The organism is Nitrosococcus halophilus Nc 4 (assembly GCF_000024725.1).
Classification (GTDB): Bacteria; Pseudomonadota; Gammaproteobacteria; order Nitrosococcales; family Nitrosococcaceae; genus Nitrosococcus; species Nitrosococcus halophilus.
This window is the reverse complement of sequence record NC_013958.1, coordinates 1-55201: the sequence shown is the minus strand read 5'-3', so window position 1 is coordinate 55201 and position 55201 is coordinate 1. Positions and strand designations below refer to the sequence as shown.

63 protein-coding genes (1 of these 63 cut by a window edge) are annotated in these 55201 nt (G+C 52.4%); 39 read left to right on the top strand and 24 right to left on the bottom strand.

Annotation, left to right across the window (positions count from 1 at the left end):
* Positions 1–480 carry the start of an anti-phage defense-associated sirtuin Dsr1 gene (gene dsr1 / locus NHAL_RS19525; protein ID WP_013028139.1) on the bottom strand. 3327 nt of this gene lie to the left of the window's left edge, so only the first 480 of its 3807 coding nucleotides appear in the window; the start codon lies at positions 478–480; its stop codon lies beyond the left edge, outside the window.
* A 508-nt stretch (positions 481–988) separates the two neighbouring features.
* Between dsr1 and NHAL_RS22315 the strand changes: the two genes are divergently transcribed.
* Complete coding sequence (locus tag NHAL_RS22315; RefSeq protein WP_013028138.1) at positions 989–1117, top strand: hypothetical protein; 129 nt, start codon at positions 989–991, stop codon at positions 1115–1117.
* A gap of 87 nt (positions 1118–1204) precedes the next feature.
* Here NHAL_RS22315 and NHAL_RS20790 read toward each other — a convergent pair whose 3' ends face one another.
* Complete coding sequence (locus NHAL_RS20790; RefSeq protein ID WP_013028137.1) at positions 1205–1333, bottom strand: reverse transcriptase N-terminal domain-containing protein; 129 nt, start codon at positions 1331–1333, stop codon at positions 1205–1207.
* Between the two features lie 586 nt (positions 1334–1919).
* On the opposite strand from NHAL_RS20790, the gene NHAL_RS19520 reads away from it, so the two are divergent.
* The 6 genes from NHAL_RS19520 to NHAL_RS21360 all read left to right on the top strand — a co-directional run bounded on the left by NHAL_RS19520 (position 1920) and on the right by NHAL_RS21360 (position 9228).
* A complete protein-coding gene (locus NHAL_RS19520; protein ID WP_013028136.1) occupies positions 1920–2771 on the top strand; it encodes a hypothetical protein in 852 nt (283 codons plus the stop codon).
* Positions 2772–2902: 131 nt separating this feature from the next.
* Positions 2903–3139 carry a YpsA SLOG family protein gene (locus NHAL_RS19515; RefSeq protein ID WP_013028135.1) on the top strand — a complete coding sequence of 79 codons (237 nt, stop codon included), beginning with the start codon at positions 2903–2905 and terminating at the stop codon, positions 3137–3139.
* Positions 3140–3288: 149 nt separating this feature from the next.
* A complete protein-coding gene (locus NHAL_RS19510) occupies positions 3289–4863 on the top strand; it encodes a hypothetical protein (RefSeq protein WP_013028134.1) in 1575 nt (524 codons plus the stop codon).
* A 169-nt stretch (positions 4864–5032) separates the two neighbouring features.
* Positions 5033–7849 carry a helicase-related protein gene (locus tag NHAL_RS19505; RefSeq protein ID WP_013028133.1) on the top strand — a complete coding sequence of 939 codons (2817 nt, stop codon included), beginning with the start codon at positions 5033–5035 and terminating at the stop codon, positions 7847–7849.
* 228 nt (positions 7850–8077) lie between these two features.
* Positions 8078–9079, top strand: coding sequence for a M20/M25/M40 family metallo-hydrolase (locus NHAL_RS19500; RefSeq protein WP_013028132.1), 1002 nt, complete (start codon positions 8078–8080; stop codon positions 9077–9079).
* A complete protein-coding gene (locus tag NHAL_RS21360) occupies positions 9076–9228 on the top strand; it encodes a hypothetical protein (RefSeq protein WP_157862682.1) in 153 nt (50 codons plus the stop codon). Before NHAL_RS19500 ends, NHAL_RS21360 begins: the two co-directional genes overlap by 4 nt.
* On the opposite strand, the gene NHAL_RS22310 is transcribed toward NHAL_RS21360, so the two are convergent.
* The 9 genes from NHAL_RS22310 to NHAL_RS21355 form a co-directional block, all read right to left on the bottom strand.
* Positions 9212–9343, bottom strand: coding sequence for a hypothetical protein (locus NHAL_RS22310; RefSeq protein ID WP_275261130.1), 132 nt, complete (start codon positions 9341–9343; stop codon positions 9212–9214). The two genes, NHAL_RS21360 and NHAL_RS22310, sit on opposite strands and share 17 nt — an antisense overlap.
* Before the next feature lie 120 nt (positions 9344–9463).
* Positions 9464–10054 carry a hypothetical protein gene (locus NHAL_RS19495; RefSeq protein WP_013028131.1) on the bottom strand — a complete coding sequence of 197 codons (591 nt, stop codon included), beginning with the start codon at positions 10052–10054 and terminating at the stop codon, positions 9464–9466.
* Positions 10055–10395: 341 nt separating this feature from the next.
* Complete coding sequence (locus NHAL_RS20010) at positions 10396–11460, bottom strand: HNH endonuclease (RefSeq protein ID WP_013028130.1); 1065 nt, start codon at positions 11458–11460, stop codon at positions 10396–10398.
* 25 nt (positions 11461–11485) lie between these two features.
* Positions 11486–12148: an AbiU2 domain-containing protein gene (locus NHAL_RS19485; RefSeq protein ID WP_013028129.1), complete on the bottom strand. Its 663-nt coding sequence runs from the start codon at positions 12146–12148 to the stop codon at positions 11486–11488.
* A 90-nt stretch (positions 12149–12238) separates the two neighbouring features.
* Positions 12239–13024, bottom strand: a complete 786-nt coding sequence (locus NHAL_RS20005; RefSeq protein ID WP_013028128.1) for a TIR domain-containing protein — start codon at positions 13022–13024, stop codon at positions 12239–12241.
* Positions 13025–13123: 99 nt separating this feature from the next.
* Positions 13124–13696, bottom strand: a complete 573-nt coding sequence (locus NHAL_RS19475) for a hypothetical protein (protein WP_013028127.1) — start codon at positions 13694–13696, stop codon at positions 13124–13126.
* 510 nt (positions 13697–14206) lie between these two features.
* Positions 14207–15301 (bottom strand): restriction endonuclease, encoded by a 1095-nt coding sequence (locus NHAL_RS19465; protein WP_013028125.1) that lies wholly within the window; start codon positions 15299–15301, stop codon positions 14207–14209.
* Positions 15302–15734: 433 nt separating this feature from the next.
* Positions 15735–16790, bottom strand: coding sequence for a DNA-binding protein (locus NHAL_RS19460; RefSeq protein WP_013028124.1), 1056 nt, complete (start codon positions 16788–16790; stop codon positions 15735–15737).
* A gap of 174 nt (positions 16791–16964) precedes the next feature.
* Positions 16965–17375, bottom strand: coding sequence for a hypothetical protein (locus NHAL_RS21355; protein WP_041356098.1), 411 nt, complete (start codon positions 17373–17375; stop codon positions 16965–16967).
* A gap of 1453 nt (positions 17376–18828) precedes the next feature.
* Between NHAL_RS21355 and NHAL_RS19450 the strand changes: the two genes are divergently transcribed.
* The 4 genes from NHAL_RS19450 (at position 18829) to NHAL_RS19435 (ending at position 21382) form a co-directional block, all read left to right on the top strand.
* Positions 18829–19071 (top strand): hypothetical protein, encoded by a 243-nt coding sequence (locus NHAL_RS19450; RefSeq protein ID WP_013028121.1) that lies wholly within the window; start codon positions 18829–18831, stop codon positions 19069–19071.
* A 111-nt stretch (positions 19072–19182) separates the two neighbouring features.
* On the top strand, positions 19183–19854 hold the full coding sequence (locus tag NHAL_RS19445; protein WP_013028120.1) for a hypothetical protein: 672 nt from the start codon (positions 19183–19185) through the stop codon (positions 19852–19854).
* A 190-nt stretch (positions 19855–20044) separates the two neighbouring features.
* Positions 20045–21040 carry a tyrosine-type recombinase/integrase gene (locus tag NHAL_RS19440; protein WP_013028119.1) on the top strand — a complete coding sequence of 332 codons (996 nt, stop codon included), beginning with the start codon at positions 20045–20047 and terminating at the stop codon, positions 21038–21040.
* Between the two features lie 36 nt (positions 21041–21076).
* Complete coding sequence (locus NHAL_RS19435) at positions 21077–21382, top strand: hypothetical protein (RefSeq protein WP_013028118.1); 306 nt, start codon at positions 21077–21079, stop codon at positions 21380–21382.
* Between the two features lie 81 nt (positions 21383–21463).
* Here NHAL_RS19435 and NHAL_RS19430 read toward each other — a convergent pair whose 3' ends face one another.
* Positions 21464–22396, bottom strand: a complete 933-nt coding sequence (locus NHAL_RS19430; protein WP_013028117.1) for a tyrosine-type recombinase/integrase — start codon at positions 22394–22396, stop codon at positions 21464–21466.
* Positions 22397–22738: 342 nt separating this feature from the next.
* On the opposite strand from NHAL_RS19430, the gene NHAL_RS19425 reads away from it, so the two are divergent.
* Positions 22739–22978, top strand: coding sequence for a WGR domain-containing protein (locus NHAL_RS19425; RefSeq protein ID WP_013028116.1), 240 nt, complete (start codon positions 22739–22741; stop codon positions 22976–22978).
* A gap of 151 nt (positions 22979–23129) precedes the next feature.
* Here NHAL_RS19425 and NHAL_RS19420 read toward each other — a convergent pair whose 3' ends face one another.
* Both NHAL_RS19420 and NHAL_RS19415 read right to left on the bottom strand, forming a co-directional pair.
* Positions 23130–23984 carry a ParB/RepB/Spo0J family partition protein gene (locus NHAL_RS19420; protein ID WP_013028115.1) on the bottom strand — a complete coding sequence of 285 codons (855 nt, stop codon included), beginning with the start codon at positions 23982–23984 and terminating at the stop codon, positions 23130–23132.
* Complete coding sequence (locus NHAL_RS19415; RefSeq protein ID WP_013028114.1) at positions 23977–24750, bottom strand: ParA family protein; 774 nt, start codon at positions 24748–24750, stop codon at positions 23977–23979. Before NHAL_RS19415 ends, NHAL_RS19420 begins: the two co-directional genes overlap by 8 nt.
* 229 nt (positions 24751–24979) lie before the next feature.
* Between NHAL_RS19415 and NHAL_RS19410 the strand changes: the two genes are divergently transcribed.
* Both NHAL_RS19410 and NHAL_RS19405 read left to right on the top strand, forming a co-directional pair.
* Positions 24980–25654, top strand: a complete 675-nt coding sequence (locus NHAL_RS19410; RefSeq protein ID WP_013028113.1) for a nucleotide-binding protein — start codon at positions 24980–24982, stop codon at positions 25652–25654.
* Positions 25623–25934, top strand: a complete 312-nt coding sequence (locus NHAL_RS19405; protein WP_013028112.1) for a hypothetical protein — start codon at positions 25623–25625, stop codon at positions 25932–25934. The genes NHAL_RS19410 and NHAL_RS19405 overlap by 32 nt, the downstream gene beginning before the upstream one ends.
* 59 nt (positions 25935–25993) lie before the next feature.
* On the opposite strand, the gene NHAL_RS19400 is transcribed toward NHAL_RS19405, so the two are convergent.
* Together NHAL_RS19400 and NHAL_RS19395 are read right to left on the bottom strand one after the other, a co-directional pair.
* Positions 25994–26809, bottom strand: coding sequence for a restriction endonuclease (locus tag NHAL_RS19400; RefSeq protein ID WP_013028111.1), 816 nt, complete (start codon positions 26807–26809; stop codon positions 25994–25996).
* Positions 26810–26872: 63 nt separating this feature from the next.
* Entirely contained in the window at positions 26873–27271 is a 399-nt protein-coding gene (locus tag NHAL_RS19395; RefSeq protein ID WP_013028110.1) for a Rap1a/Tai family immunity protein, read from the bottom strand.
* Positions 27272–27571: 300 nt separating this feature from the next.
* On the opposite strand from NHAL_RS19395, the gene NHAL_RS19390 reads away from it, so the two are divergent.
* Positions 27572–28762, top strand: a complete 1191-nt coding sequence (locus tag NHAL_RS19390) for a lamin tail domain-containing protein (RefSeq protein ID WP_013028109.1) — start codon at positions 27572–27574, stop codon at positions 28760–28762.
* Between the two features lie 251 nt (positions 28763–29013).
* Positions 29014–29619: a retropepsin-like aspartic protease family protein gene (locus NHAL_RS19385; protein WP_013028108.1), complete on the top strand. Its 606-nt coding sequence runs from the start codon at positions 29014–29016 to the stop codon at positions 29617–29619.
* A 51-nt stretch (positions 29620–29670) separates the two neighbouring features.
* Here the strand turns inward: NHAL_RS19385 and NHAL_RS19380 are convergent, their stop codons facing one another.
* Positions 29671–30192 (bottom strand): GspH/FimT family pseudopilin, encoded by a 522-nt coding sequence (locus NHAL_RS19380; RefSeq protein WP_013028107.1) that lies wholly within the window; start codon positions 30190–30192, stop codon positions 29671–29673.
* Complete coding sequence (locus NHAL_RS19375) at positions 30189–30377, bottom strand: hypothetical protein (RefSeq protein ID WP_013028106.1); 189 nt, start codon at positions 30375–30377, stop codon at positions 30189–30191. Before NHAL_RS19375 ends, NHAL_RS19380 begins: the two co-directional genes overlap by 4 nt.
* A gap of 431 nt (positions 30378–30808) precedes the next feature.
* On the opposite strand from NHAL_RS19375, the gene NHAL_RS22185 reads away from it, so the two are divergent.
* From NHAL_RS22185 to NHAL_RS19335, 9 genes are all read left to right on the top strand, one after another.
* Positions 30809–31408 (top strand): hypothetical protein, encoded by a 600-nt coding sequence (locus tag NHAL_RS22185; protein ID WP_238985544.1) that lies wholly within the window; start codon positions 30809–30811, stop codon positions 31406–31408.
* Between the two features lies 1 nt (position 31409).
* Positions 31410–31799 (top strand): hypothetical protein, encoded by a 390-nt coding sequence (locus NHAL_RS22180; protein ID WP_238985543.1) that lies wholly within the window; start codon positions 31410–31412, stop codon positions 31797–31799.
* On the top strand, positions 31799–32419 hold the full coding sequence (locus NHAL_RS22175; protein WP_013028104.1) for a hypothetical protein: 621 nt from the start codon (positions 31799–31801) through the stop codon (positions 32417–32419). Before NHAL_RS22180 ends, NHAL_RS22175 begins: the two co-directional genes overlap by 1 nt.
* 259 nt (positions 32420–32678) lie before the next feature.
* Positions 32679–33047, top strand: coding sequence for a type II toxin-antitoxin system HicB family antitoxin (locus NHAL_RS19360; protein WP_013028103.1), 369 nt, complete (start codon positions 32679–32681; stop codon positions 33045–33047).
* 241 nt (positions 33048–33288) lie between these two features.
* Positions 33289–33498, top strand: a complete 210-nt coding sequence (locus tag NHAL_RS19355; RefSeq protein WP_013028102.1) for a hypothetical protein — start codon at positions 33289–33291, stop codon at positions 33496–33498.
* Positions 33499–33576: 78 nt separating this feature from the next.
* A complete protein-coding gene (locus tag NHAL_RS19350; protein WP_013028101.1) occupies positions 33577–34083 on the top strand; it encodes a hypothetical protein in 507 nt (168 codons plus the stop codon).
* A 77-nt stretch (positions 34084–34160) separates the two neighbouring features.
* On the top strand, positions 34161–34961 hold the full coding sequence (locus NHAL_RS19345) for a DUF932 domain-containing protein (RefSeq protein WP_013028100.1): 801 nt from the start codon (positions 34161–34163) through the stop codon (positions 34959–34961).
* Between the two features lie 83 nt (positions 34962–35044).
* Positions 35045–36013 carry a hypothetical protein gene (locus NHAL_RS19340; RefSeq protein ID WP_013028099.1) on the top strand — a complete coding sequence of 323 codons (969 nt, stop codon included), beginning with the start codon at positions 35045–35047 and terminating at the stop codon, positions 36011–36013.
* A gap of 56 nt (positions 36014–36069) precedes the next feature.
* Positions 36070–36570, top strand: a complete 501-nt coding sequence (locus tag NHAL_RS19335) for a siphovirus Gp157 family protein (protein ID WP_013028098.1) — start codon at positions 36070–36072, stop codon at positions 36568–36570.
* An 82-nt stretch (positions 36571–36652) separates the two neighbouring features.
* Here the strand turns inward: NHAL_RS19335 and NHAL_RS19330 are convergent, their stop codons facing one another.
* The 3 genes from NHAL_RS19330 to NHAL_RS21350 all read right to left on the bottom strand — a co-directional run bounded on the left by NHAL_RS19330 (position 36653) and on the right by NHAL_RS21350 (position 39027).
* Positions 36653–37381 (bottom strand): MBL fold metallo-hydrolase, encoded by a 729-nt coding sequence (locus NHAL_RS19330; RefSeq protein ID WP_041356117.1) that lies wholly within the window; start codon positions 37379–37381, stop codon positions 36653–36655.
* A gap of 239 nt (positions 37382–37620) precedes the next feature.
* Positions 37621–38345 (bottom strand): IS1 family transposase gene (locus NHAL_RS20775; protein WP_420804801.1). Its coding sequence is split into 2 segments (ribosomal slippage): positions 37621–38042 and positions 38042–38345, totalling 726 coding nucleotides; the frame shifts between segments, so codons are not numbered across the junction.
* A gap of 532 nt (positions 38346–38877) precedes the next feature.
* Positions 38878–39027: a hypothetical protein gene (locus NHAL_RS21350; protein WP_013028094.1), complete on the bottom strand. Its 150-nt coding sequence runs from the start codon at positions 39025–39027 to the stop codon at positions 38878–38880.
* Between the two features lie 56 nt (positions 39028–39083).
* On the opposite strand from NHAL_RS21350, the gene NHAL_RS19315 reads away from it, so the two are divergent.
* Positions 39084–39356, top strand: coding sequence for a type II toxin-antitoxin system TacA family antitoxin (locus NHAL_RS19315; RefSeq protein WP_013028093.1), 273 nt, complete (start codon positions 39084–39086; stop codon positions 39354–39356).
* Entirely contained in the window at positions 39353–39868 is a 516-nt protein-coding gene (locus NHAL_RS19310; RefSeq protein WP_013028092.1) for a GNAT family N-acetyltransferase, read from the top strand. Before NHAL_RS19315 ends, NHAL_RS19310 begins: the two co-directional genes overlap by 4 nt.
* 81 nt (positions 39869–39949) lie before the next feature.
* On the opposite strand, the gene NHAL_RS20000 is transcribed toward NHAL_RS19310, so the two are convergent.
* On the bottom strand, positions 39950–40690 hold the full coding sequence (locus tag NHAL_RS20000) for a DNA-binding protein (RefSeq protein WP_013028091.1): 741 nt from the start codon (positions 40688–40690) through the stop codon (positions 39950–39952).
* 78 nt (positions 40691–40768) lie between these two features.
* On the opposite strand from NHAL_RS20000, the gene NHAL_RS19300 reads away from it, so the two are divergent.
* The 9 genes from NHAL_RS19300 to NHAL_RS19250 all read left to right on the top strand — a co-directional run bounded on the left by NHAL_RS19300 (position 40769) and on the right by NHAL_RS19250 (position 47752).
* Positions 40769–40981 (top strand): hypothetical protein, encoded by a 213-nt coding sequence (locus tag NHAL_RS19300; RefSeq protein ID WP_013028090.1) that lies wholly within the window; start codon positions 40769–40771, stop codon positions 40979–40981.
* A 281-nt stretch (positions 40982–41262) separates the two neighbouring features.
* Positions 41263–41487 (top strand): helix-turn-helix domain-containing protein, encoded by a 225-nt coding sequence (locus NHAL_RS19295; protein WP_013028089.1) that lies wholly within the window; start codon positions 41263–41265, stop codon positions 41485–41487.
* 165 nt (positions 41488–41652) lie between these two features.
* The gene (locus tag NHAL_RS19290; RefSeq protein ID WP_049780743.1) at positions 41653–41937 is read left to right on the top strand and encodes a hypothetical protein; all 285 of its coding nucleotides are present in this window, start codon (positions 41653–41655) and stop codon (positions 41935–41937) included.
* Positions 41938–42327: 390 nt separating this feature from the next.
* A complete protein-coding gene (locus NHAL_RS19285; RefSeq protein ID WP_013028087.1) occupies positions 42328–43095 on the top strand; it encodes a hypothetical protein in 768 nt (255 codons plus the stop codon).
* Positions 43096–44149: 1054 nt separating this feature from the next.
* Positions 44150–44386: a hypothetical protein gene (locus tag NHAL_RS19275; protein WP_013028084.1), complete on the top strand. Its 237-nt coding sequence runs from the start codon at positions 44150–44152 to the stop codon at positions 44384–44386.
* A gap of 641 nt (positions 44387–45027) precedes the next feature.
* Positions 45028–46020 (top strand): ATP-binding protein, encoded by a 993-nt coding sequence (locus tag NHAL_RS19265; protein WP_083761455.1) that lies wholly within the window; start codon positions 45028–45030, stop codon positions 46018–46020.
* Between the two features lies 1 nt (position 46021).
* Positions 46022–46366: a DUF6883 domain-containing protein gene (locus NHAL_RS19260; protein WP_013028081.1), complete on the top strand. Its 345-nt coding sequence runs from the start codon at positions 46022–46024 to the stop codon at positions 46364–46366.
* Complete coding sequence (locus NHAL_RS19255; protein WP_013028080.1) at positions 46366–46590, top strand: DUF4926 domain-containing protein; 225 nt, start codon at positions 46366–46368, stop codon at positions 46588–46590. The genes NHAL_RS19260 and NHAL_RS19255 overlap by 1 nt, the downstream gene beginning before the upstream one ends.
* Before the next feature lie 55 nt (positions 46591–46645).
* Positions 46646–47752 carry a metal-dependent hydrolase gene (locus tag NHAL_RS19250; protein ID WP_013028079.1) on the top strand — a complete coding sequence of 369 codons (1107 nt, stop codon included), beginning with the start codon at positions 46646–46648 and terminating at the stop codon, positions 47750–47752.
* A 172-nt stretch (positions 47753–47924) separates the two neighbouring features.
* Here the strand turns inward: NHAL_RS19250 and NHAL_RS19245 are convergent, their stop codons facing one another.
* The gene (locus tag NHAL_RS19245; RefSeq protein WP_013028078.1) at positions 47925–48242 is read right to left on the bottom strand and encodes a helix-turn-helix domain-containing transcriptional regulator; all 318 of its coding nucleotides are present in this window, start codon (positions 48240–48242) and stop codon (positions 47925–47927) included.
* Between the two features lie 3 nt (positions 48243–48245).
* A complete protein-coding gene (locus NHAL_RS19240; protein WP_013028077.1) occupies positions 48246–48575 on the bottom strand; it encodes a type II toxin-antitoxin system RelE/ParE family toxin in 330 nt (109 codons plus the stop codon).
* Between the two features lie 354 nt (positions 48576–48929).
* On the opposite strand from NHAL_RS19240, the gene NHAL_RS19235 reads away from it, so the two are divergent.
* From NHAL_RS19235 to NHAL_RS19225, 3 genes are read left to right on the top strand one after another with little or no spacing between them, the layout of a single operon-like run.
* Positions 48930–50390, top strand: a complete 1461-nt coding sequence (locus NHAL_RS19235) for a type I restriction-modification system subunit M (protein ID WP_013028076.1) — start codon at positions 48930–48932, stop codon at positions 50388–50390.
* A complete protein-coding gene (locus NHAL_RS19995; protein ID WP_013028075.1) occupies positions 50387–51637 on the top strand; it encodes a restriction endonuclease subunit S in 1251 nt (416 codons plus the stop codon). The genes NHAL_RS19235 and NHAL_RS19995 overlap by 4 nt, the downstream gene beginning before the upstream one ends.
* 15 nt (positions 51638–51652) lie before the next feature.
* The gene (locus tag NHAL_RS19225; RefSeq protein WP_013028074.1) at positions 51653–55048 is read left to right on the top strand and encodes a DEAD/DEAH box helicase family protein; all 3396 of its coding nucleotides are present in this window, start codon (positions 51653–51655) and stop codon (positions 55046–55048) included.
* Positions 55049–55201 lie beyond the last annotated feature (153 nt).

Below are 55201 nucleotides of genomic sequence, written 5' to 3'. Positions count from 1 at the left end.
ATTCCAGCGGCTGTTTTTCGGAATGGGCAGCATCGGCGCCGCGTAAGTGTTGATCGACTGCTTATTGCGCTTGGCCACCCGCTCGAAGATGCGGTCGAAGTTGGTGGTCACCAAGCGCAGCGCCCCGTCGCGGCTGCGCGCTAGTTGCAACAGGGCAGCGTGGGTGTCGGTGGCGCCTTTGCGGCGCAGCTTTGGCTGTAGCGCCTCGGCCAAGGCCTTGCGGACTGCCAGCCGCTGCCCAGGCAAGCGCCGCTCCAGAAGGTCCAGCGTAGCGTCAAACTGCTTGCGTTTGTAGGCTTCCTCTTCAATGGCATTGGGCATGGTACCGACGAGGTGGTAGATCGCGTCTACTAGACCTTTGAAACCTGGCAGCCCGGCCGGGTAGGAAATGCCCGCGCCGCAGAAGAATACCACGAGGCCTTCCTCGTGTGCCTGCAACAGCGCCTCGGGAATATCGGGGCCGTTAGCTACGAGTTGCATCTTCTAATCTCTGACTCAGAGATATGGGTAGGCGTGTGAACTTGATTATTACCTCCGACACACATAAAAAATTGCTCATACGCACAGGACTTCGAATAGATCTAACGCTTGAGGTAATCGGCCGTCGTAGCCCGAAGGGCGGAGGGAACCGACAAACGCAGCTTACAGGCGGTCCGGTTGACCGCTTGTTATGTGTCACTTGTAGAACATACCTCCAGCAAGTGGCAACAGTGGCAGCCATCAACCTGGAGCGGCTTGTGGCGTGGTTGACGGATCTGCCTCGAGCGACCACGCGAACCTCGCGCTTTGCCGCATTGGCACCATGAGCAGCGCATTCGCCAACAGTATCCGAGGGTTTATTTTACTCAATGCCCCTCCCCACTTTTTTTCTTGTTTTTCGCTGCGGGAAGAGGCAAGTTAATCAGTAAAAAATCTACGCCACGATACAATCCAGAACATATATATCTTTTTCTAAATGGTATTATCCCAATCAACAAAAGAGTCTTTCATGCTAACCTGGCTGGACTACTACGTCGCTGGCGCGCTGGATAGGTTTCAGGGTACTCCCCTCACCAAGAGCTTGCGCACCGATCGGGAGGCCATCCAATGGATGTGTCTGTCCAACCTGGCAAGTTAAATGACCGCCGGGTAGCAGGGTCACATTGCTGTGACCCCGCCCCCTAGGAACCGTACACGACAATTACTTGTCATACGGCTCGCGCCTCTACTGCTTTGTCGCCGCAGCACGATAGATACGGCCCTGAAGCCGGCGCACGTTCGCTTCCACGGTGGACCAATTAATATCGGCCCAGCGTGTCAGCTCCCGCCCGTTGGTCTGTTCAATGACTAGCATTGTCTAACGTCTCCAACCGTTCACGTCACTTCAGTGCTTCGCTATCGTCGAGACCCGCCGGAAGTCAGCACCCTTTCAGGTCAGGCCAAAGCTTGAAGCCCTATCCGTCCCCATTACAGGGTCGGCGTTCGCTTCCTCCGGCATCCTTTACCCCCTCCGCCATCTCCCTCCCTTGCGGTCAGGCTACCGCCTATCGGCGGGGCAAATGGGGCTTACCCAGTTGATAGGACTAAAGATGCGAATGGAGTAGAGTGGAACCTGTGACCCGACGGGCGTGGTGAGCATCGCCAGGGTCGCAGGTCTACCCTGGGCCTACCCGCTTGCCTTTTGGCACTGCCTGGCAGCCTCTTTGGCAGTTTCGGCTTCACGAGCCTTTACGTAGGTTCTTCACTTGCGTTCACCCTCTCTATCCTCCCCTAGTTCTCGACCGGATGAGGCTTCCAGTGGTCGAATCATTGTCCCCGAAGCTTCGCACCTTGGATGACTCCGCAGCACGTCCGGGTAGGGGCACCTGGATGCTACAGGGCCTGACCATATCTCTGTACAGCCAGTACTTTCGGTCCTATCCTTGAGAGCTGGGATTTGTGTGCTACCACCCAGCTCGCTGGTCGCAACCCGGCAAAGCCGGGGGTTTACCTTATTTAATTACGCCCAGCCCTCTTCCGGCCTCCCGCTGAAGGCAGGCGAGCAGAGGGCCGTGACCACCACTTTTTTTGCCGCGCTGCTGCCGTTTTGCCTGGATGGTTCCATTCCCCAGGATCTCGGGCTCCAGGCCGGCGCGACGGATTCCCTCCCAGCCGCTATGTTCAGCCCGCGGGGGTTGAAGGTGCCTGCGAGCCTGGCCGAGGATCTGGCCCAGGCCAGTCCCCCTACCCAAGCCACCGAGCATTGGCCGTTGCTGCGAGAGCATACGTGGTATCTCGACCTGCCTCACCGCGCGCTCCTGCTTGATGAGTCCCACCAGATCCGGGCGGTGTTTACCCAGCCCACCCCGCTCCAGGAAGGCGCCGTGGCCGCTGTTGCGGTGATCACCGCGCCCGGAAGCGACCGGATGCTGGGGCGCTATGCCTGGATGCTGACCTCCGAGGAATTGCCCTATGGGCAGGCGGATATACCGCTCGATCGGGCGGAAGTGCGATGCGCCGTCTCTGATTTCATCCAGCTCGTGCTGCTCTATCGGGCTACTTTAGAACAAGAACCCGTGGAGTTTTGCCCCGGTTCGATCCGAGCACGCTCCGCCAACGCAAGAAAGCCAAGGCGCGCCACAAGACTCATAGTTTGTTCCGGATCGCCGAGCTCCGGTCGCCAGCCGATCATTTTGGCCGTCCCCGTCAAGGCGGCGGGGGTTGGCGGCTTGACTACCGCGTGCGGGTGCGCGGCCATTTTAAGCTGGTGCCCTATGGAGAACGGCGCAGTAAGCGGCGGTTGCGGTGGATAGAAAGCTATGTCCGAGGGCCGGAGGGGACCCCGGAAAAGACGCCGCTGGAGGTTCTGAAAGAAGCGAAATACTGAGGTCGTTGGGCGATGTGAACGACGAGATGTGAAATCGGGTAGTGTAAGGGAGCGAGCATGGCGCTAGAGAAGATCATTTCCGGGGGCCAAACCGGGGTAGACCGCGGGGTGCTGAATGTCGCTCTTTCCCATGGTTTTCCTTGCGGCGGATGGTACCTACCGGGCCGGAGGGCTGAGGACGGCGTTATTCTTCCTGAATACCCGGTTACCGAGCTGACCGAAGGCGGCTATAGGCAGCGCATGATCCAGCCGCTCGTTGAGAAAAATACCACCACAGCAAACAGTTATGGATAAACTCTATTTTGTACCTTACTGAGGCCGATAACTTAGAAATTAAGAAAGTTCAAGGTAATACGCACTTCGGGAATGGACTTTCTAGCGTTGATTGCAAAGCCTGTTCAGAGATGATAATTAGAACAGCAGTGAAAACAATAACATAAGTAATGAGAAGGACAGAGGAACGCATCATTGCTCAAGCTCGATGCTTACTTAGTAGAGGACTGCAACAGGCAGCTGCTGATTTGCTAACTGAAGCATTGGAAGAGCAAAAATCTCCCATTCTTGTGCTGGAACTCGCACGCGTGCGCCTAGCCCAACACCAGCAGGATGAAGCCCTAGAGCTAATAAAGCAGGCAGCCTTGCTCAAGGAAACTCTGGATGCAGATGCTCTTGCCCAAGATGCTGCTCAAATAGGCAGCTTGGATAGCAGCGATTATGACTATATCGAACGGCAAGCCAAGGAAGTCGAACAGCATCGGTTTTATTTTACCCTTGACGATGAAATACCTGTTGTGGAGTCAAACCCCACAACAGAATCTGCAATTCCTGAACTCAAACTAGCGCCCAGAGCAGATAAGCACCCTGGCACTGAATTAAAAAGCTTAGCTCCCTCTGCCAACGACTCACAGCTGATGATACAAACTTTGCCAGACGAAGTTACCGGAGTCAGGGAAAATCATTGGACAAAGGAGCAACAAAAGCCCTTAGTGTTAACGCAACAGATAGATTCTAGTTTTACTGGCCCTATTGATCTTCCTAAATTGCCTGGTGCTTTCACACCATTTTCTATTGAGAGGACGACTGAGCCCACTCAGGATTTGATTCAGACCCCCGTTGAACTTCCACTTTCAAGGGCCACTTCAGCTACCGCTGAGGATTCGTTGAGTTCTATTCATGAACGGGATGAATTAGAAGCGCATGAGGATGACGTTTTCCTAGATATTGATTCGTCTGAATCCGAGTTGGAAATGCTAGAGGAGTGGCTTGAGGAAGACGACCTCCTTAAGGAAATCGGTAATCCTAATAAAGAAGACCTGCTCGACCCATGGGATCTGTACGAAGAAGGCCCGGACTTTGAGTTTGATGAGCTCCCGACGCGCGAGGATATTTGCAACGAAGTGATCGCAAATGGGCGCCTGACAAGGCGACAGCGTGCCGAGCAGGTAGCTATAGAGCTGGGGCTACGTTATGGCTGGGAAGCCGAGGGCATTGATCTTCTAACCGATGTTTTCGAGCGGCATTGGTGGAGCCAATGCCGAGTATCCATGGAGCGGGAACTCATTGCAGGAATGAGACCCGAGGAGCTTAGGCTTGCCATTGATCTGCGGGATTTTTGGCGGGAGCGGCCAGAATTTTGGACTGAACTACCTTCACTTAAACGATCACCTAAAGCATTTGCTAAAGCAAGTAACCGGTATCACACGCTTAGCTGGCCGTTGGCTCTCGCGCTAACGCGCAGTTTCGGCAGTTATCCTGCCCCAGAAGAAATAGAACAGTTCCTTGATGGCTTATTTGACGAGTGGTATTTAGATTCACGCCGATGTATTAGAATTCGTAGTTTTAACCAGTACTTGGCTTATCGCTTGGGTCGCATGCGAGACTGTCTTGCGGACTGGCCAGAGTGGCGCTTTGATGCGACCGATGATCCCCGTTGGACTGAGGATGAACACTTTGAGCCTGGCTTTACCGTCCCGAGCTTGGGGCTGCTATACCATAAAAGGCCGTCATCAATCCAATAGATATTCCAAAGAATAGCAATATCATAAGAGGCAGTTTAACTCAGTATCATCCAAGCGTTTAGCCCACTTGCCATCTCCTAGGATTTCAGCTCGTTATTCCCAGAGTAATAGGCAGCCTGATTGAGGCCCATAACAACGTATAAACGGGAACAAAACAGGTTAAGCAACGATGCAGCATCACATTTTTTTACCAGTGCCAGGTGCCTGGGTTCGCGATCGTCAAAAATCCAAGGCGCGTAGAGGTTGGGTGAAGTTCGTTAACATGGAGCAAAAGCAAATCTTAGTCAGTTGGTTTAAGGAAACGCTGACTTCCTGGCATCATCCTCAGGAGCTTGGCAGCGGTTTCAGCATCGGCATGGACGTTCAGGATGTGCCCCGATCAAATATCCGGCCCTCTCTTGGCGAAGGGATCGTACTGGAGAATCGCACTCTCGGCGGCCGCGACCAAGTGCTAGTGGAGTTTCCCGCGAGTGGTAAGCGGTTATGGCTGCCTTATGAAAACCTGCGCCCAGTAAAGGGAGTAAAACATCGCTTCCTGGTTCCAAAACCTACCGACCCCAATGAAGCTGAGCGGTTACGGTTGAAGAATCTTGCTTATGCCTTGGAACTATGGAACGAGAATACGGGCGCCCTATCACAGCTGGAAATTGATCCCTTACCGCACCAGATCCACCTTGTTCACCATATCTTAGCCTCAGGTAACCTGAACTGGTTAATTGCCGACGATGTGGGTCTCGGGAAAACCATTGAATTGGGCATGTTGTTATCCGCTTTACGTAGCCGCGGTATGCTCCGGCGTGTGTTGATTGTTACTCCGGCAGGCTTAACTCAACAGTGGCAGGAGGAAATGCGCGACAAGTTTGGTTTCGATGAATTCCAGATCTACGGCCGTGATTTCGAAGGTTACGATGCTCGCCAGTGGAAGCTGAACGATTTTGTAATCGGCTCGATTGATCGCCTGAAGCTTGATTACCATAAAGAAAACCTCCTTAATGCAGACCGGTGGGATCTGATCGTGTTCGATGAGGCGCATCGCTTAAGCCGACGTCAGTACGGGAGGTCATTCAAGGCGGCCGACCGGTTTCGCCTTGCCGCTGAATTGCGTCCTCGCACCGATGCAATGATCTTATTATCAGCGACTCCTCACCAAGGCATGCAGGATAAGTTTCAAGCATTGTTGGAACTAGTGCGGCCAGAATGGAAGCGTGCAATCAACCGGCTTGCATTAAATCCCGATCTCGTTCGGGAAATGGTATTTCGAAATTATAAGGCGGATGTTACCGATGCAGAAGGAAATTTTATTTTCAAGGGCAAGACGACTAGGACAATTTCGGTTGATATCAGCCCGGCGGTACAGGCATTCGATAAGGCGCTGCAGGCATATCTGCAACGAGGTTACAATGCGGGGCGGGAGCAGGGCGGCAGGATGGGGCGGGCCATCCATTTCGTGATGACAATTTATCGCAAGCTTGCTGCCTCTAGTGTTGCGGCCATCTATCGTGCACTAGAACGTCGTCTTGAGCGGTTGCACGGAGAGTTTGATGGGTTTAGAGCGCGCAGCTATGAGGAAGAAGAACCGGATATTCGCTACTTTGGTGAATGGGAGGAGATGTTCGAAGCTTCCGACAAGGAATTCTTTGCTGGTGAAATGGATGCATTGCGGGAACTGATCCGCCAGGCCGCATCTCTGCTTCATGATGATCGTAAACTGCAAGCATTCCAGTCTGGATTGCTTGAACAGGTGCTCACCAAAAATCCCGACGAGAAGGTGCTCATCTTTACTGAATATCGAGCTACTCAGGATTATCTGCGTGAAACCCTCGTTGCCCGATTCGGTGCTGATAAAGTGGAGATAATTTGTGGGGGCCAGAGCCAGGATGAGCGTCGTGCAGCAATTGCTCGTTTTGAGGATAAAGGGCAGTTTCTCGTTTCCACTGAGGCTGGTGGTGAAGGAATTAATCTCCAGCGTTACTGCCATGTGGTTTTCAATTTTGATTTACCTTGGAATCCCATGCGCTTGGTCCAGCGGATTGGTCGCCTGTACCGGTATGGCCAGGATAAGCGGGTGATCGTGTTCAATGTGCATGCCCCGGATACCCTCGATGCCCAGATCATGGACACCCTCTATCTGCGGCTCGATCAAGTTGTGCGCGATATGGCAGTACTCGGCTCAGAGTTCAATGAAAATCTCGCCGATGACATTCTGGGTGAGATGGCAGATTTACTCGAGATCGAACAAATTCTGGAAGAAGCTGCTTCAGCAGGGGTGTCCCGCACTCGGAAGCGCATTGAAGAGGCGATGCAGCGTGCCCGTGAGGCTGTGGAAAAGCAGCGAGATCTGTTCGCTCATGTTAGTCGCTACGATCCAAATGAGAGTCGGGAGGAGTTGCATATTGCCCATGATCATCTCCGTGCCTTTATCGAAGGCATGTTCGTTCAAGAAGGTATTGAGATCATTGAACGCACCCATAAGAACGCGATCTGGGAAATTCGTTTACCAGAAGAATTAGCAAACCAGTTCAGTAGTGCCCGCACCCGCTGGCGGGTGACGCTGGAACGCGCAGAGATTACTCGTCGCCCTGGGGTGCATATGCTCAACCTTAATTCAAGGCTTATGCACCACTTACTCGATCGAGCGAAATCTTATGAATTTGGTGGTCTGGCAACACCCATCACCGATCTCAATGGGGAAGCCCTGTGTACCGCTATCCTACGCTGGCAGAACGATCAGGGGCGGCGCATGCGTCAGGAGTTTGCTGCGCTGTTAGTACACGCCGATGGCCGAGTGGACACCAATCCAATGGCTGTTTCGGACTGGCTACGCCGTCCCGCCACCGCAACTACTTTGCTGCCGAATCGGGAGACTGTTGAACCTCTCTACAAGATGGCTGAGATTGCCACTGACCGCCGCCTGGGAAAGGTTGCCAACCGCGATCTTCATCCTGAAAACCGTCAATGGTTGACCAGTGCATGGATTAAAGGATAGTTGAAAAGCCCTGGATTTTTCCTGTTTGGCTTTTCGTTTTTTTCTAAAAAGAGTGAGTCGATGCCAAAAAATACAAAACGGGACCTAGGATTTTTCATAAATTGCTGATGGGTAAAAGGATGGGGACCCGCTTGTATCCCCTAAACTTCGCACCCATTTTGGGGGGTTGTTTCCCACCGAATCCCGCAATTTTTCCTCCGAAAAATCATATTCACCGAGGAGGTTGATATGTCACCAGGAAAGGGCCTCGTTGTGGTGGCCGTGATCCTCGCCCTGGCCGGACTACTCGGGGGCATCTACAGGGTCGTGTTCCACATGCCGGGCCAATCTTACCGCGGCCTGCCGCCGCCGCTGGCGAGCGAAGAGAAGGCGTTGCGTGACCGCCTCCGGAAGCATGTCAGGGTTCTGTCCCACCAGATTGGCGAGCGGCACTACGGGGAGCCCCATAACAAACTGAACGCGGCGGTCTACATCGAACAGACGTTCCGGAACACGGGCTACGAACCGGTCAGGCACGCCGTTCAGACCCGTGAGAGACTATTCGACAATATCGAGGTAACGCTGCGGGGAGACCGCCTGCAGGACGAATCACTGGTCATCGGCGCCCACTACGACACGGTCCGCGGCAGCCCCGGCGCGGACGACAACGCCTCCGGGGTCGCTGTCCTGCTGGAGCTGGCGCGGCTGCTGCATGACACGAAGCCCGAGCGGACCCTTCGCCTAGTCGCCTTCGCCAACGAAGAGGCCCCCTTCTTCGGCACCCAAGCCATGGGCAGCCTGAATTACGCCCGACAGGCCCGCGCGGACGGCGAGAACATCGTGGGCATGATCTCCCTGGAGATGCTGGGCTACTACACCGGGGAACGCGACAGCCAGCACTACCCGTCGCTCCTCGGCTACCTCTACCCGGACACGGGGAATTTCGTGGCATTCGTGGGCAATACGGCTTCCCGGCAACTGGTGCGGGACGCCATTGAGGCCTTTCGCGAACACGCCACGGTCCCCTCGGAAGGTCTGGCCGCGCCGGAACGGTTGGAAGCCATCCGGCGCTCGGACCACTGGGCCTTCTGGGAGATGGGCTACCCGGCCCTGATGCTCACGGACACGGCCAATTTCCGCAACCCCCACTACCACGGCCCGAGCGACACATACCCAACACTGGACTATGAGACCATGATGCGGCTGACCGCCGCTCTGGCACAAGCCGTGGCAGACATGGCCCGGCAGTGAAGCGACCCGAGTATGGCATTGATGGGATTACCGGGGGTACCAGTCAATTTGCGCTAGCAGGCGATATCCGAGTAGAGGATGCCTTCGAAAAAAAACGCCCTATCCCCGAGCCAACCACGGTCGCTCTGGTCATTACTCCGCTTCGATAGGGAAGGCTTCCGGGTTAGAGACAGGTTCGATGCGGATTTCCACGTGCCGGTTAAGACGGTTCAGCACCGTGGCCAGTCGCCTGAATTGATGGTCATCCAACTCAGTATGGTACAAAGCCCATTGGGCTAGGAGAAAGATAACCGAAAAGTGGCGTGATTATTTGCCTTGTAAAGCACACTGCGGCTGCCGGATACGCCGGACTGAAGCCTTAACCCCGATCTAGTTTCACCACCTTTAATCAAACACAAAGTGCGTACGCTCCGATTCTGCGTAGACACCATAGTCCTCCTCTCGATCCCAGATGCGCAGCCGTACAAAGAAAGCGAGCTTACGCCCAAGGCGTTCCGTTGCCTCGGCAGCACCTCCGCACGCAGTCTCAACTGGCTCGCGAATTTCCTTGGGCAGGAGGTCAATGTCGACCCGTGAGCCATTTAGACACTTGGCGAACTCCGCAGATGGTATGCGGTTTGTTTTGAGGCCCGCACTGTGGATCGGACCCATCGCAGCAACGCGGGCGAGGGACTTCGCCCATTTCTCGAGCATCGAAGTGCCGTTTTTAGTTTTGGAGAGAAGCCAGTTCCAATCCAGGCCGTAGCGGTCGGAGTCGACTGTAAACTTGACCTGCACGAACTCGTAGGCCCCATCCTTGCGTGCAGCCACGATGTCGTCGAGCGCGCGGTAATTCGTATCATCTGCCTCGATCTGCACCCACGCGTAGAGTTCAGGATCTCGGTAATGGCGAATAAGCACCTCGATGCCAGCCAGGTCTTGATACTCGTAACCGGCCCTTGTTATCGCGGTGGATTTAATCTGAACTTTCGCCATCACAGGACTTTGCCGAACTTATGACCTACTGCTGGTTCTGTGAATACCCGACGCCCAACGCTAAGTTAAGCGGCCACTGCACAGCCGAAAAAAAACGTAGGCGGCGATTCAGCACGAAGGTATTTACGTAACTCCGCGCTACCATGGTCAGCTTCAACGTTTTGTGTACGCCGGACATGGGCATGAACTGATGGGGCGGAAGTCTCCTTGTAAGGGCCATGGGCATGGTATGCCTGGCATCGTCGTGTGTTCCCTTCGCATGAACCGCCTAGTGCGGACCCGCATGCCGGGTGGTAGGGGATCTGGGGGTCAGATGCTCTCGGTTACCCAATGAGATGCCATTACCGCATCCTTTCGGGGCGAACATACTCGCCCTTCGCGTCTTTAAACTCCTGTAATACAAGCCCGTAACTGTTCACGAGTCGGCGAAGCGCGTAGAGCAAGATTCCTTCTCGGTCGAAGTCTCTCGCGATGACTTCCGAAACTCGTAGAGTGGGCACCCTGACTGGGTGCCCAAAGAGCCCCCCGCGCCATTTCGTTTCCCCCGAGTACATGGTGGAGTGAGCAGTAGTCACCAGCATACAGCTAAAGGTCATGTCATTAAACGGGAGTAAGCCGTGCCACGCCTGCTCAAGCCATGTAAGGCCAAGATCGGCGATCTCCGCAATGTCAGTGTATCGGAGCACGGAATTAGCACCGCCGAGGTTGGCTTTACGCTCTTGAGCGCATCTAGTGATTTGGTCGACGCCCCCACCCAATTCGCAGAAGTACTCTAGATGCCCCGCTCGAAACACCTGAATTGAATGTCCGAAGGCGCTTACAGGCTCAAGAAATTCTTCATTCGATATGCCGTGTTCCGTAGGGCGAGTGCGATACCGATTAACAGCCTCACCGCCTTGTCCGTTCCTAGGTACTCGGGCCGATTCCAAGGTAGCGACAACCTTCTCATCGAGGGGGTCCAAGACTTCACCGGCGACTCTGAGTGGGGTCAGACTGAGGACCATTGCAAGTTGACCCCGACTCGCTTCCGCCCAAGCCTGCTCTCTTTGCGCAAGGAACTCCGAGTTGTCGATAGGGGGAATCGAGATTCCTCCAGATTCAAGCTGCGTTGACACCCACGCTTCGTGATTTTGCTTCGTCATTCGGAGCCGGGTCGTTGGCCATGAATCGGGAGCCTTGTCAACTTCCACGTGATGAGTCGGACACAATAGGATCAGATTATCGTATCGATCTCGCTCCTCAAGGGGCAGACTCTCCCCTCCTCGGGGGCCGTCGGGTGAGCGGGCGACGATATGTGCCATCTCTCCGAGCGTTTCTCGAGTCCCATCAGGAGTAAGCTCCAGCTTGCAGATTGCACAGCGATTTCCGGAGCGCCCCCAGAGAATCTTGATGTCACGGTCTCGCATGCGTCTCTACGGATCTGAAAGCATCTTATGATGCGTCGGCTGCATTTTTTTGTTGTGTTGCATTTTTCTCAATACTTTCCATAACGTACTGGTAGTCATCCTTCTGAAAAATCGATAGTAGAGCGAAAGACGTACTGTTATGGTGTGCCATATACTTATTAATAATATTTTCTGCCCTGGATATTAGCTTTTCATAATCATCGTAGGTTAATGGGTAAGATTTCCAATATGACTCACCTCTGGATACCAGCTTCATTGATATATGTGCTACTTCATTATTTCTGTGCCTTTTGAACAGTGTATCCACCAGTTCATCAGATGACGAAACTAATTCCAAGTCTTGGTCGATCTCATTGGGTACCAATGGTTTCCGGTTGAATTTATCAATCTCACTGGGCTCGAAAAACTCATCTTTTAAATGATGCGCTTTGAACTCCTCAAGCCAGCTCTTGATCGTAAGATTTCCTCTAGAAGTTTGATCATAGACTCTACAAAGAGATGCCCTTGTTGATTCTAAATGTGCGTTTAAGGTTAACGACCAAAAATTAGGAGATCTGTTTACTCCCGCTCTGTATCTCAGAATCGAACTTCGTATAGATTTATATAAATCTAAATGCATGGCCGCAGACCTGATTTCTTCAACCAACCGTTCAGTTAGATTATCAAAATTTAGCATCGAACTTTCCATGCAACACAACGCCTCACATCACCGGCAGCGAAAAGCAGAGCGAGGAACGAGCGACGCTTTTTTCTGTCCGAGCTTAAGGGATTATTGGGTCTAGGTTTCATCCAGAACCCCTGCTGACACTAAGTCTCGCTTGATCTCTGAGACCTTCTCGGAGATATTTTTTGCGAACCTCTTTTGGATGATTCCGCCGAAGTCCGAAAAAAGTGAGGTTCCCTCCTTTAGAAGTAGCATCGCACCAGAACGGCCGAGCCTGCCGCAAAACCAGCCAAGCTCATAAATAACATTCGGTCGCGCTTGGAGGTATTTGTCATTTCCTGATGTTACCTCATCATCCGGCGTAAAAACCGCTATAGCGTAGCTGCACGTTTGCGCATAGTGTTCAAATTTTTCAATGACGGTCTTACATCCTGCATCCGGCTGCTCAAGCAGTATGATAGGGTTAAGCCGAAACTCTGTCCTAAGGATGTCCTTTAGTTCTCGCCATTTTGCTTCATCGCGGCCATGAATTACAAAAACGTTTTCTCGATGGCGAAGGGCCTCTTCGATATTTTTTCGTTTCAGTAACTGTGGGTTGCGCGTGAAGCGTGTGAGTGATGCACGGATTACGGAAAGTATGTTCTCGACACTCTTGTACGAAGGCGAACTGACAAAATTGGACACGCCTTCGTTAAATTCCCCAGCAATTTGCGATGAATAGCTGTTTCGGCCTAGGGCGTCATTGAACAGGTCGAATAGTTCGTGAACATATTGCCGGAAAAGAGGATCATCCGCCCGGTCAATATGAATGCCATTATGACTTCGCTTAAACCGAGAAAGTATTCCAGCGAGTTCGCTTTCGTACCTCTTGAGTTCTGCTATGATCGTGTCCGCATCCATAATGCCGATTCCTTAGGTCCAACGACGAAAATAACCGGACACAAAAGAAGCGAAGCGGAATTTGTGGTCCGGGTTAATTTTCCTTGTTTAGCTGAATATTCATATAAAATGAACATTGTTCATAACGTGTTTCGTCACTTTTGTTCTAGCATGTATAAGCAACACCACTTCTTTTGAATTAGATCCAGATTCCAATAGACGATCTGTCTTAACTTGAACTGATGTTATTAGGCGATCATCCTCGAGCAAGCAGAATATGGGATTTTCGTCTGCTTCTTGAACTTTACCTGTTGGAAGCTGGTTTTCTTGAGCAGGAACACATAAGGCATCGAAAAGTGTTTTTAGTCTATTATCAATATCTCCAGATTGAATTATGATATTTCCTGGCTGTTCAGGTCTTAGGAGAGTGATTATCAACTCTGTTGCCAAAAATATTTTTGAACTCACTAATGGAGCAAATGTAAAGTTACCTACTTTTTCCAACAAGCACAGTTTTTTCTCATCAGACCTTGCCGGTTTCTTGGAGCAAGATACCCAGTCCTTATAAGCATTTAATGGTTCTAGTTCCCATAAGTATTTTAGCTGCGGATGTAGCGCTCGCCTAATCCGATGTTTCTCATTTGGAGAACCATTAGACTTCAGCTCGCCTCTATAAAATAAGGTAAATTCCATATCTTTTCTTACGGCTAACGGGTCGAAGTTGAGCGGCACCCCCGCGTGGAGAGGACGCTCAGGATGAGCGCAGCGCTAACACGGGGCAAAGCCGCGTAGCGGTACGCGGTCGGGTGGAGCGCCGAGTTAGATTGGCGATGTGTCACGAAGCCCTCTCGATACCAGCTAACTGGAACATAAAGCCAAGCGCTATTAGCAATAGACCTGCTCTTGATATCCATGAGTAAACTTTCATTCTTGTTGTAACTTGAATTTCTATATAGCTACCCTCGTTTAGCAATGGAATTGATGGCATACCAAATAAAGTTACAAGAACAGCACCAATGAACCCAAGAATAAGTCCGATTGTATTTTGGTCGCAGGATGAAATGTTGTGTATCGCGTTCTCAAACATATTTTCAACCTAATGCGCTACCGAGGGTCGTCAGCTGCAGCGACTTGCTCGGCTCTTCTTCGTTCAGGTTATCTTCCATTTTACAGCTCAGCACCATAATGGGCGTAAGGCGGAGCCTACGGAGCATCGGCTCCGGCTGATTCTCCGACCAATCGAGTGACGAGACCTCTTGAAATCAACTTCATCATTTCGTTGCGGAGAACGGCCTCTACAGGAACATTCAGTTCCTTCGACATTGATTCAGCGCCGGAAACAAACTCCGGGGACGCTCTATCAGCGGTTGTCATGACCACCAACGATAGTAGCTTCCCATCTTGGCTATAGCGTTGATACGCCGCCCGTAACTGCGCTAGTACCGCCGGGCCTAGCTCCCCAACATAGTTTTTGACCTGCACCACGATGAGCCATGGCAACCCCTTAAAGTGATTGGGTATCTGTACAATCACGTCTGCTCCGTTCTCTTGCGGGCCACCCACCCACCGGATGTCAGCTCCTGGATAAAGATTCCCCAATACCATCTTTATCGGCTCCTCCCACTCGGCGGCTTGGAAGCGTGCGTCTAGCTCGGGGGCAAGGCGCTTCTGCAGCGCGTCATACACATGAGACAAGGCCGTATCCCAAGCGCTAGCGAGTCGTGCCTCACCGGATTCGGCAGCTGAAAAATCAGCCCCCGCTTGATACTCCGATAAGAGCTCCTCAATAATATCGCCATACCCATCGAGGCACCACATACGCATAGGAGTGCGGAGGGTACTTCGAATGCTAGCGTGCACATGGTCAGCGTATCTGTTAATCCCGTGCTCCGTAAGTAAGCGAACCGGTAGAACGTGCCCGTAGTCTTTTGGAAGGTCATTTATATTCTCTTCGGCGGAAAGTGTTAAAGGATCGTAGTAATACGTACCGGTCACCTCTGCCAGCAAGAAATAGCCGTCTTCCGGCAAATTGGGCACGAGGATAAGGTCACCAGGTTGTACGCTATCTTCCGAGGAGGACAGCATGCGGAGGTGTGGCAGGACCTCCTTTTGCGTCTCCGATAGGCGTTCCCACCACTTTTCTCCTTTGTGGATCTCCCCTTGAATTAACTCTAAGTCCTGGCTTGGATCGTAGCCCCACCCTTGTCGCAGGCGGCCGTCTCGAAGCTCGCTAAGAAGCAGCGGCTTGTTGTACCTATCGGTTCGTATGGCCCAATACCTGCGCGTTCTATCCGTCATTTACTAGCTCCTTATCTGAGTTGCCTAACATCTAAGCATTTATCTGTCGTGCGCGCGCCAAAGATATGGATGCTGCGCGAGCATTGGCATGCATAACGGATAAATGTCTGTTGGACTAAACCGCTCCCACCGGGAAGGCAAAAGTTGGGCGGTCCCCCTCTTAAAATAAAGGATTGTATCCCTTCAGGCAGGGATTGTGGCAGCCGAAGGTAGGGAAAGGTCAAGCCTCATTCGCCGATCTTGAGGAAGCGGGCGCGTTTTTCGGCCTATGGCCGGGCTGTCAGGGATAATGATGTAGCAAGGGTTCTCCGGACAAACGATCACGACTTTTTAGGGTGATAGCGACTAGCGACTTGCAAACAGCGTCATCTTAATGTGGCAAGGGTTTTCTAGACACAAAATCAAGCGGCCTTTTGTGGATTCTTGCCTTCGCTCACAAGGACCCCTGCCACTGTTTAAACTGCCCCTCAATGACAGCCTTTTCCTGAGCCAGGACGCGGTTCTCCGCTTGCAGCCCTTCCATTTTGGCTTCGGCTTTTTGCAGTGCCGCACTCAAGGCCGCCACCTTCGCTTGGGCCGTGGCGTTTTGCTTTTCCACGTCGAGGAGATCTTTTTCCCGAGCCTCCAGCTTGGCAATCGCTTCTTGATAAGCCTGGACTAAGGCCTGGTATCGCCCCTCCCCTTCGGCCCGCTGCTGCTGGGTGTGGACCAAATCCCGGTTTAACTGCCCCACTTGTTCATTTAGAGAGACATTTTCTGCCTGCACTTGATCCCGCTCCGCCAGAAGCCGGGCCTGGTCCTTCTCCAGCCGACCATAAGCCACCTGGAGCGCCTTTTGTTCAGCCCGACTCTCCTTCAGCGCCTGTTCCAGCGGCCGAAGCTGCCGTTCAAAATCGGCGCGCTCTTGCTCTCGCTGCTGACGCACGGATTCCCGATAATGCTCCAAATTGGCCTGGGCTTGGGCGAGCTGATCCTTGAGGTCCTGCACGACTTGGGTTTGGTCTTCGAGGCGTTCCCGTAAGCCCTCCGCCTCCGCCTGCATCGTAAGTTGGGCCCGCTGGGAATCTTCCAGGGCGGCTTTCAGAGTGTCTTTTTCGGCTGCCAATTGCTTCTCCGCCGCTTCCCGTGCTTCCAAATCCCTTTCCAACGCTTGCTGACGCGCCTCCGCCGCTGCTTGTGCCTGCCGGGCGGCTTCCACCTGGGCTTGGGTGTCTTCTTTCATGGCCTCCACTTGGGCCTGAGCCTGCTGCTGCAGGCTGTCATAGAGCCCTTTCACCGCCGCCACCAACTCCGCGGGCAGCCCCGTCTTCGCCTCATCCACCCGTTCCGCCTGTTGGGCCTTCCACTGTTTCAGCAAGGGGCCAATCGTACTTTTACTGCCGGTGCCGAGCCAAGCGCGCACCCCATCTACCGTCGGGGATTGGCCTTGATGACTCAGGGCGGTGGCCGCTTCGGCCACTTCACGATAGGTGACGCCGGGACGGGCCATGTGGTGCCTCCTTCCTCTCTCGTGTTTAAAGTAATGGATTACGTATTATTTATGGTAACATAATATTACGATAAAAAGTTCTGGAGATTACCGGTAAAATTCACTTACGATAAGCGCTCTTATCGCCACCTATAAGGGAGAGGAAGGGGGAACCTCCCTCATTACAGGTGTCTGTCAGTTACGGCTTAACCATTTCCTCGCTGACCAAATGCGGGTTAAACTTTTTCCTGGTTCCCCAATGATTCTGGTTAAACGCTTCCGATTCCGGTTGAACCCTTTCCTTACTCGGCGGTACGCGGGTTTAAGCGCTTCAACGCGGCCACTCGCTCGCTCCCGTGGATGGCCACCTGCCGCCACAGGGGCCAAGCGATTGTCGCTGCATGCGCCTGCAGTGGCGCGAAGTTCTGCTCGCCCAAGGCCAGGGAGGTCGGTAGCTTGGCGTCCATCGACGGCGAATTGAGCTCGCTCCACCCCAGTCAGCGGCGGAGAGGGGCCGGCCCGTGGGATAGCCGCCAACCAGGCCGGCCCTCCGCCCAGGGTGTTGAAGGCCCGCTTAAGATTCCGCGGCAGGATGAGCGGCGCCACCCTCGATGGCGGTCGCTCACCAGGAGGTCGAGCAACGCCTTGGCGGTAAACATACGGAAAAGGTCAGACCAGCATTTTGAGCTGCGGAAGCAGTTAAAACGGAATCGGAAACGATTAAACTGGAGTCACATTCCCCGAGGATGGGACAATCTTGAGGAAATGATTAAACGTAACCGACAATAGGGAAAGGGGGGGGCAATGCATTTGATTTGCCCCCCTTTAATGGCGGGCATAATTACATAGGGTGTCATGAAGATAAGCGGCCTACCAGAAACACAAATCTTAGCATCGAATTTACTCTATACCGATTATTTTTTAGCACTGCTTAGAAAGAGTGCAGGGACACGCTATGATCCTTTATCTGGTACATTAAGGCTTAACTAATAATTATATGGCCACGCTTTTCTGGTCATGCTCTGATATTTGTGCTGTTATTGATATTTATCTTGATAGTTAATAGTTAGAAAAAATTTATGTATTAGTGCGTAAAATTCGCGTGTTGGAGTTGTAATGTGGTTCTTGGGGTAAAAAATCCGGGCACCAGCAAATTATTTGGTTTAAAGCCTTCTTTCTGAAACCCAGGGGTATGAAAGTACTCACTGGGTTTTTTTGTGGTCTTGTATAAGGGTCTGTCGTACGTAATATAACTTGTATCTAAGTTGTTACTAAAATTCTGAGTATTTCCTTGGGTATCGCTGTTGCTGGTATTGCTGTTAATATTTGAGTGTTGTTGCTGCTTAAAAATAGTTTGGGTTTAAGGGGTGATTTATATTAAAGGATTACTTAAGGTTTACCTTGTTTGGAGTCATTTTAACTAGGAAATGCCTATAATAGTAAGGCTAGAATTGGTGCCCCCGCTTGAGGGAGCGGGGGCTAGTTTGGTGCCGCCAATAATTGCCATTCGCAGTGGTGTTGTATTGGCGGTAAGTAAGGTGTACGTATAATTTTAGGAGAAACGTACAATGATAGTATCAGCAATTAACTGTTGTCTTTCAAGCTTGATTTTAGGTGAGAAGGTAACTGAGGTATTGATTGAGGTACTTTTAGGAAGGTTGATTAACTCGCTAATAAGTTTAATTGAAAAGGGAATGTACGAGTGGAGTAGTTATCTGTTGCTATAAACTTAAGCTAGGCACGGAGAGATAACCTCCTCCAGGGAAGGAAGTCTACTGGCATGGGGGCCATCATCATTGATGGCCCCCATGTGCTTAAATGTGGCTTAATGCGTTCACAACCCCCAAGAGCCACCTTTTCTTCCTGCTAAACTTTCTTTTGAGCCCCTTCCTGGAACAGCGCCAGCCCGAAGGACCAGGCTATCCACGGCAAGGCAGGTAAGCGTAGCGCCCGCCGCCGTGGTGGCGATCATCAAAGCTATTTTGATGCTTAATATAGTTACTAAATATTAACCGTCGGTTAATATAATGTTCCTAACGACTTTGGAGGAAGAGGCATCATGGCGATGACCAATTCAGAACGACAAGCCGCGTATAGAGGTCGTATGCAATCCGCCGCATGGGAACTCGATGTACTTAAGCATGATATGCGGGTAATTAACCAATTGATTGAAAAGTCACGGGCAATTGTTCAACAAGTCCAAAGCGGCGAAAAAAGTACACAAGCCCTTGTGACGGCAATGGGGCATCTTGAGTCTTCACTGGCGTTAATAAGAGAAAGGGAAAATGAAACATCATCCTGAGAAGAGTTTTATACCTGGGCGTTGAATGCCGTTCAACGGGCTAGGGCAGGTCTATTGATTGAAAAATAGTTCTAGCCCGACTTGTTATAAAAAATAATAAGTTATTGATATATGTGGGAAGAAATAATCAGGGGTTTATTTATACTAGCTGTACCTTGCTTGGGGCTTTACTTATATTTTCGGCAAAAAGAGTATGAGCTAATTAAGCAGCGATATTTAGAAGGAGCAATTGATATTATTGCAGCGGAGGTAGAACAAGCCTTTGGAATTGTGAATCACAACTGGGCTCGTTGTCTTGATATTCTAAAAATGTATCGAGATGAAAAAGATCATTTTGACGTTAGGGAACTTAAAAAGGGATTTTTGGACCTTGATTGCTCTAAGTTTCATCGCATTCCGCATTATCGAATCAGACATTTAATTGGATCTCAATGTATTTGGATTGCTTATCAAAAAGCTATGGTTTTTACTGCTATTGAAAACACGAAAATTACTAAGGAGATCCCTGAAGCTATTAGACTAAAACTTACTAAAGATTGCATTACCGCAAGAACAGAAGAGTTGGTGAATGATGCGAATCGTGAGCTCAAGGAAATTGAAGAGCGGAGTCATAAGTTTGATTACCTTACTGAAGAACTACATAATCTTAGTTATCTATTGGAAAACCAGCGCTTTAGCCTTAAGGGTATCAAGAAATTTTCTGAAAAATCTAAAGTAAAGGACATTGTTAATAGACTTCATAATAAGCTAGCTACAGAATTAGAAAATTATGATCCCGTCTAGCTAAGGTGATGGGAGCATCTCGCAGGGACGCAAGGCAGGATGATGTGGCAAGGGTTTTCCAGGGCCTGCACTCCTGCTACATTAGGCCTTTAACAGGAGAATCCCTGTTTGGAACCCTCCCGCTAAATGCGGTACTTTTCACCTCTTTATCTTGGAATCTTGGACTGCTTCGCAGGTGGGAGAAAAGAAAATGCGCCGAGCTTTAACTCCTCCTCTACCCGTCCAGGAAGCCACCGCTTCTGAAGAGCCCGAAGGCGCCTTAGTCCGCCAGCACCAGCGCTATATTGAAGCGGCCACGGCGGAGAACACCCGGCGGGCTTACCGCTCGGCGATTCGTCATTTTGAGCGCTGGGGCGGCCGCTTGCCGGCAGAAGCCCCTACGGTGAGGGCTTACCTGCTGGCCCATGCCGAGACCCTCAATCCCCGCACCTTGTCGTTGCGGTTAACGGCCTTGCGTCACTGGCATCAACTTCAAGGATTTCCCGATCCCACGGCGGTACCGGAAATCCGTAAACTCCTCCAGGGCATCGCCCGTCAGCAGGGAAAACCCAAACGCCAAGCCAAGGCCTTTCGCCTAGAGCATCTGGAAGCGATGGTGAATCACCTCGCCAGGCAGTCGGGTCTTAAAGCCTGCCGGGACCGGGCCTTGCTGTTGGTGGGCTTTTTCGGGGCGTTTCGGCGCAGCGAATTGGTGGGGGTACACCTGGAGCACCTGCAGTGGGAGCCGGAAGGAATTCTCATCACCGTGCCCCGCTCGAAAACCGATCAACGCGGGGAAGGACGGCTGAAAGCCCTGCCCTACGGGGAAGGCGAGTTGTGCCCCGTCACGGCACTGAAGGCCTGGCTTAAGGTCGCTTCCATCGAAGCCGGTCCCCTCTTTCGACGCGTGAACCGCTGGGAAGCCATTCTGGACAAGCCTCTCCATCCAGCGGGCGTGAATCTTGTTTTGAAAGCCGTGGCCAGCCAGGTGAGTCTCGACTTCGTGCCGGGACTGAGCAGCCATAGCCTGCGTCGGAGTCTGGCCACCACGGCCCATCGTGCCGGGGCCTCCTTTGAATCCATCAAGCGTCAGGGAGGCTGGGTGCATGATGGGACAGTGTGGGAATACATCGAGGAGGCACAGCGGTTTGAAGAAAATGCGGCGGCGGTGTTGTTGGCCAAGGGGCGGAGACAGGGGCAGGGCTAACTTCATCACGTCCTAAATGCACAGAGGCCAGGAGCAATGACCGACGATGAGTTTATTACCGAATTTACGCGCCTAGCGGAAAGAGACGGCAAAACCGTTCTCGAAGTAGGGGTGGTCACATGGAACGGACCCTATCATCCGGCACTCAGCTGGAAGGTTTTCCGCCGGTGGTCCAAATGTCCTACAAACGAGCAACTTGCGGCAGCCCAAATGAAGTCGCTTGAAACGCCGCGGTTTTTCCGTGTCTGTGGACATTGCAAAGAACGAGTAAACGCCGGTCACATGCTGGGTCAAGATATCTGTCAAAGCTGCGCCGAGAAAGACTTGGGTATCACCTTCTGATTGAAGCTGGAAAGATTTTCAATCCCATCTAAGTTCTAAGCTCTACAATTGACAGCCATAAAGATCACCTCTTCCCATTTCCTACAACTTCGCCACCACCCCGGCCATCCGCTCTTCGCTTACGTGGGTGTAAATCTGGGTGGTGGACAAATCCACATGCCCCAGCAAGACCTGAATATCCACCAACTCAGCACCCGCCTCCAATAGCCGCGTAGCGTAGGTGTGGCGCAGCTTGTGGGGGGTCACTGGCTTGTCGATGCCCGCCCGCTCAATGAGCCGCCGCAGATAGGTTCGCACCGCATGGGGTCCAGGTGGTTTTTCCCCTGGAGCCTTAGCGAATACGAAGTCGTCTCCTCCCCTCCCCTGTAGCCAGGCCCCGAACACTTGCCCGAAGGCCTCCGGCAAAGGCACTAGCCGTTCCCGGTTTCCCTTACCGATGACCCGCACGGATTTGGCCACACCGTTCACTATCCGCACATCCCGGATTTTCACCGCCAGGGCTTCGCTGATGCGCAGGCCGCTGTTGAGAATAAGGCCAAACAGGAAATCATAGCGGCGTCGGATCGCTTTGATATGCTCCCGGGGACGCCCGAAGATGTTCTCGGGCAAATCGTCAACCCGTCGGACAGCTTCCTGGAAAGCCAGCTGCTCTTCCTTCTCCAGCCAGATAGGAATGCGATAGGGGCGCTTGGGTTTATCAGCCAGATAGATGGGGTCCGACTCCACCAAGGCGTTTTTCATGGCCCATTTGTAAAACGAGCCCAAGCAGCTGGAGCGGCGGGCCACGATATGTGCTTTCGTGCCCCGCTCCCGCATCTGCCACGCCACAAACTGCTCGGTGTCCACATGGGTCGCCTGACGCCAGTCCTTGTCGGCTTCTTCCAGCCACCGGCCCCAGATGCCTAGATCCGAGTTGTAGCCATAGCAGGTCCCTTGGCTGTACCCCTTGGTGTAGTGCAGATGCGCGAGGAAGTCTTTTCGTGCCTGCCAGAAATCCACGGCTTTTTTCTCCATTATCAAAATGCCTCCCCAGTTCGAAATCGGGCCGAGTGCTCCATGCGGCTTTTAATCTCCTGTTGCGCTTACAGTACCATAAGCGCCGGATTCGCGATTTTCTGAAATTGATATTTTCATATATATAACTTGAAACCTTTTTTCGTAAAGACTGGGGCCATTGACAAAAAAACGCCTATATATCAATTAAAAACCACATTCATATTCCGAAAATTTTAAACCTAAATTACTGAAACTTTTGTTTTGATACTTTTTCATATAACTTAGCATCATCGCATCAGTATCGAATGATCCCTCTAAGCTCTATGACAAGCGTGCACTTGTAGGAAAAAGGGCGCTGCGATGGCTGAAGAATGGATCTACATTCAATGGGAAAAAGGGTCCCGTTATTATGAAGCGCGGCTCCATCCAGACCTCTGGGGCTGTTGGGTGCTGACTCGAATATGGGGAGGGAAAGAAACCCAGCTAGGACGGATAGAAAACTTTCCCTGCGCCAGCTATCAAGAGGGACGGAAGCAGCTCGCGATTATTCAGGCAAGGAGGAAACGGCATGGGTATAAAATGGTGATCGCCAAGAATTAGACTTTTAAGCTCCGAGAGCAGAATCACCCCTGCTCTATATTCGGAGTCGGACGTCCGACTCTGTGGCTATTGGGTTTTAATATTAGGCCGTAGAGTTGAGCTACCCGTTATTCCGCAATAGAGAAAAAATAAGATTAATCCGAAAGGCGGATTAAAATCGCCTGTCACCCTTTTCCTCTAAGGTATTAATTAAATTATCTATTTTTTCGCGTAGCTCAAGCAGCGTAGAGAATTGCTCATTGTTTAAGTCGTGAGCAGCAATTCCCTCCAGCTTTTTTGTAAATCTTCTTCCAGCAGAAAGCAGCTGCATGGCGGGAGAGGATGACATCTTATTTGCTGTTCCCTCTCTTTTTGCTTTCCTCGCAACCCGCACGGTAGCCCCTGCCTTTAGCTCTTCCCACAGCTTCAGCTGTTTGTCTTTGTTCTTTATCCTAGTAAGCTCAATGAGTACTGACTTCGACACTACAGAGTCGGACGTCCGACTCCGATATTCCTCTTTAATCTCCTGAGGCAGCGTATTGAGACGCAAGAGCTCATTAACGGTATTCCTGGCTTTACCAATTACTTTGCTTAGCTCAATTTGAGTGTAGTCATAGCGGTCCATAATTTGTTCTAGCGCTTCAGCTTCTTCAAGCGGATTCAGGTCCACACGTTGGAGGTTTTCAATTAAGGCGATCTCATCATGGTTCCCTTGAGTAACAATGGCTGGGATAGTCTCACGCCCAAGTTGCTTAAAAGCGCGAAACCGGCGCTCACCAGCTACCACAATGTAACCGTCTTCATTCTCGGGATCTGGTGCAACTGCGATAGGCTGAATCAATTCGTGTTGTTCTATGGAGTCAGCAAGCTCTTGCAATGCTGTTTCATCAAAGACTTTACGGGGCTGATCTGGATTTTCCCTGAGATTTTTAAGGTCTATTTCGATGATGCGTGGCAGGTCTAGGGAGGTGTGAAAAAAAACATTTCGATTAATCTTCCCGGCAAGGGGTGAAGTTTTTTTAGCCATAGTGTGCCACCAGAAGATCGGCTAACTGGAAGTAATTCTGTGCCGCAGGGGCTTTTGGGAGAAGCTCAAGAGTGGAACGCCCTTCTGCCGCTGATTTATCAAAGCTAGTGCTGCGGTTAATAGGATCAAAGACGTGAATATCCGGCTCCAAAGAGTTGCGAAGTTCAGCAAGAGCTTCATTGTCGTGACTATTGCGCACATCAAACATGGTCGGTAACACACCGACGATCTCGAGGCGTGGGTTGGGGCGCCGCCTCACGTCCTCGATGGTTTCTAACATCAGAGGAATACCCATGATTGAGAGATAGTCAGTTTTGACGGGTATCAATACCGTATCGGCTGTGGTAAGAGCATTGATGGTAAGCAAGGTGAGGGTCGGCGGGCAGTCAATTAGGACGAAGTCGTAATCATTTCGGATTCCACGCAATTTTTCTTTAAGAATTGAGATTGAGTCCCACTCTCGTGCAAATTCCGGCTCTGCTTTAGCTAACTGAATACTTGAAGGAAGGAGTGAGGGGCTGCCGGCGATCACTAGGTTGGCAAGACCACTATCCTTCATTAACCCCCAATAGATTGTGTGCTTTTGCTGTTCTAGTGCTCTGGGGTCATGGCCACAGTAGAGGGTGAGGCTTGCTTGGGGATCCATATCTACTGCCAGCACGCGTTTTCCTTGCTGGGAGAGAGCATAGGCTAGGTTGACCACTGTAGTGGTTTTTCCTACGCCTCCTTTTTGGTTTGCTAAAGCAATAGTTGTAGTTTTTGTCATCTTGGTCACCTTATGTAACAGATGCGGCAAGGAAAGCAACTTCCAAAATATACAACAAAGAGAGCTATGGTTGCTCCCCACTAAGACTTACTGGCGAGTGAATGTTCTTGTCAGCAGCTTTAGGTTAACGAGAATTCTGTGGTGAATTCTCTCCGAAGTTATGACAGCGCTTTGTATAAAGTCGTATGATTTCATATCATATCATCCCATATTATAGGATTGGGCCAACATGAGCATCATTTTGATCGGTGGCGAGAAGGGCGGAACAGGGAAGACAACGCTATCGGCGAACTTGGCTGCCCAGCGCGCCAATGCGGGTCATGATGTCTTGCTAGTGGATACCGATATCCAGGGTAGCGCGAGCTACTGGGCCGCTACACGGGAGGAAAATGGGACCAGTCCGCGTGTGAACTCTATCCAGAAATTTGGTAAGGCCTTGGCTAGTGAGCTTCAAGACCTCGCTAAGCGTTATGAGGACATCATTGTGGATGCAGGTGGCCGCGACTCGGTGGAACTGCGTGCTGCTTTGGTCGTTGCTGATCGGGTTTATGCCCCGATCCAGGCTTCGCAGTTTGATGTATGGACCTTGGATCGAATGGACAGTCTTGTTGCGCAAGCCCAAAGCTTGAATCAGGATCTCAATGCCTGGGTGGTGATCAACCGCGCGAGCCCAAATCCTTCTGTGGGCGAGGCAAAAGAGGCTCAAAATATCTTGGCGGAATTTGAGCACTTAAACCTAGCACGAACGATTATCTGCGACAGGATAGCCTACCGGAAAGCTGCCCGTGACGGCCTTTCTGTCTCTGAAGTTCATCCACAGGATACCAAGGCGGCCGCCGAGATCGACTTTTTTTACCGAGAGGTATATGGGAATGATGAGTCGCCTAACACGCAAACCATCTAGTCTGCAAAAGGACAAAATAGAATCCTTTATTGAGGGTGCTGAGCATCGCCAGACCGAAGCACGTCTTCCTTCCAAGGGGTTACCCTGGGAAGCCCCCGAAGTAAGGGAGGATGTTGCCAAAGTTTACAACCTGCGGCTACCGGAACCCTACCTGCTTAAGCTCAAATATATCGCCGAGCATACACCTCATAGCATGCAAAGTTTTTGTATGGATGTGCTGCTACCTGCGATTGACAAAGAGATCGAAGAACTGGCTGCTGATAGGGATGACCACAGATAACACCTGATAATCGGGTTCTAGGGTTAAGATTTCCTGGACTAAGCTCCAGCTTTTTTGTCCTATGGATAGTTCCTTACACCTCTACACTGAGGAAATGCCTTACAACCCCAAAACTGTTTACCGGCATTACTTCCTTTCCGAGCTTTTCGGAGCACCATCGGTTTTCCGCAAAGTGGACAATCGGGAGCTATGTGGGTAGCGCGTTTTTGCTGAGAGGCGATGGCTGGATCAGTTTTGCTGTGCTTTTGAACTTTACTTACTCGCTCCAGCAGCGCTGTCCCATCTACCAGCTCCAGCGATTTTCCTTTGGCAAAGGCCCTAGCGTCGGGAGTGAATTGACCACAAGTGATGAGGACTCCCCGGGTAGCATTTTCACTAGCCACCACACCGTAGAGTTCGCGCACCTTAGCGACCCCGACCTGCCTAGTTTTCCATTGTTTGCACTGAACGAGAATGACTTCGCCTTGCCGGCGCAATACCAAATCAACACCGCCATCGGCGCCCCCACCACCGCGTTCCTCCACGCTATACCCCTGCCGTCGATAGAACTCGCCCACCAGTTTTTCAAAGCTTTGCCAACTCATGGCACGGATCGAGTCGATGGCCGATTGGCGATCCAGTAATTTCCGGCGAGATCGTTTGCCAAGCTGCGCAAAGGCGCCCGTCAACAAGATAAAGCCTGCTATCCAAGGTGCGAACAGTGGACCCACCTGCTCCAGTGGCTTTAAGAATAAATTGTTGTCATCGATGTAGGCGGGCAGGCCAAAATTAAGAGCGGCATATGCTGCACCTGCCACTAAGAGGCTGACCCACCAAGGTGTCCGAAGAAAGATGTCGTACATGCCTTCCATGACATTGGATCGGCGACGAGCCATACACCGTACCTCTTGAGTTGAATTTTAAGATATATCGGCAATATCGCTAGTTAGTTCAGCGGCTTATGGGCAGGGATAGCGTTTTTTCAAGGATTTCATGACCGCGGCCGGGTAGGAGGCTTTGCCGTTGCCAGGAGGAGTCTTCAGCTCGGCGATTACAGCCTGTGTCACTGCTTCAAGGCTTTCTTCTTCAGGGATGCACCAGAGTTGACGGCCCCATAGCTCGGGTCGAGTGACAAAATCGTTCGCTATTTTTCCTGTGTGCCGTAGGCCTTCTAGGTAGCCATAGCAGTAGCCACTGCTGAAGGCAGTTTCAGGCGCTTCTATCTTTTTCGTGAGTGCTTGTTGGCAGGCGTTAAGGAACCAGCCTTGATCGAGAACATTTTCATCTGCCGAAAGGGTAGGGGGCAATAAAAGGTAAAGTAGTGCAAGAAAGCAATGCTGCCATCGACGCTGTTTCATAGGTAAGTGCTTCTTTATAGGTTGAGTCAAATAATCAGGTTTTCGGCTTCACGAACTCTTTTCTGAATGATTGACCTCCAGCGTTGCCTATGTCCGGGGTGCGCCTGGTTTTTCTCCGCTTAGTTTGTTGAGTCCACTCACCCTCAATCAGCCTCTGGCATTCATATCTCGCTGATTCCGTAGTAATTCCCTCCTGAATCTCCTTTGATAGGTCCGGTCGCGCCCTGGTTTTGGCTCTTCAAGTTCACGTAGCATTGCCAGCTATTTCTGAATTGAACCGAAGATTAAGGAGTAGCTATCATGGGTAAACGGCTGTTAGTCCTAATTTTTCTTCTTCTGCCTGGGATCTCGGCCCAGGCGCTCACTATTGCCAGCTGGAATACCAAGCACCTAGGGTGGGGGACCAAGCGGGACTGGAGTGCAACCGCGGCAGTAGTGGCCCCCTACGATTTCGTCGCTCTCCAGGAGGTGATGAGTGGGGCTGCCGTCAAACGCCTGGTCCAGGCTCTGGAGCAACAGACGGGAGCGGATTGGTCTTCACTAGTTTCGGAAACGAGCGTCGGGAGATCCAAGCGCTACCAAGAATTTTATGCTTTTATCTGGCGTGAAGAGGTCGTCGATTATGTGGGCGGCGCCGTGGTCTATTTGGATCCGGGTGATCTCTTTGCCCGCGAGCCTTTTGCCGCGCGATTTCAGACCGACAATGGTCAGTATCGCTGGACCGCGGCCACCGTGCACGTCATCTATGGAGATAGCCGGGATGAGCGCCGTCGAGAAGCGCGGCAGCTTGACGATTATGTGAATTGGCTGGAAGAAGAGGTAGCCGAAGGGGATCCGGTGATTCTGACGGGTGATTTTAATTTGCCCCCTGAATCAGCTGGATTCCGGGATCTGGCCAGAGTCCTAAAACCCGCTATCCGGGAAGGGGCGAGCACTTTATCCGCCAAAGAGGGCCGGTATGCCAATCTCTACGATAATATCTGGTACCGACCGGATGCCTTGAAAATCCAGGAAACCCGGATCGATCGTTTCCCTCAGCGCCTCGGAATAAGCCATAATCTGGCTCGGAAAACCGTCAGTGACCATGCCCCGGTGGTGATTGCACTAGGTGAGCCGGTATCTCCACAAGAAGAATTAGAGGGTATACAGGCAACATCTTCACCAGATAGAAAGTCGATGCTAGAGATTATCTGTGTGCATCCTGATGCTCCGGGAAATGATAATAACAACCTGGCAGGCGAGTGGATCAAGATCAAGAATTTTGGCCCCCGGCGTTTGGATTTAACTGGTTGGATAGTGGCGGATGAAGCAGGTCATGAGATTGCACTGGAGGGAAGTCTCAATTCTGGCCAAACCCTTCGGGTAAATTCTACGGCGCTAGGGCGGCCTATATGGAACAATTCGGGAGATACGGCGATTTTGCATAATCCACAGAGTACCGTGGTCTCAACACTGCACTATCCCGGCGGGCGAATTTGCGAGGATCGTTAGCGACAATTCTGAAGCATCGTTGAGAACGCACCGATAATGTAGAACCAAGGGAGAAGCAAGTTTCCTATAGTGCGCTTCTAAACGCCCGCTATTGTATTCCAGCTACCTCATATGGTGAAGGCGTGTATTCGAGTTGAGTGAATGATTGGTGGAATGGCTTAAAGTTTTTCTATCTTACCGGCTTCGCCGGTTTCTTTAATTAGCGCCCAGCTGTTCAGCGGGCGGATGATGAAAATATGGAGCTGAGGGCCATGGGGCTGTACGACCGTGACTATATGAGAGAAAAGGCGCAGAAATTAGCGCGTGCAAGGGAATTGCTGGAACGTTCTTATGAAAAGCCGAAAAGACGAATTAGAATCGGCGCTGGGTTGGTAGGTGCCGGCTGGTTGGTAATATTGGGTTTATTGGCGCTGCTATTTCAATATGTGCTCGATATGTGGAACAACCCAAACCAAAATCCAGCCCTCACTGCGACAGCCGAGGGCATGCAGGAAGTGGTCCTAAAGCGAAATCGGCAAGGGCACTACGTAGTGACAGGGCGCATCAACCATCAAGAGGTTGTCTTTATGCTCGACACCGGCGCTACTATTGTAGTAGTCCCTGAAACCCTCGCTAAAGATCTTGGCCTTGTCCGCGGGACGCCCCACACGAGCAAAACAGCAAGCGGCGTAATTACCGGCTACCGGACGATGTTGGATAGCGTCGATATTGGCGGAATAGTGTTAAGGAACATCCGCGCTAGTATTAATCCTTTTGCACCAGACCCGCAGGTGCTACTCGGAATGAGCGCCCTGTCCCGGCTTGAATTTGCCCAGCAAGGAGATATTCTGATGTTGAGGAAGAGCTATGCCGAGTAAGAACTTATTCCAAGTTAGTTGGATTTATTTGTCCAATGTGTAGCGCTTACCTCAGCACGCGCCTTCTGATTTGTTCGTCCGACCTAAGGGGCTAATGCTTAATATTCTGGTTTTTCCCAGACCTGGGCTACATAAAGTGAAGGTCAACTCCTTATCGAATTCGGCGGTTGTATTCATGCCCCTAGAATTGAAGGCAGTACAAGTTTCCGAACTGCTATCCTGTTTTACTTCCAGGGTGCTGTTTTCTAACCCCTCGTAGACCCGTAGCAAGGTATCTGTCCCTGCGGTATAGGCGCAGTCTTCATCACTATCGACAAACACAATCCAACCACTGTTCCAGTTCCCTCCACAGCCAGCGGATTCGCTTCCTGAGCAGATAGCCGACGATACGCCGCGCTTGATAGCCTCACTCCGGGCCAGATTAAAGGCCGTAATGAGGTTATTGGTATCCGTAACCAAACGGTTGTTCCGTATTGTGTTGGTAAATGAAGGTACCGCCATAGTCACTAAAATGGCGGCAATGGCTAATGTTATGATTAATTCAACGAGGGTAAATCCATGGATGCGCCTCATTGCCTGATTTCTCCATTAGGCTCGAATGTCACATTATCTATGGTGAGATAGAAGTAAATATCGGCAAGGGTTTCGCGCTCCAAATAACCGGCAATGCCCGCAGCCATAACCAGGCCGATAATAGTCCCGAGAATCGCGGCAGGAATAATCCGGTGCTGCTGAGTATTGTCCTTCGTATTGCCCATATTGCCCTTCTTCCACGTGAAACACAGAGATTTATAGAAGCCATATCACCTAGGCTTGTGTACTTACTGTAATCGGACGGTGGAAGAATGATATGAACCAGAACACAGTAGTTGAGATCCTTTTCCGGGTTTAGCGAATCGTGGCTGGGCTAGTTCGTGCGAGAAATGAAAGTCAGAGTTATCCACAATTTTTGTGGATAACCTTGTTTAAAAAAGGTGGCAGACCAGAAGCGAAGAGGGTTGCTGGAGATTGGATAAATTTTGTTCAGTTCAAGGGGTAAGTTCTGATATGAATTAGATAGCCTTACACCCGTTACTTTTATTTTTCCATAATCATACGTCCATCTTTCTTCTAAGATAATATCGGTCATGCAGAGAAGTTGATTAATTCGGCTGGTGCATGGGCAAGCTCCGTGCCCGCGGTGAGTAGGGTGCTGTTTAAAGGTGTGCCCGGCGACGTGCACCTAAATTCTAATGCCATTAAGGCCGGGCCCGAGATTCTTAGCCAGCGCCGTACGCCGGGCACGATTTCTTGTTTGCTCGCCCGCCACACCCGGCTCGCTCATAGCCTTCCCTGGCGCCTGCTCCACTTCGCCGAGCAGGTTGCGCCCGGCATCCTTGCCCGGCTTGTTGCCATCCTTGGCCAATGGCGCGGCGCTCCTGCCCCGCGCATCAGCCTCCAACGCCAACTCAGAACCCCGCGCCGACGTTTTTTCCTGTGCCGTGCCTTAGATTCGGTGGGCTTCCTTGCCCCCTCTCGCCGCATCCTGCGGCGTTTTGGTTTGCCGCCCGCGTCGGGTGGCCGGCGGCAGAATGTTTGTGCCCAGGCTGCCCCGTCCCCGCAAGGGTGCGCGGGCTATCCCTGCCCGCGCTTGACGGCTCCGGCTCCTGCCTCCGCTCGCCCTTGCAGGGCCGCGTCATCCGGGGCTGTTTTTTATCGCCGCCGTCCCCCCTCCGCCGGGGCGGTGCGCGCTGGGGGTCCCTCCTGGCCTTCGGCTTGGTTCCGCGGGCGTCCTGCCCGCGGGTTTTAGGGTGTCTTTTGCTTTCGGGGGTGTGCTCGTGGTTGGTTTCGTTTCTGTTCCTTCCTCTCGTGGCGCTGGGGTGGTGGCTCGCGCTTGCCGCTCCGGTTGGGTGTGGGCGTGGCGCGCCTTGCCGGGCGGTCCGGGCTGGTCGCCGGCGCCAGCCTGTGTGTTCGTTCCTGTTCGTTCGTCGCGTGTGGCCCGTGTGTTCGCCCGTTCTGTGGCGGTAGGGCTTGGGTTCCGCGTATGGGTGCGGCCTGGTGGGTCTGGCTCGCCGGTGTTTTCGGCTTGCGGCTTGCCTGTCCCAGCCTTCGTGGTCAAGGTGGCGCTTCCCGCTGGGTGGTCGCCCCGCCGGTTCCGCGCTGAGCTGGCTCGGCTGGCTTCGTCTTTGGAGGTTGTCTAGTGTTTCCCGCCGGTGTAGTGGCGGTGGCGGGCTCCCGCTCGCTGCCGCCTGGCGGTTCCGGTTTGGTCTCGCAGGTGGCCGGTGCGTTGGTGCGGTCTGGCCAGTCGCTGGTGGTCGGGTGCTGCGTGGGCGCTGATGCTGCGGTATTGTCTTTCGGATCTGGCTCCCTTGGCCGGGTGCGCTGCCTAGCCGCCTTCGGGCCAGTGTCGCCGCCGTTCCGTGCTCCGTCAGGCCGCTACTCGGCGCCGGGTGCCTGGTCAGGTTCTGCGGTCCGGGAGGTGGCTGAGTTTCTTCTTGCCGGTGGGTCGGTCAGGTGGTGGTCGGGTGGCGGTCCTTCGGCGCCTTTGCCCGTGCGTTTGGCTGCTCGCACTCGGGCGGTGGTTGCCGTGGCCTCGGTCGGCTTGGTGGTGTTTTTCGCCTCGCCCAGCTCGCGCGGTTCGTTGTTGGCGGCTCGGTGTGCCGCTTCTCGCGGCCTGCCAGTGCTGGCGTTTGCTGTAGGGTTTCCTGGTTCCGCGTTGCCGCCGTTGGGTTCTGGCTCGTGGGCGCCGTGCAGCGGTTCCGGCGTGTGGTCCGGCGCTTGGCGTTGGGCGCCTGAGCAGGAGTCTTTATTTTTATGGTAGTAACTGCATATAGTTACAATTATGGGTAAGACAGAAAAACTACTCGCCAAGGCTGGCAATAATCCGGGCGGTTTGTCTTTTGATGAATTCAAAACGCTCTTGTCGCGGTGCAAATGGACATTCGATCACTAAACGGGAAGTCATGAAATCTGGTACTCCCCTGGAAGGGGACGCTTGTCCATTCAGCCGGCCGCCAATGGTAAGGCCAAGGCTTACCAGGTAAAGCAATTTCTTAAGATAAGAGACGAGGAAGCAAGCAATGGAAGATAAATTTGATGGCTTTGCAGTCAACCTCTACCGGGATGAAGAAGGCGATTGGCTTGCGCATTTTGTCGAAATGCCTGAGGTTTCAGCGTTTGCCGATACCCCCGAGCGAGCATTAAACGAATTGGCCATAGCCTGGGAAGGAATTAAAGAGAGCTATCGCAAACATGGGGAAGAGGTCCCCGTCGCGCCATCTCGCAAAGAGTATAGCGGCCAATTTAACGTGAGGATTGATAAGCGTTTGCATCGCAAGCTTGCGATGGAGGCCGCGAGAGCTGGGATCAGTCTGAACGCACTGGTGGCGCAAAAGCTGGCCGAGAGTGTGGAGCATTGCAAAGAATCCAGCAATCAGAAGCAGCGTTAGCTAGAGGCAATAAAGGCCGTTTGGGCCAAGGTTTTCTAAGGGCATAAAATATATCAAGTGTATGATTAAATTAGTTTTTATTGACATTATAGGAATATATTCCTATAATTAAAACCATGAATAAATAATTCATCGTGTTCTTTCTTGGTAGGCTCGGCACGTTAAAGGGAGAAACCAACTATTTTTTTGTCCAAAAATAGGAATATATTCCTAAATACTGTAACAAAGAGGAGGAAAAACAATGCGTAAGATTTTTCAGTTCGATGGTCTCGATGGGGAAACCTTGAGCGTAGGTGAGTGCAAACAGGATGACCGGATTGCCTTGTGCATTTCAAATGGCGAGAGGGAAACCCACATGCTCCTAAGCCGTGATGAGTGGGAGGAGCTTATGGATCTTCGCTACAAATTTACTGTTCCTTCAAATGAAGCTGCCTTGACGGCAGTACAGTAAGTGGGAGAGGGCACAGGTGGCAGCCTGTGCCCTTCCTTTTCCCAGCGCATTGGTAAGAGCAACTAGGAGATTATCAGTATGCCAACTGAACAAGTAATCGAGCAAGAAGAATACAACGCCCAAGGCTGGGCGCATCAGCAAGAACTTGAGCAACGCCGGCAAGAAGAGGAGGAGAGGGCTAAAGTGCTTGTCCGGGAGTTATCCGAGGCGGCTATAAGGGCAGGATGTAAGGAATGGGAGGATCTTTCCAACGGCCAACGGCTTGACTTGGCGGCGGTGCTTATCCGCGCCGAGAGTTGGAAAGGGGCGCGCTTTGAGTATGTATCGGAAACCAAGCTTGCTGAATCATTGCCCTTGCGTATCGCCCAGGCAATGGAAGAGCGCGAGAACATGGATCGGTTTTCCAACTTGGGCCGGGATCTAGTGACTGCGGCGCTGGGTTATGCAGCCTACGCCGGGCAGGAGGCATTAGACCAGGCTCGGGAGCGGCTGGCTGTGCGCCAAGCTGATCTGAGTGAGGAAGAATGGCTAGATCGCCGGGACCGGGCGCGGGACATGGCGACTGAGATTCGGCCAATCTCTTAGAACGCGAAGGCCCTGGGAGGCGCCACTTCCAGGGCCTCGAATTTTCGCCAGCCCCCATAATTTTGGAGAAATTGACCATGCGCACTATGACACAACCCTTGAGTAAAAATCAGCTCAGGAAAAAAGCCTCTTCTGTATTCGCTACGGCAGCGCACGAGCGGGTCTCTGGCCAGTATCAGTTTATCTCTACCCTGGCCATGATCGAGGCCCTCGACCGGGAAGGGTGGATGCCGGTGCACGCTGAGGAAAACCGAGTTCGGAGCTCCGACCGAAAAGGGTTTACCAAGCATTTGCTCCGTTTCCGCCGGTTTGATGGCGAACTTCCCATGGTGGGCGATAGTTTCCCGGAAATTGTGCTCGTGAACTCCCATGATGGGTCATGCGCCTACCAGCTCCATGCCGGTTTATTCCGTTTGGTTTGTTCTAACGGAATGATTGTTGCGGATTTCGATATGGGACAGGTTAAGCGGCGGCATACTGGCGACGTGGTTAGGGAGGTCATTGAAGGCACGTATGAAATTGTGGAGGAACTGCCAAAGATTGCAAAGAAGGTAGAAAACTTCAAGAGCATTGAGCTTTCCCCGCGGGAGCAAGAAATCTTTGCCGAGTCTGCCTTGCGATTCCGATGGGAGGAAGGCAAGGCGCCGATCATTTCCCGGTCGCTGCTTAAGCCCAGGCGGTATGAAGACCAGAGCAACGATATGTGGGCTACTTACCAGCGGGCACAGGAAAACATGTTGAAAGGCGGAGTCCAAGGCAGGTCTGCTATTGGGCGTCGGATTACTACCCGAGCAGTAAAGTCGGTAGGCGGTAACGTCAAGCTCAATAAGGCTCTTTGGTTCCTCACTGAACAAATGGCTGAACTTAAGAAGGCATAAGAGGAATTGGGGGCACAGATGGAAGGCAGTCCACCTGTGCCCTTTTCCTAGCTAATTTGGGTCAATAACTAGGAGCGCACATCATGTCACAAAAAGCAGAAGCCGAACAGCAAGAAACACCGACAGAAGCAGTGGTAGAGACAATACAGGAGGTCCGGCCACTTGTACCGATGCAGCCAGTAGTAGCAGCCTCTCCTCTAGACCTGCCCGCTGAGATATTCCGTGCAGGCCTCGACAGAAGAAAGACTAACAGAGAGGCATTAATGGAATGGATACGCGCGGCACTGGTGGAAGGGGTCGATTACGGCCGCATCCACAGTGTGGGCAAGAATAAATGTCAATATGCGGCCCAGGGTAAGGCAGAGGAGTGCCCGAATCCAAAACACTGGAGCAAGCCCAGCCTGTTCAAGCCGGGAGCCGAGAAGATTTGCGGTATGCTCGGTGTCACAGTCCACTTCCCCACGCTATCGGACTATGAACAGGCGGCAATTTCTGGCGCGGGCATCAAGCAGGTGATCTTGCGCTGCGAACTCAAGAATACAAGCGGCCTTGTGATGGCCGATGGAGTTGGTGCTCGCAATGCATCCAAGGATGGTGACGATTTGAATAAGACGCTAAAGATGGCCGAAAAGAGTGCAATGATAGATGCCGTATTGCGGATGGCCGGGCTCAGCGAGGTATTCACCCAGGATCTGGAGGACGGAACGCATGGCGGAACCGTAGGGGACTCGCATAAAAACTCAGAAAAAAACCGTAGTCAGGATCAGGGTCTGCAAAGTGAAAAGGAGAAAAAAAAGGCGCAAAGGCAGCGGATTACGCCAGCTCAACATCGGCGCCTAGAAGCCCGCATTACTGAGTTAGGGCTAGAACGTGATCGAGTAAAGGCTTGGCTCAAGCGTGCAAGTAAAGGCCGCATCGAGCACTTTGCTGATATGACCCAAGACATTTACAACATCATAGATGACAAGCTCAATGAATGGGCGGAGCAAATGGCCAAGGAAGAAGCCAGCGCCGAGCGCGAGGCCATACAGATGGAGTCAACAACGGCTTAAAGGACAACGGGCAGCCCGGACAACCGGGCCCGCCCATTCTTAAGGGGAAACGAACGATGAGTACGCTGAGACTCTATAAGATCGCCAACGATTATCTGGAGGCCCTAGAGGGCTTAGCCGAGATAGATGACCTGCCTGGGGAAGTGATCGCCGACACCCTGGAAGGTTTGCAAGGCGCGTTCGAGATAAAAGCCCGCCATGTAGCTGCTTATATCCGCAGCATAGAGGCGGAGGCATCTGCCATTAAGGAAGCTCGCAAGGCGATGGAGCAACGAGAGCGATCCATGGTGCGTCATGCCGAGAGACTACGGGGATATCTTGAAACCCAAATGGAACGCACGGGCATAACCAGGATTGGGGATCCTGAATTATTGCTAAAGATTCAGCCCAGCCCGCCCAAGGTGGTGATCGATGACGAGAAGCTGGTGCCTGTAGAGTACAAGGAAGATCGTGTTGAGACTGTGGTACTGAAATCTGAGATTAGTAAGGCCCTGAAAGCCGGAGAACAAGTGCCTGGCGCGCACCTGGAGCAGGGCAGGCGGCTAGTGATCGCGTAAGTTGAGAGGGTAAGAGGGAAAGATGTGGGTATAATTTTTCATGTGTGTTATTCATAGAGATGGTTTCAATATTGTGTAATTTCTATCGTTTCAGTGCGTTCTCGAAATCGCGATGCCACTCGGCGCCATCGGCCACGTAATTGTAGCCGCAAACAACCGACGGTTTGCGATTGGCGACCAGCTCCAGCAGCCGAGCGCCGCATTTGCGTGTCGCATTCCTGGGGCCGAAAGGATTGAGGCGCATCCTCGGACCTGGTGGAAATGCATAATCACAGGCGAATAGCACATTGCCGAAAAAATAGGCAGTCCAGCCCGGTGAGTGGCCGCCGATATGAAAGGCCTCAATGCCGTTCTCCTGGAAATCGCCGCTGAAACGGTCGTCGACTGGAAAGGCAGCGGCAAGGGGATGGATGGCGTCAGCCTGGTGCAGATGCACGCGGGCGTTCCATAGGGCTCGGTACTGATTCGATGCGCCGAGAAAATCTTTGTGGGTGAAATAAATGTCAGTGACGGACTCGAGATCGCGGTTGAAGGCCGACGGGGAATCAATCCACACGGCACCGGCGGTCGTATCGACGCGGTAAGCGGCGTGCTCAAGGCCGAGACGCGGCACTGACAGAAGCTGCGTTACCTGGTCGGCTACCGTTTTCGGGGTGACGCGATAGGCTGTTTCGCCTTCCTCCCAGGTTACAAACTTATCGTGGTAGGCACCGCAGAACGGGCAGACATCTGGCATCTCACCGATCATGTTGTAACCGCAGGCTGTACAGACCCATTGTTTTCCGGGAAAGTCTTCGGGAAGCGTGTTCATGACTGTCTCCTTAAAGAGAATGCAAAATTCGCATTTAAATTTTAGTTTAAGGGTAAAGTCTTTTAGTTCGTGGTGTATATGGTGTTGTAGGGGAAAATCCAAGTAGCGCACGCCATCTAACATTAGCCGAAGTGAGTTCAGTCCAAAAATTGACAAGAAGACCTTCTTGACCTAGTTAATTCATAAACCTTTAGCAAAAGGGAAAGTAAAAAGGGGTAGTGCTCAAAAAGTAATGCTGTTCAAGATTGTCGTATGACTTCTTGGTTGTAATGGCAAATGAAATATTTGATTGCCCCGATATGGTTGAGCAGTTTTCTCGAAAATGAAAGGGTTTTACGAACCAAGCGCGAGACGCGCTGGCGCAAGGTGCAGTTAAACCGTTCGATAGCATTAGTTTGCCCCGAGCCCTTGGGACAAATTTGATGCTGCGCTGGGGGAATAATGCCCCGATAGGCCTCCCAGTCGTCAGTGGAAAAAGTGGCCTGTTTGCGATAGCTTGCCGGAAGGCGCTGCCACAGCTGACGGGCACTGTCTCGTGAGCGGTCACCGACATAGAAGGCCAACACTTGGTGCGAGCGTGGATCGAGCGCTAGCCAGAGCCATTGCTTGTTCGCTTTACAGCCGACAAAGCTCCACAATTCATCGGCTTGGACTTCCAGATAAGGAGGTCAATGGCACGATCGGGTGAGACCGGTTGAACGCCCAGATCATCAGGCAAGTGCTCGTATATCTCATCGATAAACTGTAACAATCCCGTCAAGCTAACCTCCAGTACCCGACAAATGCCTCGCAACGACAGCCGCTCTAGCAGCAATTTTTTGACCAATGCACGCGTGGTCTCGTCAATACGATGGGCATCAGCCACAAACTGCCGCCCGCAGGCCAGACAAGCATGATTTTGTTTACCGTAGTGGGCGTGACCGTTTTTCTTAATGTGCGATAATCCGCAACGTGGGCAACGCAAGTTGTTCATCGGAGCGACTCCTTGTGAAGAAAGTTTGGTCGCTTCCTATTACAACGGAGTCGCTCTGTTTTCACAAAGTCAAAGCATTACTTTTTGAACACTACCTAAAAAGGAACGTTTATCTAAACCCTAAACTAAAGCTAAACCTACTGTAAGGTAGGAACGGAAAGCCGCGGATTGTAAAAGTTGGCACTTAATCTATCGGACATTATCAGATGAAATTGCATTCGGGGCATGGTAGATAAGTGCTGGGCCTGGAGCCCTGTCGAGCTTCAAAGTCCTTGAGGACGCGTAGCAGGGCCTGATAGGGCTACGGCTACAGAAGCGCATATCATGAAAACAGCCCTGAAGATGAAATTTGTTCCTACACTGTCTGATAAATCAAATAAGGATGACCCCTCCAATGAAGGAAGTCTACCGGCGAAGGGGCCTAATGAAGTAGTCCTATGCGCTTAAGTGCGGCTCAATGCGGTCCCAAAGCCCCGAAGTCTCACTCTTTTTCTATGTGAATTTTTTGATATTGTTACGAAATCTATTGGTAAGCAATGTTCTTTTCTGTCAGTGCCGGCAGCCTACCGCCTTTCTTGTTTCTAGCTCTCGCCGCTTCCAGTTCGGCCTGGGTACGCTCCCGGATAATTGAGCGTTCAAATTTCGCCAGGCGAGCGTTTTTAAGAGGTTGCATGATGTACTGTTATTGTGTGTACATCCATGCTATATTGAAAAATAGGAGGTATGACGATGACTACAAACAAGCGCACCGACCGAATTGATCTCAGAATTAACCCGAAAGCCAAGCAAGCCTTGCAGGCGGCGGCTTCTTTACGGCATAAGACCGTGAGCGAATTCATTGTGGAAAGCGCCCTGAGCGCTGCCGATGAGGTCCTGGCGGACCGTCAGCATTTCGGTCTTGACGCTGAACAGTGGAAAGCGTTTCAGGCCTCTCTGGATGCGCCGCCGCGGCCCTTGCCCCGGATTAAACGGTTAATGCGAGAACCGGGTATTTTCGATTGATCCGGGAAAGAGCAGACCGCCCGCGCATCGAGAAACTTCAACGTACGCATGAGGTTGACGCTTTTGATTGCGGGCAGGAACCCCTGAACCGGTACTTGAAACGCTACGCTTTGGTGAACCAGCGCGCGGATGGGGCGCAGACCTATGTGGGCGTATCCGGCAAAGACATCATCGGTTACTACACCCTTGTCGTGGGTAACGTTGCCTATGAGGATGCGCCGGAGCGCCTGGCTAAAGGCCTTTCTCGTCATCCTGTTCCCGTCATGTTGCTGGCTCGGCTGGCCGTTGATCTGAGTTGGCAGGGAAAAGGCGCCGGTGCCGGGTTATTGCGGGATGCGATGCAACGGACTCTCCAAGCGGCGGATATTGCGGGCATCCGGGCGTTTCTGGTTCATGCCAAAGACGACAAAGCCAGGGCGTTTTACGAGCATTTCAATTTCTTTCCCTCGCCAACCGATCCTTATCACCTCTACTTATTGGTCAAAGACATCCGTAAAGCAATGGCCTGTTGACCCATCTTTTCTTCCCTAGGCCTCTCGGAAACGGTTGTTTTTAAGAGATACAAACAAGCCGGTAGTGCCTGGATAACCCGCCTATTCCCTGTTTTGCCGTCTTGTCCGCTTACTGCTAGAAGCGGCCTTCTGTTCCACCAACAACGCCAATTTCCCCTTGAGTTCCGCCGCCTGCTCCAGCGCCGATCGTTCCCGTTGCTGAGCTGCCTCAAGCTGCCGTTTTAGCTCATCGTTCTGACCGGCGGCATCTTCCAGGCGCTGACGTTGGGCGGCGTTTTCCCGCTCCAATTTCGTTGTGCGGCTTACGGATCCCTCCAGATGCTTTTCCAGATCCGTGACCCGCTCCCTAGCGGTAGCTAGCTTTTGGGCTTGCGCCGAGGCCTCCTTGTCCATTTCGGCGATCCGGGCTCGGGCCTGGGCCAATTCTTCCTGCAGCCGGTCATGATCGGCGGTCAAAGCCTCGATCTCCTGCTGCATCTGATCGGCCAGCTCGGTCGCCTCGCGGGTGGAGGTCTCCATCTCCCGACGGACCTCATCCAAGGCCGCTCGCTCGCTCTCTACCTCGTTGTGGGCGGCCTGCTTTGCTTCCTTCCAGACTTCAGCCAGCCATTGCCGTGAGGCTTCCACCATGGATTCCGGCAACACCAGCGGCGGGGGTTGGCTTTCCCGCACACGCTTTGCCCGCCATTCCTTCATTGCTTCGCTGATAGTGGTGAATGACCCCCCGCCCAGAGCCTTGCGGACGGCTGCGAGTGTCGGGGCCTGGCCGGCGATTTCCAGCTCATCGGCGGCTTTCCAGATGTCTTCTTTGGTGGTAGCCATGGGGAATTATCTTTAATTGTATGTTGTATAATATTACATATTATTACAAATTTATACAAAAAGCGTCAGAAGTGCATTATGAAAAGCCGTCAATTCACCTGGCCGGAAGCGGCCGAAGGAGCGATGCTAGGGGTGATCGTTCAGGATATGCTGAGTGCCGCCGATCGAAACGGCCACGCGGAATACCGGTTTCGGAAGTACCGGGTCACCACCAACCGGTTGGGCAAGCGCCATCGCTTCCAGGTACAGACGGCCGACAGCACGATCCCGGAGCTAGACGCCCGTAAATAGGTTCGAGCTTATTCGTCGCCCGCCTGCGTCCCTCGACTAAGGCCCTGGGGCTTTCCCTAGGCGACCGGACCTACCTGGGTGCTCGGCCTAAAACTTGGGCTTCCAGTATTTACTGCGGACCGGGAGTGGCAGAAAGTGCGCATGGTGCGCTGAGTGGCGAGCATGCTGCTGAGCTGATCGATTAGGGTGGCTTATAATTGCCCTTTATTCCACATATAAGTAGGAATATAATCCTTGCGCCTTAGATAAGGTAGAACATATCCATTCCATGGGGTGGGATCATGGGCGTAGGCGAAAATATCAAGATGTTGCGTATAGCCGCTGGACTGACTCAAGTCCAGCTAGCCAAAGAGGCCCGTATAGATCAAAGTGGCTTGAGCAAGATTGAGCGTGAGGAAAACGAGAACGTCACTTTGCCTACGCTTAGAAGAATTGCCAGGGCGCTAGATTGTAGCGTGGTGGATCTTCTGGAAGATAAGGACAAGAAGCCAAGAAAGTCCGCTTAATACCTTCCTTATATCTGCTTTCCTCCCACTAGAGCTTTACTAACTAAAAGCTGACAAAATAGTAATATCATATCATACCATATGAAATCATTTCATAATTTTTAATAATCAAATTTTTGTTTTTGATATTGCAATATATTTATTTTTGTGCTTTAAATTATGGGTATGGCTGAACTGATTGATGCGTCATCACTGCGTGTACTTGCAGAAGCAGGTGCGGTGGAACAAATCCGGATTGCAGGTGTGCCGGGTGGCTTTGCCATGGTGGTCCGCTATGGCATGTCCGAGAAAATCCTGCGAGCCCAGAGGGGGCATGCCCGAGTCTTCAAATCGCTTGATGCTGCAGCAAGGTTTGCAAGAAAGCTTGGCTTTTCACAGTGTGTCCTCGATCTATCGAGTGGATACGGAAATGAGCACAAAATGAACGGTAGTGAAGAAATCCTAGCTTAAATAAGCACGGCTGAAAGGCTCTTACCATGAAAAAAACAATTAATTGGCGCCTAGGCCAGCTGTAATCGGTGCAGCTATTTTTAATAAGGGGACTCAGAACAAGGACGCTAAATCAAAGCAGAAAATATGACAGTTTTCTCAAATTAAGGTTTAAAGAAGTATTTAATTGTAATCTTATTGTAAATTTTAGGGTTAGTTGTGCTGGCACACACCTGGCCCGGGGTAATACTAAAAAATAAAAAGGCCAGGTGCTGGCACACCTGGCCTCCAATTAACGTAGCAAACGTCTCGGAGGCCTGTTCCCTGAGACACCCTAGATAAAGGCAGATAGGGGCTCAAGATGCTTTACATCGTAAGTAGAGGCAAGTGGAGCCTCTCGAAACGTTCTAGATGAATAGAATAGCGGAAAACAACAATAATTTCGATACTTTTACTCCGAGCGGCAATGGTTGCGGCCACAACCCCGCTAATCCACGGTGGTTTTCGCCTCCAGAAAATCATAAAGAGCGCCCGCGTATTCTGTGCAAGCTTAGTGAGAAGATCCGCGCTTATTACCATGATCCAGAAGCCATTTTACCCTCCCTTAACCTCGCTAATGGAAGTGACCGGAAGCAGCGTAGCGAGCGGAGAGAGGCCTGTCTCCAGGTCTTAAGTTGTCTGACCCACTATCTCGATCTAGTGACTCTTCGTGTTGGCATCCCTTGGGAGGATGGCTCATTTTCTGGAATCGGCATGGAGCGCATTGCGGCCCTGTGTGGCATCGGCCTAAGGCGTGCCGAGCGCGCCATCCACGACCTAGTTGCTGCCGGCATCATCACTGTACACCCAATCGCCAAGCAATCTGGATTTGCTGAGTACAGCGGTTACCCTGCAATCCGCACTATTTCGGCCTCGTTATTTAAAGCCTTTGGCTTAAGCAATTGGCTTCGGCACGAACGCGATAAAGCCTCCAAGCGCCAGCGCAGGCAGAAACGAAAAGAAGAGCCCATAGGTCGATTGGAATTAGTAATCAAAGCGGCGGAAGCAAAAGAAGAACAACATAACCAAACCCAAACTCCAGAGGAAACCAAGCCGCAAAAAACATCTCCCTCACAAGACCCTCGCTCCGTTATCGCTCATATCAAGGAAATTATCATTGGCAAAAGTCGACCCCCTTAATTTTTCCTTTTTCTTCTTCCTGACTTGTTTTAAAAGCATCCATACATAGTACTAGGGAGGCTAAATCTCGCCTCTAAGCTGCCTCTCAACACTGTTTTTTCTCTGAAATATCTCTCATACAGCATCAACGGATAGAGTTTTACCTTTCGAAGGTCGATAACCCTTATAGAGATCTATCATTTTCTGAAAACTTTAAAATTAAGTGTCGGAGTATTTACAATTAATTGTCGGTATCTGGAAATTGTGAAAGAAGCAATATAGTTAAGTGTCGTTATTGAATAATGTTAAGTGACGGAACTTAATCACCACTATTTATCAGTACAAAATCAAAGGTGTCATCCTGACTTATTCCGCTAGCTTCCCTGCTACGCTCCAATTTCCTTCCCTTCACCATTCCCTGGTTTCGCCACACCTTAGCGCGCCCTCCCTGGCGCGCAATTAAGCCTCCAATACGCAAACTCGCGTTGGTGCAACCTTGAAGCACTATGGCCGCGCCTGTACCTCTGTATCGTTCCAAGGCCTCACCCATATCTGTAGACGGTTCATCCCTGAACCAAATGCCAAATTCAAGGAAGCACTCGCCATCCTTGGCGAGCGGCGCTACGCGCTGCCACAATCAGTTAACGAGCCTAATGAAATTTAATTAGGTAATTTTGCACAATAGTATTGGTAATACGATTAGCCATCTCTTTATATTTACCAAGATAATATATCTCTTTCTTTAACTCTCCCTTTTCCAAATATCTGAATAAAAAAATATCAAGCATGTGCGGGAAAATTAAGGAAAGAGATATAAGAAAGAGCTACTTTATCGTCTTCCCGCAGGTGAGGCGGATCATCTCTTCCAGCAGTTTGCGAAGGTCTTAAAGTTAGACGTAATTACCTGGTGAGGCGTATACCGAAAGATATTTACCAGCCGTTGCTTAATGAAGTTGAGGTGGCTAAAGGGATGAAAGTCTTGCAAAGTGCGAAAAAAACTAGAAAAAGAAGATAACCCGTTTAAGATTAACTTATTATCAGATCTGCGGATTAATTAACAGCAAAAGAACCGCTCATGAAACACCATTATTTCACCGCGGAAGACGCACGGAGGGTACTCGGTCAACGTCGACGCGCCAAGGTCAAATTTCCCTGGGTACCAAGGGGCACCACCGGAACCGTGACTCGAGTGGATGAGGGGGTCGTCCCCGGAGGTTGCACAGTGGCCATTGAATGGGACGTGCTGGAGATAAAACCCATCATGGATTGGCTGACAAAAGATGAATATGAGGGTTTGCTGGAAGAAGCCTAAGCCAATGTGGTGGTGCGGACTACTTTTCCTCCCCGCCTGGGCCGGGGCCTGGGAGGAGCAAACCGTGCTGGAATTCATCCTGACCTCTAACCCCACCCTTCAGGCTTATCAGGGGGTCACGCGGGAATATACTCCGCCTACCTTGGCCGAGCGGCTGCTAGAGCGGACTTCTCTGTTTGCCCGGGCTTCCACCAACGGTAGCAGTCTCCAGGCTTCGGACAGTTTCTTTACCACGGGCACTACGGCAGGTGTCCAGATCCACATTCCCTTGACCTCCCGCCAGGAGAGCCGGGATCATGCCCTGCGGCTTCTCGAGGAGACCCGAGCCCGAGAGCAGGTCCGCAGTCAAGTGTTGCAGGTGATGGCCCAGCTCAGGGCTCAGGAAGCGGATTTGGCCGCGGCCCAGACCCGGCTCAAATTCTATCGGGATAAATCCGGGTGGGCCCAGCAGCGGGTAAAGACGGGCTATGATGAGGTGGAAGACTTATGGACCCTGGCCCAAAAGCTCAATGAGACTCAGGCCACCGTGGAGAAACTAGCTTTACTCATCACTTCTCAACGCCATAAGGTGGCGGCTTACGCCGGTCCCCAGTGGCCGGTGCTACTCACCTATTTGAAGGGAGAAGGAGGATTACCGGGAGATGAAGCAGGTGACGGGCCTCCTGGGCCGGGACGCGTTAGTGAATCAAATCGTCCAGGAACTGCGCAAGGGCAAGCACGTGCTTTTGACCGGGCCGGTGGGGATCGGCAAGTCGGCGGTGCTGGAAGCCGCCCTGGGGAAGCTCCAGGGGCGGGAGAGGTCCTTCCCGTCGGAGGCGGCCCCTTCCCCTGATACGAAGCCCTCTCAGCCTCGCCGCGCCTTGACGGTGGTGCACCTCCATGACCACCAGGCCAAGGGGCAGTTTGTAGCAATGGCCCGGCAGCTCCTGATGGCCGGGATTGTGAAGCCCAGCGCCTTGGAATTGGCCCAGCGCTATGATGAATTGCCGCCGGCAGAAATCGAATGGGCGAAAGTCAAACGGACCGTGAACCGGCTGAGCATTCGGGACTTGACCGGCGCCATTATCCCGGCCCTTTCCGCTCATGAGGGGCGGGTGCTGATGGCGGTGGACGATATGACGCGCCTTACCCCCACCCAGCAGGCCTTTTGGCTGGCCATTTTTAACCAAGCCCAAGTCATCACCTGCGCTAGCGAGAAAAAGCAGGGTTTAAGAAAGCTGTGGTGGAAGATGAAGGAGATACCGGTCCCGCCCCTCACCCCGGAGGCCTCGGCGGACATGGTGCGGGCCTCTATCACCCAGCAAGGGGTGCTCATCGAATCCCCGGAGCTTTATGTCTCCCATGTGGTGAAACAAAGCGGCGGTAACCCCCAGGCCATTGATGACATGGTCAATGACAGCGCCAAGGAGCGGGTGGTGGACAAGCGCCAAATCCGGGAGATGCGCCATCAAGCCGGGGTTCGTTATCTGGATTTTACCCCGGTGATGATGGTGGCCGGGGCCTTGATTATCGGCACGCGGTATTTAGCCATTGGCCTGGGGGACACGGAGCTTTATATCCTAGCGGGGATGGCCGCCGCGTTATTTCTAAGCCTGCGGTTTTTCTTGTTCAAGGGGGCCGGGAAGGCCAATTGAGATGAAGCGTTTACCCCACCTCGAGAGTGCCGTCATCGATGCGCGCAAGATCACCGATTATTTGCTTTCTCCCGTGCATCCCTATGGTCGAGCCAAGGCCCAGTTCTTTAACCGCTTTGGCTTTGCCTTATCCGCTTGGGAGGTGTTGCAGGAAGCATTGCAGCGCCATGCGCAAGGTGGCAAAGTAGTCAAAGTAGAGAAGACCGCCTTTGGGACGAAATACGTGATTGAGGGACCCTTGCCCACACCCGATGGGCGCGACCCGACTCTTTGTGCGGTCTGGTTCCTGGCCAAGGATAAGAGGGCACCCCATTTTGTCACTGCCTATCCTATAAGGGAAAGATAATGATTCGTGAACTGGAACTTGTCGTACTCACTCAGGACGTGCCCGAGCATGGACTTAAAGCGGGCGATCTGGGGACAGTGGTACTCATCCATGAGGCCGGCGCCGGCTATGAGGTCGAGTTTGCCACCCTCTCGGGAGAGACCCTGGCCGTGCTGACCTTACCCGCCGACTCTCTTCGGCCTGCGGCAACACGGGAGATCGCCCACGTGCGGGAAGTGGCCTAATTGCTGGGAGAAGTGACGGCTTTGCCCCAAGTCCTACGCCCTTCCCAACAAGTCCATGATCGCGGGCACCCACATCGCTTTTGCCTCCGCCCTCTATCTGGGCGGCGCGGCCCTGTTTGAATACGACACCGATTTCCTCGGCTGGGCCTTGGCGGCGGGAGCTTCCCTCTTGCCGGATGTGGATTTGCCCACCTCCAAGCTGGGACGGGTGCTGTTTTGGCTCTCCACCCGCCTGGAGAAGCATTTTGGCCACCGGACAATCACCCATTCTTTCCTGGCCCTTTGGGTCCTGGCGGTGCTGATTTCCCCCCTCCTGTGGCTCAACCCGGTCTATTTTGGGTGCATCTTGGGGGGGTATTGGTCCCACCTATGGATTGATATGCTGAACCTGCGGGGCGCCGATTTATTTTGGCCTTCCCCGGTGCGGGTGGTGATGCCGGGGAACCGTCACTACCGGATGGCCGTGGGCAGCAAGGCGGAGATGGTGCTGATGACTGCTTTGTTGGCCGCCTGTCTGGGGCTGTATCCGGTCAGCGGCTTGGGGTTTCGCACCGGGTTGCAGCACTTGCTGGGCAACTTTGAGTTGGCCCGGGAGGCCTTTATCCAAGAGGCGGGGACCCGCTGGTTCACCCTGGAGTTAGAAGCCATCGACAATCTGACTTTGGAGCATATGACCTGCCAATGCCCGGTGCTGGGGGTGTGGCAAAAGGGACTGATTGTGCTCCATCAGGGCCAACCCCGAGCGGTGGGCAAGTCCCAGGTCCATCATAACCTCTATCCCACGAGGGCCAAGCTTATTGAGGGGGAACCCTTGCGGGTGGTGTCCCATAAGGTGGAGATGCAGGGTCGGTCCTTGGGGTGGCTTTTGAAACGCTTGGACCCGCAGCACACGTATTATTTATCCGGGGAAATGCAGGTAGGGAGCCGGTTAGCGCCGGTGGCGGATATTCAGTTGTATCATCCGGTGGCTTTCAATGGCAAGGTGCTGCGGTTGCATTATGCTAGGGGGCAAGAGCTGGGGCCTTATTTGAATAGGGTGGCTATCCAGGGCGAGGTATATGTGCAGTTTTGGCTCAAGCCGGGCGATCCGCCGGTGGAACTCAGAATAACTGAGGAAAAAGAGGCAGGGGTGATCCCGGAGGTGTTAAAGGGGTATTTGTGAGACTTGGGTTCTGGCCCCGCGTTACAGGCATCAACTGTCCTGGCAGGCACGCCTCGCCTGGAGTAATCAGCTATCTTTGGCGGTTTCAAACCGGAGAGATGACACGAAGATGTCTGCAAGGCCCTCAACCAGCGCTAGGGAGGGAAGGCAAAGGCGGTGAAAGTATGTAAAGTTAGCGGCTGGCGCGGATCTCAAAGCGGACCCCCTCGCGCTGTTGGAGGTAGCCGAGTACCTGGAACAAGTTACGGGCATTGGGGTTGCCTTTAGGTCCAAACATGCGCATGAGGCTCTTGGACGGAATCCGGGTTTCCGCCGAAAGGGTCTCAAAACCGACCGTGGCATTAATATAGTCGCGCAGCACAGCTTTGCCAGTGGTCATATCGCCGGACAGTAGGGCTTCTACCCCCTCTTTAAGCAGGGCCTTGCGGAAGGCGGGATCGCGGGCCACGCGGGCTTGAATCGTTTCTTTGAAATCGCGGGTCAGCACCATCGCTCAATCTTCCTCCTGCTGGCGTTGTTGATACGCTGCCCATAGGGTCTGTGCGGCCTCGATGTCTTTCTGCTGGCGTTGCTTGGTGCCGCCGCCTAGCAGGATAATGAGCCGATCGCCCTCCTTGCCGAAATAGACACGGTATCCGGGACCGAAATCGATGCGGTACTCGAAGACGCCGGCGCCGACTCCCTTGACATTGGACAGATTGCCTTGCGCCATCCGGATCAAGGCTGTTGCCACCTTGGCCGCTGCCTGGGCATTGAGCTTGTCGAACCATTTGGCGTAGGGGCTACGGCCCTGGGCGTCGATATATTCCCTGATCTCGATCATGTTGGTATAGTAACTTATAAGTTACCTTTTCAACAAAGTTCAAGGCCAGGCTTATGGTGACCGTGCGCCCCGCTCAAGAGAAGGAACGCACTTCCCTGAGCCGGGAATCGTGATCAGCGGTAGTCCTAAGATAAATCTTTCTCCCTTGCTGCCGACACTCAAAAGGAGAGGGGCATTTGTGTTTCTGGGGTTGAGGGAGGCTCTGGGCAGGGGAGGGGGATCCACTGAGTGTAGGTAACACCATGATGATCCGCCTGGGACCCATGCAGACACCGGATGGTCCTTTAAGCCTTTGAACAGACGGTGTATTCTTTTAACTCATGACCTTCATCTCAGGAAAAGAAACCACCCGCTATGATCACCGGGACATTAAAATCACAAGTTGATCGCATTTGGGACGCCTTTTGGTCCGGCGGCATCTCCAATCCTCTGACCGTTATCGAGCAGATCACTTATTTGCTTTTCACCAAGCGTCTGGATGAGCTCCACACCGTGCGGGAGCGTAAAGCCAATCGACTGGGTAAACCCATTGAAGATCCCATCTTCAGCGCCAAACAGCAGCCTTTGCGCTGGTCTCGGTTCAAGGATCGGGAAGCCGGAGAAATGTACGAGTTATTCCGGGATGAGGTGTTTCCCTTCATCAAAAAGCTCCATGAGGGACGGGAGAGCGCCTACAGCCGGTTCATGAAGGATGCGGTCTTTGTCATTCCCACTCCCAACCTGTTGCAGCGGGTGGTGACAATGCTGGAAGCCCTGCCTATGGAAGACCGGGACACCAAGGGCGATCTCTACGAGTACATGCTCTCCAAAATCGCCACGGCGGGCCAAAACGGCCAGTTCCGCACCCCTCGCCATATCATCAAGATGATGGTGGAATTGGTGGCGCCTACGCCCCAGGACACTATCGCCGATCCGGCCTGTGGCACCTGCGGCTTTTTGGTGGCCGCGGGGGAATACTTACGTGAACATCACCCGGACATTTTCCATGACGCCGCCCTGCGTCAGCACTTCAATCACGGCCTATTCCACGGTACGGATTTTGATAGCTCCATGCTGCGTATTGGGGCCATGAACATGACCCTCCATGGAGTCGAAGACCCGGATATTCGGGGCCTTGATTCCCTCTCCCAGGAAGGGACCGGTATTCGCGATCGCTACACAGTGATTCTGGCCAATCCCCCCTTTAAGGGCTCCCTCGACTATGAATCCGTGGCTAAAGACTTACTGCGACTGACCAGCACCAAAAAGACCGAGTTGCTGTTTCTGGCGTTGTTCCTCTGCCAGCTTAAAGCTGGAGGCCGCTGCGCCTGTATTGTCCCCGATGGGGTGCTATTTGGCTCCAGCAAGGCCCACCGGGAAATTCGAAGGCACCTGGTTGAAGATCACAAACTGGATGGGGTCATATCCATGCCTTCAGGGGTATTCAAACCCTATGCAGGGGTGTCCACGGCTATCTTGATTTTCACTCGCACCGATTCCGGGGGCACCGATCAGGTCTGGTTCTATGACATGGCCGCTGATGGCTTCAGCCTGGACGATAAGCGTGAGCCGGTCAAAGAGAACGATATCCCCGACATTTTGGCGAAATGGAAGAAGCGCAATCCGAAGAAGGATACCGACCGCACGGCCAAAGCGTTTTTTGTCCCCAAGGCCGAGATTGCCGAGAACAAATATGATCTCTCCATCAATCGCTACAAGGAAGTGCAGTATGAGGCGGTGGAGTACGAGCCACCTTTAGTGATCCTGGACCAGCTGGAGGCTTTGGAGACAGAAATTCAGCAGGACTTGAAGGAACTGCGGGAGATGGTGGGATGAACTTCAACCTGCCTCAAGGGTGGAAATTAGCAAAACTAGGCGAAGTAGGAGAAGTGATTACAGGTAGCACACCCTCTACTTCAAAGCCAGAATACTATGGGAGCGAGGTTCCCTTTGTTACGCCTGTTGATCTTGATAATGATGATCCAGTAACTAAAGCCCAGAACTATCTCAGCCGATCGGGTGCCAGTCAAGCACGGCTGCTACCCCCTGATGCCGTGATGGTCTGCTGTATTGGCTCGCTGGGTAAAGTAGGTATTGCTGGCATACAGTTAGCTACCAATCAACAAATTAACTCTCTGATTTTTGATAAGTCTAAGATTCTCCCACGATATGGCTATCATTTTTGCAAAACCTTAAAACCCATACTGGAGCATATGGCTCCTTCGACGACTGTTGCTATTGTCAACAAAAGCCGTTTTTCAGAAATCACCATCCCCTTCCCACCCCTCCCCGAACAACGCCGCCTTGCCGCCATTCTGGACAAGGCCGATGCCATCCGCCGCAAGCGACAGCGGGCGATAGTACTCACAGAGGATTTTTTGCGCTCAGCGTTTCTGGAGATGTTTGGGGATCCGGTGACGAATCCGAAGGGGTGGGGTGCAGGAACAATTGATGAAGTTGTTTCTAATCCTAAAGAAGATATCCGGTGTGGCCCTTTTGGTACACAGCTTAAGGTACGTGAATTAGTTCCCGAAGGCATTCCGTTACTTGGAATAGAAAATGTTCATAATGATCATTTTGTATCAAACACAGAAAAATTTTTGACTGAAAAAAAAGCTGAAGAATTATCACGCTTTGATGCTTGTCCTGGTGATGTTTTGATAACTCGTATGGGTAGTATAGGACGGGCTTGTGTAGTTCCTAAAGGCATTGGGAAAGCAAGAATTTCTTACCATTTGTTCCGTATTCGTACAAATCCTGATAAGTGTCTTCCTGAGTTTTTGGCAGCGACGATTTGCAGGAGCGGAACCTTTCAGCACCAGCTAAGAAGGTTGGCTCATGGTGCAATCATGGATGGTTTAAGCACATCCATTTTAAAGGAAATTGTTTTCTTGTTACCGCCGGTTGAGATGCAACTTCATTACCTGAATGTAGTGAGAAAAGTTGAGAGAAACCTCATCAAAATTAATCACAGTGCAGAGAATGCTAATATTTTGTTTTCCTCCCTCACCCACCGCGCCTTCCGCGGCGAACTCACCCCCCAAGCCGCCGAGAAACTTCTCAAAGAAGCCGCCGCCGGCTAGGCCAGGTCCCCCCGGATGGCCTCCAATTTCGACTTTCTCACCGGTGACTGGGCCCCCTTTCGCGAAGATGCCCTCCATACTGAACAGCATGCCCTCACGGCCCCTCGCACCTGTGCCTTCTATGCCCGTCGGACCTTAGAGAAAACCGTCCGCTGGCTCTATGCCCATGACCCTAGCCTACGAAAGCCCTATCAAGACAATCTCGCGGCGCTCATCCACGAGCCCACCTTTCAAACCCTGGTGGCCCCTAGCCTCTTCCCCCAAATCCGCCTCATCCACAAGGTGGGCAATCAGGCCGTTCACAGCGATGTTCGGCTGCGCCCTGTGGAGGGGCTTCAGCTCACCCGGGCCACCTACAATCTGCTGAGCTGGCTGGTGCGGGTCTACACCCCCACCCAGGGAGCCCCCCTATCCGTACCCCCCTTCAACGACCAGCGGCTGCGGGAGCCCCTTCAGGAGGCTCAGGAGGCCGATAAAAACGCCGTAGAGCTCTCCCGCTTGCAGGAGACGCTGCAAGAGAAAGATGAAGCCTTTAAAGCCACTCAGCAGCGGCTAACGGCTTCCCAAGAAGAAATTGAACGCTTAAAGGCCCACATCGCCGAGGTCAAGGCGGAAAACCAAGCCGCTTTAGGTACGGTCACCTTTGAAGAATCGGAAGCCGAAACCCGGGATCTGTTTATTGATGTGCTGCTGCGGGAAGCGGGCTGGGACCCGGCCGGAGAACAGGTCCGGGAGTACGCCGTGGAAGGTATGCCCCATGGGCAGGGGAGGGGCTACGTGGATTATGTCCTCTGGGGCGACAATGGCTTGCCTTTGGCGATCGTGGAAGCCAAGCGTACCCAGAAAAGCCCCATGATGGGTCAGCGCCAGGCCGAGCTCTATGCGGATTGTCTAGAACAAATGACCGGCCAGCGTCCTCTTATCTACACCAGCAACGGCTATCAAACTTGGCTCTGGGACGATACCTTTTACCCTCCCCGGGAAGTGCAAGGCTTTGCCACCAAGGATGAGCTGCAGCTTATGGTTCATCGTCGCACTAGCCGCAAGGATCTGACCCAAATCCCCCTTAACCGGGAGATTGCCGGGCGCTACTATCAGGAAGAAGGTCTCCGCCGGGTCATGGAACGGTTCCAGGAAGCGCGGGCCCGGGGCAGTTTGTTGGTCATGGCCACCGGCACCGGCAAGACCCGAGTAAGCATCGCCGCGGTGGAGTTCCTCATGCGGGCCCGTTGGGTCCAGCGGGTCTTGTTTTTGGCCGATCGGACGGCCTTAGTGCGGCAGGCCAAGGGGGCCTTTGCTGCCCATTTGCCTCACGCCTCCCTGGTTAATCTGGTGACCGAGAAGGAAGAGGCGGGGAGCCGGATCGTGTTCTCTACTTATCACACGATGATGAACCTCATTGACGAGACCCAACAAGAGGGCCGCAAGCGCTTTGGGGTCAACGCCTTCGATCTGATTATCATCGATGAAGCCCACCGCTCGGTCTATCAGAAATTTAAGGCCATCTTTGACTATTTTGATAGCTTCCTGCTAGGGCTTACCGCTACCCCCAAGGCGGAAGTGGACCGCAATACCTATCACCTGTTCGATTTGGAAGACCACGTTCCCACCTATGCCTATGAACTGAACCAGGCGGTGGCTGATGAATATCTGGTGCCGCCCCGGCCGGTGTCGGTGCCCCTCAAATTTCAGCGCCAGGGGATTCGCTATGAGCACCTGAGCGAAGAAGAAAAGGATGCCTACGAAGCCACCTTCTTGGATGAGGAGACCGGCCAGTTGCCCCCGGAGATCGATGCCGCCGCCCTCAATGCCTGGCTGTTCAATCAAGATACGGTGGATAAGGTCCTGGCCCAGTTGATGGCCCAGGGGCTGAAGATTCAAGGCGGCGATCAGCTGGGCAAGACCATTATCTTTGCCAAGAACCACGACCATGCCGAGTTTATTGTTCAACGTTTTGATCAACATTATCCCCACCTGGCCGGGAAGTTCTGCCGGGTCATCGATAATCGGGTGAGCTACGCCCAGAGTTTGATTGACGATTTCACTCTTCCCCACAAAGCCCCCTTCATTGCCGTCTCGGTGGATATGCTCGATACGGGCATCGATGTGCCCGAAGTGGTAAACCTGGTGTTCTTCAAGCGGGTGCGCTCCAAAACCAAATTCTGGCAGATGCTGGGCCGCGGCACTCGCTTGTGCCCCGATCTCTTTGGCCCCGGCCGGGATAAGCCGTTTTTTTGCATTTTTGATTACTGTGAAAACCTGGAGTTTTTCAGCGCCCATCCGGAAGAAGTCCGGGAAGCGCCCCTTCAGGAATCGGTCAAGCAGAAGGTCTTTAAAAGCCGTTTAGCGCTGGCCACCGCCTTGCAGGCAATGGACGATCCAAATGACTCCCGTCCATCCCTCCAAAGCGCATTACTGGATCAGCTCCATGAGGGGGTCACCCGGATGAACCTGGACAATTTCCTGGTCCGGCCCCATCGGCAATATGTGGAGGCCTTCTCCGATCGGACCCGTTGGCAGCATCTCACTCCCAGCGATGAGCTGGAGATTGCTGAGCACTTAAGTGGCTTGCCGTCCCCCGATGAGGACGATGAATTTGCCCGCCGCTTCGATTTGCTGATTCTTAATCTGCAACTGGCTCTCCTGGAAAAAACACCCAGTCTGGAGCGCTATCAGGCGCAGGTGAAAGATCTCGCCCAGGGGTTAGAAGAAAAGCGAGCTATTCCGGCGGTGAACGCCCACATGCCCCTCATTCTCGATCTGCAAAGTGATGAGTATTGGCAGGATATGACTCTGGCGATGTTAGAGACCGTGCGGCGCCAGCTGCGGGATCTCATCAAGTTCGTGGATAAAGCCGGTCCCCGGGAGAAAGTTTACACCGACTTTGAGGACGAACTCGGGGAGGTGACTGAGATCGAAGGATTGATTCAAGCCGATCCCAGTCTCAAGCATTACCGCCTCAAGGTGGAGACTTTCCTGCGCACCCATCAGGATCATGTCACCCTCCAACGCCTCAGACACAACCAGCCTATCACCGCTAAGGATCTGGAAGGTCTGGAAGCGGTGTTGTTTTCTGAAGCCGGTCCCGGCAGCAAGGAAGACTTTATGAAGACCTATGGCGAGGCGCCCCTGGGAGAGCTCATCCGCCGCATCGTGGGCCTGGACCGCAACGCCGCCAAGGAAGCCTTTGCTGAGTTCTTATCCCACAGTACCCTCAGGGCGGATCAAATCCGCTTTATCGATCAGATCATCGAGCACCTGGCGCGTAATGGGGTGATGGATCTGGAGGCCCTCTATGAGCCCCCCTTTACCGATATCCACTATGAGGGAATTGATGGGGTGTTGCCGGAACAGGCGGATAAGGTGATTGCGATTATCAAAAAAGTGAATAAAAACGCCAGAGTCGCTTGAAATAATAGTGTCCTCTTTTCTGGAATAAGTTTTTCGAATAGTGTCTAAAACATTTTCTCTCAAATCATTTCCACCTAACCCTCTCACTCCCTATGACGCCCTCGGTCATTTGGCACCAGGTTTACTTGCTGTTTTTCTTTTCGAGCAGTTTCT

Bases quoted from the DNA above. Each gene is read 5' to 3' on its own strand.
- NHAL_RS19300 (WP_013028090.1), top strand. From the start codon at position 40,769: ATGAAAAGCCGTCAATTCACCTGGCCGGAAGCGGCCGAAGGAGCGATG.
- NHAL_RS19250 (WP_013028079.1), top strand. From the start codon at position 46,646: ATGATCGCGGGCACCCACATCGCTTTTGCCTCCGCCCTCTATCTGGGC.
- NHAL_RS22315 (WP_013028138.1), top strand. From the start codon at position 989: ATGCTAACCTGGCTGGACTACTACGTCGCTGGCGCGCTGGATAGGTTT.
- NHAL_RS19375 (WP_013028106.1), bottom strand. From the start codon at position 30,377: ATGGGCAATACGAAGGACAATACTCAGCAGCACCGGATTATTCCTGCC.
- NHAL_RS19285 (WP_013028087.1), top strand. From the start codon at position 42,328: ATGAATAGAATAGCGGAAAACAACAATAATTTCGATACTTTTACTCCG.
- NHAL_RS19380 (WP_013028107.1), bottom strand. From the start codon at position 30,192: ATGAGGCGCATCCATGGATTTACCCTCGTTGAATTAATCATAACATTA.
- NHAL_RS19225 (WP_013028074.1), top strand. From the start codon at position 51,653: ATGGCCTCCAATTTCGACTTTCTCACCGGTGACTGGGCCCCCTTTCGC.
- NHAL_RS21350 (WP_013028094.1), bottom strand. From the start codon at position 39,027: ATGCAACCTCTTAAAAACGCTCGCCTGGCGAAATTTGAACGCTCAATT.
- NHAL_RS19290 (WP_049780743.1), top strand. From the start codon at position 41,653: ATGGCTGAACTGATTGATGCGTCATCACTGCGTGTACTTGCAGAAGCA.
- NHAL_RS19345 (WP_013028100.1), top strand. From the start codon at position 34,161: ATGCGCACTATGACACAACCCTTGAGTAAAAATCAGCTCAGGAAAAAA.
- NHAL_RS19295 (WP_013028089.1), top strand. From the start codon at position 41,263: ATGGGCGTAGGCGAAAATATCAAGATGTTGCGTATAGCCGCTGGACTG.
- NHAL_RS19440 (WP_013028119.1), top strand. From the start codon at position 20,045: ATGCGCCGAGCTTTAACTCCTCCTCTACCCGTCCAGGAAGCCACCGCT.
- NHAL_RS19340 (WP_013028099.1), top strand. From the start codon at position 35,045: ATGTCACAAAAAGCAGAAGCCGAACAGCAAGAAACACCGACAGAAGCA.
- NHAL_RS19240 (WP_013028077.1), bottom strand. From the start codon at position 48,575: ATGATCGAGATCAGGGAATATATCGACGCCCAGGGCCGTAGCCCCTAC.
- NHAL_RS19430 (WP_013028117.1), bottom strand. From the start codon at position 22,396: ATGGAGAAAAAAGCCGTGGATTTCTGGCAGGCACGAAAAGACTTCCTC.
- NHAL_RS19475 (WP_013028127.1), bottom strand. From the start codon at position 13,696: ATGGAATTTACCTTATTTTATAGAGGCGAGCTGAAGTCTAATGGTTCT.
- NHAL_RS19995 (WP_013028075.1), top strand. From the start codon at position 50,387: ATGAACTTCAACCTGCCTCAAGGGTGGAAATTAGCAAAACTAGGCGAA.
- NHAL_RS19265 (WP_083761455.1), top strand. From the start codon at position 45,028: ATGAAGCAGGTGACGGGCCTCCTGGGCCGGGACGCGTTAGTGAATCAA.
- NHAL_RS20010 (WP_013028130.1), bottom strand. From the start codon at position 11,460: ATGCGAGACCGTGACATCAAGATTCTCTGGGGGCGCTCCGGAAATCGC.
- NHAL_RS19505 (WP_013028133.1), top strand. From the start codon at position 5,033: ATGCAGCATCACATTTTTTTACCAGTGCCAGGTGCCTGGGTTCGCGAT.
- NHAL_RS19385 (WP_013028108.1), top strand. From the start codon at position 29,014: ATGGGGCTGTACGACCGTGACTATATGAGAGAAAAGGCGCAGAAATTA.
- NHAL_RS19260 (WP_013028081.1), top strand. From the start codon at position 46,022: ATGAAGCGTTTACCCCACCTCGAGAGTGCCGTCATCGATGCGCGCAAG.
- NHAL_RS19485 (WP_013028129.1), bottom strand. From the start codon at position 12,148: ATGGAAAGTTCGATGCTAAATTTTGATAATCTAACTGAACGGTTGGTT.
- NHAL_RS19515 (WP_013028135.1), top strand. From the start codon at position 2,903: ATGGCGCTAGAGAAGATCATTTCCGGGGGCCAAACCGGGGTAGACCGC.
- NHAL_RS19400 (WP_013028111.1), bottom strand. From the start codon at position 26,809: ATGGCTCGTCGCCGATCCAATGTCATGGAAGGCATGTACGACATCTTT.
- NHAL_RS19425 (WP_013028116.1), top strand. From the start codon at position 22,739: ATGGCTGAAGAATGGATCTACATTCAATGGGAAAAAGGGTCCCGTTAT.
- NHAL_RS19335 (WP_013028098.1), top strand. From the start codon at position 36,070: ATGAGTACGCTGAGACTCTATAAGATCGCCAACGATTATCTGGAGGCC.
- NHAL_RS19465 (WP_013028125.1), bottom strand. From the start codon at position 15,301: ATGACGGATAGAACGCGCAGGTATTGGGCCATACGAACCGATAGGTAC.
- NHAL_RS19415 (WP_013028114.1), bottom strand. From the start codon at position 24,750: ATGACAAAAACTACAACTATTGCTTTAGCAAACCAAAAAGGAGGCGTA.
- NHAL_RS19350 (WP_013028101.1), top strand. From the start codon at position 33,577: ATGCCAACTGAACAAGTAATCGAGCAAGAAGAATACAACGCCCAAGGC.
- NHAL_RS19420 (WP_013028115.1), bottom strand. From the start codon at position 23,984: ATGGCTAAAAAAACTTCACCCCTTGCCGGGAAGATTAATCGAAATGTT.
- NHAL_RS19405 (WP_013028112.1), top strand. From the start codon at position 25,623: ATGATGAGTCGCCTAACACGCAAACCATCTAGTCTGCAAAAGGACAAA.
- NHAL_RS19445 (WP_013028120.1), top strand. From the start codon at position 19,183: ATGTGGGAAGAAATAATCAGGGGTTTATTTATACTAGCTGTACCTTGC.
- NHAL_RS19235 (WP_013028076.1), top strand. From the start codon at position 48,930: ATGATCACCGGGACATTAAAATCACAAGTTGATCGCATTTGGGACGCC.
- NHAL_RS19245 (WP_013028078.1), bottom strand. From the start codon at position 48,242: ATGGTGCTGACCCGCGATTTCAAAGAAACGATTCAAGCCCGCGTGGCC.
- NHAL_RS19395 (WP_013028110.1), bottom strand. From the start codon at position 27,271: ATGAAACAGCGTCGATGGCAGCATTGCTTTCTTGCACTACTTTACCTT.
- NHAL_RS19315 (WP_013028093.1), top strand. From the start codon at position 39,084: ATGACTACAAACAAGCGCACCGACCGAATTGATCTCAGAATTAACCCG.
- NHAL_RS20790 (WP_013028137.1), bottom strand. From the start codon at position 1,333: ATGCTAGTCATTGAACAGACCAACGGGCGGGAGCTGACACGCTGGGCC.
- NHAL_RS20005 (WP_013028128.1), bottom strand. From the start codon at position 13,024: ATGGATGCGGACACGATCATAGCAGAACTCAAGAGGTACGAAAGCGAA.
- NHAL_RS19410 (WP_013028113.1), top strand. From the start codon at position 24,980: ATGAGCATCATTTTGATCGGTGGCGAGAAGGGCGGAACAGGGAAGACA.
- NHAL_RS19360 (WP_013028103.1), top strand. From the start codon at position 32,679: ATGGAAGATAAATTTGATGGCTTTGCAGTCAACCTCTACCGGGATGAA.
- NHAL_RS19500 (WP_013028132.1), top strand. From the start codon at position 8,078: ATGTCACCAGGAAAGGGCCTCGTTGTGGTGGCCGTGATCCTCGCCCTG.
- NHAL_RS19330 (WP_041356117.1), bottom strand. From the start codon at position 37,381: ATGAACACGCTTCCCGAAGACTTTCCCGGAAAACAATGGGTCTGTACA.
- NHAL_RS19460 (WP_013028124.1), bottom strand. From the start codon at position 16,790: ATGGCCCGTCCCGGCGTCACCTATCGTGAAGTGGCCGAAGCGGCCACC.
- NHAL_RS19275 (WP_013028084.1), top strand. From the start codon at position 44,150: ATGAAACACCATTATTTCACCGCGGAAGACGCACGGAGGGTACTCGGT.
- NHAL_RS19255 (WP_013028080.1), top strand. From the start codon at position 46,366: ATGATTCGTGAACTGGAACTTGTCGTACTCACTCAGGACGTGCCCGAG.
- NHAL_RS20000 (WP_013028091.1), bottom strand. From the start codon at position 40,690: ATGGCTACCACCAAAGAAGACATCTGGAAAGCCGCCGATGAGCTGGAA.
- NHAL_RS19435 (WP_013028118.1), top strand. From the start codon at position 21,077: ATGACCGACGATGAGTTTATTACCGAATTTACGCGCCTAGCGGAAAGA.
- NHAL_RS19510 (WP_013028134.1), top strand. From the start codon at position 3,289: ATGAGAAGGACAGAGGAACGCATCATTGCTCAAGCTCGATGCTTACTT.
- NHAL_RS19355 (WP_013028102.1), top strand. From the start codon at position 33,289: ATGCGTAAGATTTTTCAGTTCGATGGTCTCGATGGGGAAACCTTGAGC.
- NHAL_RS19390 (WP_013028109.1), top strand. From the start codon at position 27,572: ATGGGTAAACGGCTGTTAGTCCTAATTTTTCTTCTTCTGCCTGGGATC.
- NHAL_RS19450 (WP_013028121.1), top strand. From the start codon at position 18,829: ATGGCGATGACCAATTCAGAACGACAAGCCGCGTATAGAGGTCGTATG.
- NHAL_RS19495 (WP_013028131.1), bottom strand. From the start codon at position 10,054: ATGGCGAAAGTTCAGATTAAATCCACCGCGATAACAAGGGCCGGTTAC.